The following is a 57,671-nucleotide window of genomic DNA, read 5'->3' on the forward strand; positions in this document are numbered from 1 at the left end:
GGTGTTAACAAACAAGGCGCAGTTGATACTCGTAAAACCGCCTTGGCAGAAATGTTGAAAAATGTTTAAATTTAACCATAATTGGTAGAAAATAGCGCAATTTATCTACATTGTCATATTTTAATGTTTAAAAGTAAATTGGGGTCACTTGGTAAAATCCATTGTCAGTAAAGGGTGTTGCCACTGTACTGCCCCTAAATTTATGTATTTTGTCTTAGATAACCGTTCTAGCACCGGTATTTTTTAAAAGTGTCAATATAAACGCTTTAAAAGCAGAAAATAACCCTGAGCCCAGCAAAAATGCTGGGTTTTTTTTATTTTTACACTTTAGCTTCTTAAAAATTTGTGCAAAAAGTTTTGCTGTATTTTAAAAGTGTAAATTTAGCACTTCTATTCTTTCACCTTCATTAATAAATTTCCTCTTAGTCTACACAACTTTATCCACTCCTTTAATTATCAGTATATTAAGTCTCGAATCATAAGATTCCAAAAAAGTCAATTTTTTTGTTGGCGATTTGAAGTTCGCAAACTATTTTACTTAGCAATTGAGAAATATGGTGAATTTCAGATGTACAAATTAGAAACCCTAATTTTTGAAAATGGTGAGCGCTACCCTGTTTTATTGGGTGAGGATGGCATGCCTCATTTTTACTCTACCTTGTGGGTTACTACGACACTACGTAGTAATAAAAAAGCTAGCACTATAACGAATAAGCTTAGAGCGATAGATTGGTTATTCCACTGGGAACAAATAAATAAAAGGGATCTATTTTTAGAATTTAAAGAAGCAAAATTTTTAACTTCTGAGGATGTTGTCAGTATTAAAGCCCATCTTTCTTTGGATGTTGGCCTCTATAAAAATAATAAAGGGAGCAGCAAACGAAGAAAAGTAATTAACCTGCATGACTCCCCAAGCTTAATTACTCACTCGCGTTCTGTAAGCAAGCGTCATCTTTATGCACGAATGACGGCAGTTAGAGACTTCTTAAATTTTATTGCTGAGCTTGCTATTCAGCATCGAAAAACTACAGAGCTGACTATGGAAATTGCCAATATGAACGCGAGTTTTACTTCAAGACTGCCTAAAGGAAAATCCAATGCAAATAAACCTTATGATGATATTCCAGATGGTTTAGTTCAGAATTTTTTAGAGTTGGCCCATTTTAGTCACCCTAATAACCCATTTAAAAATATAAAAAACAAAAAGCGAAATTACTTGATGATTCTCTTACTTAGGGAGTTATTCATTAGAAAAGGGGAGCTACTTTCGATGAAGATTACAAGGATGAACCTAGTGGGGACTAATAAGTATGTCTGGGTAGAGCGTACCCAAGATGATAAAAACGATAAAAGACCTCATCAGCCAGTTGCTAAGACAAAAGAGCGAATGCTTCCTATTTCTGCGAGTACTGCAAGCTTACTTGATGAATATATCACTACTATTCGGGCGAAGATTCCCGAGGCTAGGCTACATCCATATTTGTTTGTGGTGCATCAAAATGGAAAAACGCTGGGGAACCCTATTTCTATTAAAGCATTTGACGACATATTTAGTGAATTGAAATCGATGGATGACCGTTTTTCCATTTTACATCCGCACTATTTAAGACATAACGGTAACGAAGAGTTTTCTGAAAAAATTGACCTGAACAATAAGTTGGCTGAACTGGGAGAGCCTAATTTTCAAAAAATTGAATCTGGCAAAGAAGCTAAGATGCGTATGCACTTGATGGGGCATTCAAGTGAAGCGTCAGGAGATATTTATAACCAAAGACACATACGTAAAAAAGCTAACGAAGTGCAATTGTCAAATCAAGAAGAGTTACAAGAAAAAGTTAAGCAAGCGCAACTAAAAAAGGACACTAAATGATAGAAAAAATGCATATGAAAATTAAGGAAGATATGAAATTAAATACTGCTTTTGATAGTAGCCTAAAAGTATCAAAGGACGGGTACAGCTTTAATGTTGATAGTGATAAATGGAAGCTAAACAAAGATGTAACTATATCCTTCATGCCAGACATCCTATCAATTGAGCCGAAGCTACTTGAAGGATTTCGTAATTCTCTTTCCGTCTATGCACAGGAATTATCGGCAAAATATACAGCAAATATTTATTTTCGATTTCAGCGTATGATTAGAGATACTCAGTCAACATCTATTGATGAATATACCGTCTTAAATTGGAATGCCATATTAGATGATGAACATAAACATTATTTAGGTTCACTGCGAGCGTTTCTCTTTAGTTGGCATGAATATGGTTTCTTCGGGGTAACAAATGAAATGGTCAATGTCCTTGAAAAATTGACCATCCCTGGAGGACTGAAAGGTGTTGCTGTTGCTAATCGTTGCCCGTATTCAGGTGCTTTTACGGACAATGAATCCATAGCTATCAACTTAGAGCTTATCCGCTTATTTAGGGAAAATAGCATTTGCTTGCCTACATATGCTTATGTAAATACGGTACAAGCGACTGCCTATCGACCTGAGAATATTAGGCAACTAAAAGTCATTGATTTAATTGTTAAAAAATCTTCCGATAAAGGCATAGGTAAATACTCTCTAAATATCCCTAAGGCAAAAGTTAGAGGGGGGCACTTTAGAATTCAGTTCGATTCAGTTGTGATTATCGAAGAGCTGTACTTGATTTTATTGAACCTTATTCATGTGCAAATTAATAGGTTTGAGAACCTTTATAAAACAAAATTGACTGAAGAGCTTAAAGGGTTAGTGCCTTTATTTGTTGATTGGAAGGTTGCAACTAATTTTGCAAATGAAGGTGTTTCCATATCAAGAGAACTTCTAAGTCTAGATATATTTCATATGGGGACTAATGACCTTCGACACGATTACATGATGTCGTTTCGCAAAAAGCAGCAAGCCTACTCAGAGCGGACTGGAGATATTATTCATATTTCCGCTCGTCGCTTTCGATATACCAGAGGGACCAACATTGCTCGTAGAGGTTTTGGAGCACAGGTTATTGCTAAAGCACTAGGCCATTCTGACATCCAAAATGTAAAAGTATATACAGAGAATACGGCAGACACAGTTACTTACATAGATAAAGCCGTTGGTAAGCAACTCGCGCCATTTGCATATGCATTTCTGGGTAAGGTTATTGAGAAACCAGAAGAAGGCGAGCGTGGTGATGACCCCGCTGCTCGTATACCCAATAAAGATAATTCAGAAGTCGGAGCCTGTGGTACGAATGATTTTTGTATCAAAGGATACGAAGCTTGTTATTTATGTGAAAAATTTCGTCCCTTACTCGATGCGCCTCATGAGAAGTTTCTTGAGAGCCTTTATGCAGAAAAAGAAGCGCGTTTAAAAGAAACGAAAAGTGAGACATATGCGGCAACAAAAGATCGTCTTATTCTAGCTGTTGAGATGGTTGTGGATAAGTGCAAGGAAATTAAGCTGCAACGTGAGGAGGAAATGAATAATGGCAAATAACATTTACCACTTTGTGGCGAAAGCTGAGTTAACGGCTAAAGAAAACCTAATGAGATTTATTGAAGTAAGTAGAGCCAAGTTAAGTGCTTTTGGTAAAAACTGTTGGGAGGAGAATAAATGGACTACCCACAAAGGCACAAAGAAGGTGACTGCTCGCTTTGCTACAAATACAAAGCCATATGATTCATATAACTTTTACCCAATGGCTACGCCATTTATTGATTTTGCGAAGGCATATATTCGCTATATTTTCTCATATAACCCTGTAACTAATCTTCAGCGCCAATTTGAAGCGTTAAGAATATTGGAAGAGGCGCTTATTATTGCTAAGGGAAGTGCTGATGTTTTACTTCTAGACGGGTTGGTTTTAGAGCAAGTAAATATTTTATTTCCTAAGCGGATACCTAACAAAGCAGGTAGGAATAAAGCTGGGTATCAAATGGAGTTGTTACTCGATTTTTGTCGTGATAATCAGATTACACCTAGCCTTCCACAATGGAAGAATAATTACACCAGAGATAAAGATCTGACCATTTCATTAGATGAAAAAGGTATTGAGCATAGGAATGATCAACTACCAAGCAATGAAGAAATGATGCTGGTTGCTGATATGTTTAGCCAAGCCCCTACTTATGGAGTAGAAGCTGAATATTATACGTCAGCAATGGCGATCTTAATGACCGCACCATCTCGCTTTTCAGAGTTAACGCTACCAATCGATTGCTTCGTTAAGGAAGAAGATAGAGCAGGCATTGAAAGGCTTGGAATTAGATGGAATCCCTCAAAAAAAGGAAAGAAGGGAATCAAGTGGGTTCCAACAGAGATGAAAGAGGTTGTTATTGAGGCTCATAGACGCTTAATCAGAATTGGTGAGTCAGCAAGGTTGGCAGCAAAATTTGCTGAGAATAACCCAGGAATATTTTATCGGCACAGTGGTTGCGTAACGCCTCCTGATTACCCTGAAGATAAGATACTAACTCCAAAACAGCTTGGTGCAGCTCTTGGGCTGGTAATTAAAAATGAATCATCACTTCAACATGGAACTAAATGGCTGAAAAACCTTTACGAACAAAACAACGGTAAAATTTCCTATCGAGCATTAGGTCAATATGAGTGGACTTTTTACACATCAAAATTCCCGAACTGGCCTTTTATTGATAACGAGAGGAAAGTAAAGGTATCAGAAGCTCTAATGCTATATCGGGAAAATGAGTTTAACCCAAGGGCAAGAGCTGCCAAACCATTTTCCTTTTTGTTTCCGACATGCAACCAAGTTAATGATCGGTTTATACAAAAAGATAGCCGCTCTGCGGCTAGTTTGTGGGTTAAGCATGGGTTTAAAAAAGCAGATGGAACTTATTTACGGGTCGATACTCATGGAGCCAGACACTGGTTGAGTACTATGGCTGAGCGAGGGGGAATGGATGCGATTACCCTAGCGAACTGGGCGGGACGCGCTCTAATACGAGATAATGCTAGTTATGATCATCGTACAGAACAAGAAAAAGCAGATGAACTTGGTGCGTTAATGATTCCCGAAGAGGCTTCTTCGCTAGATAAGATTAACTTAAATATTCCTGTTTCATATGAAGATATAGGTAGTGACTTACCGGGATGTGCTATTACTACTGAGCTAGGGGTGTGTATTCATGATTATGCGATGCTACCTTGTCAGCGTAATGGAGACTGTGAAACTTGCAAAGAATTGGTTTGCATTAAAGGTTTTAGCAAGTCTCTAGAACTGCTAAAGCAACGGGAAAAAGCAGTAGCGAGTCACCTTGCAAAAGCCCAAAAAGATCATGAATTAGGAGCTTTTGGTGCTGATCGTTGGGTTGATAATCATATGTGGCGCTTGGCGCACATCCGAACCAAAATTCGTCTTCTTGAAGATGAAAGCATTCCGGATGGAACTGCTTTGTTTATTCCTGAGCAATATGATCCATCCCCCTCAAAAGAGGTTTTACGAGGCAAAGGTCTAACAGCTGAAATACCTTCGCCCGACGAACTCGAAATGCACAACGAAATCTTTGGGCTACTTAGAGGTGACTATGCCTAAAATAGTAGTTACTGAAGAGTCACTTATCGATGTTTTGTCTATTATTCGCAATTGGCAAGGAAAGTTAACTTGGGGGTTATTATGTGAAGAGGTGGCGTGCCATCTCTCCATTGAGAAGGTTGGTGTAACTCGACAAACTTTATCAAGTTATCTTGAAATCCAAGAGGCATTTACTAAACGAAAAAAAGAGTTGAGGGATGCTGTTTGTGAGCAACATAAACCATCTGAGTCAGAAGGTTACAATCTTGAGTATTGGAAGAATAAAGCGTTAGCCTTAGAAGCACAAGTTGAGGTGTTGTTAGACAAGAATGAGGCCTATAAGCAACGATTTATTAAGTGGCAATACAATGCATATGTACATGGAGTTCGTATCAGCGCATTAGATAATGCTGTAGTTGTTGATGAAAATACTGATGTAAGCAATGTTGTGCAGATGCTTGAAAAGCCATTTTCAGAAGCTAATCGTAGGGAGGGCTAGGTATGGCAAATGGAATTGAGCTGGCCCTGGCAAATGTTCAGGCATTTGAAGCTTGGAAAGCAACTCAGACAGATGATACTTATCGCCAAATTATTTATCGAGGAAAGTTAAATCGAGGTGAGATTGCAAAGGCCATTGATTGTGGGCGTTCAGCACTAACTCAAAACCCAACGCTGCGTGCAGGTATCAACCAGTTGGAAGACCAATTACGGAAGGAGGGGATTCTTCCACCGCTGACTGAAGAGGCAAAAAAAGTTGAAAGTAACAGTAAGGTATACGATCCCAAAGCCAGCAAGCGAAAGCGGGAATCAGGTAGGTTATCAGCTTTAGAAAAAGAGAATGTTGAGTTAAAAAGTTTAGTTAAAGAGCTAAAAAAGCAACTTCGCCGTTATACAGAACTATCTGAAACGCTATCTGAAATGGGGTTCATGCCACGATGAACTCTACTATTCATTCAGATCAATTACGTGTTACTAGTATTCCATACAAAGCTCTTGGATTTATCATCTTTTCTGGGGTGCCAATAGAACGTGATTCATACAAAATTAATGATGGTAAGTACTACATAACCATTAAGTCAAAACTAGAGTTGCTGCCAGTCGAACCCTCAATCGGGCAATATTGGAGGGTTGAAGGCACTAGAATTATTGAAGACATAGAGCTCGATAACTATGTGATGCAACAGCATACATACACTTCACCGAGCAACACTATCTGTACTTTACCTGAGACCGGCGAGCAACTAATTCGCTTCATTGCGAAAGAAAAAGACTTTAAAGGGATCGGGGAAAGTAAAGCCCGAGCTCTGTGGCAGCTATTTGGTAAGAAACTTCATGAGAAATTGCAAAAAGACAACTCTAAAAACAGAGCTGATCTGCGACAAGTATTATCTGAGGAGTCAATTAGCTCGCTGTATTTGGGATATGCTAAATATAAAAACTTAGCTCATTGTAATTGGATGTCAGAATGTAAAATACCATCTTCAATCCAGCAGCGATTGCTGAAGTTTCATGATGAAGACACTGTTAACTCGATTAGAAGCAATCCATACCTTCTAATTGGATTTGGTATGAGCTTTAACGAGGTGGATGAGCTTGCTCAAACAAAGTTTGAGGTCGATTTAGACAGTCCTCTCAGATTGAGTGCCGCACTTGAATTTTTAATCAGTGTGGAAGTAAGTCGTGGACATACGTTTACTACTCATCAACGGCTAAAGCCCTTACTGATGAAGTGCCTTAAAAGCGGTGAGCTAGTCAGTTTAGCTTTTCAAGTTGGTTACAGCTCTGTTCAGTATCTATTAAATAGCGATACAGGGACATATCATCCAACAGCCCAATTATTAATGGAATCTGTAGTGGCGAAGCGCTTTTTATTACTCGCCACGAATAATAACTTATATAACGAAACGGTTAGACAGGCCAATCAACTGGCTCTTCAGGAGCTACATTACGAGTTAACAAGTAAACAGAGCGAGGCTATTACTACTTCATTGAATCATGCTATTAGCTGTATCACGGGTGGTGCTGGCACTGGTAAAACAACCGTATTACGAACTGTGTTGAAGTCTTATCAAGAAATGGGGTTTGAATTACATGCTGTGGCGCTATCAGGAAGAGCCGCGATACGTCTTTATGAGTCAATTGGTTTTAAAACATTAACAATCGCCGCGTTTTTGAGAAAAGAGCCTGTTACACCATCGTTCAATAAACCTAATCATGTATTGGTTATTGATGAAGCGTCAATGATTGATTTACCAACGATGTATCGTTTAGTGACACATGTTCACCCGTCTGTTCGTTTGATATTTACTGGCGACCCAGATCAGTTACCACCAATCGGGTGCGGTAAGGTTTTAGCGGATTTGGTTGATTCAAAGTGTATCGCAAATACCAGGTTGGATATTGTTAAAAGGCAGAAGTGTTCAAGTGGAATTCCGGAGTACTCTAGTCTTATCAATCAAGGAGTTGTTCCGAAAAAATTGAGTTCGGGCAAGATCTACTTTCACAATACTTCAGATAAGCTAATTAAGAATGTTTGTGCTGAGCTGTATCAACAGTCGCCTATAAATAGCCGAGTGATCGCGCCAACCACTGCTTTGGTTGATGACATAAATAAGTCGATTCAGAACTCATTGAACCCAAATGGGCAAGCCATGCAGTTTTTCATGCACGGTGAAGCGTACTTTCGAGGTGATTTACGTGAGGGAGACGAAGTCTTATTTACACAGAATATCTATGAGAGAGGAATTCAAAATGGCACGTTGGCGACTTTGATCAATGTTGACTCTACTGGAAACGAATATGGGGAGGTGCAACTTGATACAGGTGAGCTTGTCAGCATTACCCAGGACTTGCTGGATAGCATGATGCTGGGTTATTGCATAACGCTTCACAAAGCACAAGGGTCTCAGTTTCCAAGGGTGATTGTAGCACTACAGAAAGGCCGAATTACTGACCGAGCTTGGCTATACACAGCTATTACAAGAGCTGAGCATGAGGTTCATATAGTTGGTGATGAGTCTGACTTTGCTGAAGTTGTTAAAACGATAAGCAACTCAAGGCAAAGGAATAGCTACCTACAAGAATTGCTTTCGAGGTAGAAAATGACACTTTTCGATATCCACAGTTACAAATTAACATTGTTTATAAAGGCTTTTTTTCTTCTTTTTTTGCATTGTAACAGGTCGGTGTTACAATGTGTGTAAGTGATGAGGTTTTCGCTTGCGTTAGTTACGATTGATTGTATTAAAAAACAACTGCTTGCGTTCAAGCGGTTTGCTGTTTTTCTTATTGTAACATTGCTTTGTTACAATTGTTTGAGGAGAGGTGTATGGATCTATTTAAAAACGCACAACAATTTTTAAAATTGGCATTCTCCGCTGAATTGTTAAAGCATAAGGGAACTGATGTATCAGTTCCAATTCAACTAAGATCATCTTTGGAAGTTCAATCTTGCACTATCAATAAAGTTCCATTTGAGTGCTTGCTTTTTGATAATGAAAGAGTACTTAATGAATCTAGTTCAAACCTGTTTAGAAAGTTAATAGAGCGTTTTGAAGGTAAAAACCTACTGGTACTAAAAAGCTCATTAAAAGCACAAAGTATGAAGTTTTTAAGAAGTCTTAAAGTGGGTTACATTGTGCCAGGAGAGAGCTGCTACATTCCTCAATTTATGTTGCAAACTAATAAAGAAGATTATCAAAAAAAGGAGCCGCTTTCTGGGTTTTCAGCGAACATATTGATTCAATACTTAGAGGGTCAAATTTCTTCCCGTATAGCTTCAAATGAAATTGAGATCGAAGGATCCAGAATGTCTAAATCGAGGTCTCTTAGTGAACTTGAAGAAAGAGGACTCGTAGATATTATAAAACAAGGGCGTATTAATATTGTTTCATTTAACAAAACTAGAAAACAATTATGGGGTGATAGGGAGAAACTGTTAACGGCTAATTCTAAAGGACCTTATTTAATCCCAAAGAATGAGCTGACAGGTTTAAAAGGCTTGGTTTTTGCAGGAGAGAGCGCACTATCAATGTACACTTTGCTATCTCAGCCAAAAATAAAATCTTATGCAATATATAGAGCGGCAGGGTCTGAAGGGGAGCTATATAAAAGGGTAAGAAATTATGTGTCGCATTTTGATGCATATGGTTCAATATACAGTTCCGAACTTGTTGAGGTTTATCTATATGATATTAAACCTAGGTTAAGAAAAGTAGGACCTTGGCTGTTATTATCTCCAATATCCCTTTTATTAAGTGATCTTTCACCTAAAGATGAGAGAGCTTACTCATGTTTAGCTGAAGTCAATAATAAGGTATTGAGCGAGTTAGATAAGTTAGATGCAGAGGACGCTATAATTGAATCAGGAAAAATAAATGAAAAATTCTAAGTTGCAACATTTTAGGGATGCTATGCATAACTTCAGCAAAGATTACGTATTGATCGGTGGAAATGCCTGCGAGTTACTTGCTGAGAGTCGAAAGACAGAATTCCGAGAGACTGAAGATTTAGATATCGTTTTAATTATCGAACGTTGGAGCCCTGAATTTGCAAGTGCTTTGAACTCTTATATAGAAGAAGGCGGCTATCAGGGGAGGCGATATACACGTGGTAAGGGAGGCGATGGTAATGTACACCGATTTACTCTAAATGAAGAACATCCAAATGCTCGTATTTATCCACGAGAAATTGAGTTGTTTTCTAGAGCACCAGACGGAATAGAGCTTGCTGAAGAACAGTATATTGTACCTGTAGAAACTGTTGATAGAATCTCAAATTTTTCAGCCATACTGCTTGATGAGGATTATTATGCGTATCTTCAAGAAAGTCTCGTTAATGTAGAAGATATCAGAATACCAAATATCAAATGTTTAACAGCTTTGAAGGCCAGTGCGTGGCTTGGAAATGAAGAGCTTTATGATGAGCAAAAAATAGCTGATATTGGTACGGTTTATAAGCATGCATTTGATATCTGTAGGTTATTCGCAATGTATGAAGATGATGAACTAGAGGATGCGCAACCAGTTCCATCGAGGGTCTTTGAAGATATAGAAAAAGTCAGAGGTAAATATGAAAATCCAGAGGAGACATCTAAGTTGTCCAGATTTATTGAAGAAAATAATTTAACTGAGTTGCCAGTTACTTTTGATGACGCAGGAAGATTTCTTCCAATGGCATTTAAGAATATTAGTTGATGTAAATATTAAAAAAATTTATAGGTTACTTTATTTACAGATTCCACTATGAGCTAGTTTGGTCAATTTTACTAAATTGAAACTTGTAGCTGGGATTCCAAGACCTAACAATACACCCTCTAGATATTTTTTTTCTGCTTCACTGTAGAACGAAACTGTCCAATGGCAGTCTATTTGCACATGCTCTTTGATGGCTTCAAAGTATCTGATATCAACATCTGACATAGAATGCCCGAGAACAAAGACTGAGTTTATAACATTTAAACCAGCAAAGAACTCTGAGTTGTACTCTATGATTTTCTCAGGGTTTTTATAAGACCTGCCATAGTATGAAGCTAGCTCTTCTCGGGCTTCGTCAAGAAATGGAATGTGCTGATCAGACATATAATCATTCCACTGTTCATTCTCTTCAGGAGTAAGACCGGCAGGAGGGCTTTCATGTTCTTTTTCTTGAATGAAATTATCTGGGTCAACGGCATGCCCTAATACAATGTCTTCTCTATCATCAAATGTGCCATGTATATATAAAATTTTATCGCTGTTAATGCGATAGTAATACTCAAGTGTCTTGGTGTAATTGAAGCTTATATAAAAAGCATCACGGTCAATATCTAGAAGTCGACTTGAGTCAACGTTGTATTTTGAAGCGAGCTGAATGTAATTCGAAAACTCATTTCTAAGACCTTCAGTAAGGCTAAAAATTATAATTTCAGATTCTCGATGGCAAGCGGCCATATCACGGAAGTAATCATCGCTGGATAAGTTTGGGATATATTCACAGATGATATCATCAAGAAACTGCAAATCTATGAATGATAAGTTTTCTTCGAATCGACACCATATGTCATCATCCGAGCTTGGGTAAGAGAAAGATTTGTTTAAATTGTCTAATACTGTAGGGTTATGCAGTTTTAAATAGTTGCAAAACCCTTTGTAGCTTGTAGGTAACCCATGGTGAAGATCAAATCCATTACCAATAATATAAAGTTTATCCAAGCAAACCCCCTCTTCAGCTTACCAGTACCTTCTGAGTAGACAGTGTAATCGGCTTACGATTGATGGTGATTAAAGCCTTTAGTAGCTTTATTTATTAGCCACTTTCAGTTTTCCCTGGTTTATAAGTCGCCCGAAGTTCCTTTTCGGTGGCTCTAAAAATTGATAAAGGATCTTTGGGTGACTCAATCCTTATAAACAACTCATCAAATTCATTGCTTAACTCAGTATATGAATCCTCTGTTGAGGCTTTCGTATGTACATCGTTTTGCAGTCGCTGTGTATTATTAACACATTTTTGAGGGTTAAAGTCTTTCACATCATTAAGCTTAGTTTCTGTGATTGTGTGGATATCAAATGAGTCATTGTTAATTAAGTTCAATCTAGTCAGTTTTATTCGACCTTCAGTTAAAGTAGGAATTATTTTTTGTTCCAATATGCTGAGTGTGTATGACGTAGTTTGATTTTGCCCTTCGAATGGCAGCTTATACACGGTTCCAGATATCTGTGGCCATACTAGGTTTTTTCCTTGTACAGTAATATGCGATAGGGTATCTGATCCAGAAGATAGTCTCCAAGTATCGTTTTTCAGCCAAGTTGAAAAAATCTTGAAGGATTCGATTCCATCTTCTCGGTAAAACTTCAATATGTACCAGCCATCCGGTTTAACGTTCATAGTATCTAATTGGTTGATTATTGAACTTAAACAATAGCACATAAAATCAAAATGATTTCATCATTTTGATTGCTGCATTCTCGACTTTCATCTAATCTAAGGGCAATAAATATTGATATAATATGCCTGAATGCTGTTAGATAGCCTGAACCATGCACAGCGTGAACGCCTTGTTTTTATTGACTTCAATCTTGAGTTTTTAGGTCAAATAGCAAGGGCAGAACTTATCCAAAAGTTTGGAGTAGGTCCTGCATCCTGTACTCGTGACTTTGCTGTGTATAAAGAACTGGCTCCTGGTAACGCTGTGCTAATGCACGAGAATAAGCGTTATGTTCGCTCAGAAGCTTTCAGAGCGGTTTTTGAGCATAACCCAGTTGATGTCTTAAAGCGTTTGCAAAAGGCTCTAGTGGCGAAATATCGCAGGTACGAGATGCTTCTCAATTTTGTTTTGATACCGTGCAGTTAGGTCAACCAACCACTGAAGTCATATCGGCGATAACGAGAGCTATTTTTTCAAAATCAGCAGTTGCTTGTCACTACGAGTCGCTTAGTTGTGGTTTAGTTAAAGGGCAGATTGTGCCTCATGCGGTTTTCAGTGATGGACTTCGATGGTATGTGCGAGCTTTTGATAGAAAAAATAAGAGTTTTAAAAGCTACACTTTAACAAGATTTATAAAAATTGAGTTAGTAAATAGTCCATTGAAAAGCACGGAATCTGTGGAGCTAGATATAAATTGGAATTTATTTTGTGAATTAGAACTTATTCCGCACCCCAAATTAGTTTATCCAAAAGCTATTGAGTTAGATTATCGGATGAATTCAGGGAGCATGAAATTGAAGGTTCGAGCTGTTTTTGTCAGCTTCTTACTTAAGGCGTGGAACATAGATTATCAGAGTAACTCTAATTGTATCAATTTAAATAAAACTTTGTACCTAAGTAATTATGACAGCGTGAAAGAGTATATTGAGTTGCGTAATAATTAGGACTGAAAATAATAAGCTAGGAAAGCTAGCAGTTGGTGGAACGGAATGGCAGAGGATGTAAAAAGTGCATTACATGATGCAACGCCTTCATGGAATGGTTTTAACTACCAAGGAAAAGTTGGGCTCTACGTTTGTCTTAAACTCATTCTTGAAAACTTACAACGAGATGGATTAGATTCTGAAAGTTTTAATAATTTTCTAGGAAGTTATTCAGTTGAATATGAATGGGTTGAAGATTTTTCTATAAAAAACAATGGGGAATACGTTTCACTTCACCAAGTAAAACACAAAGCAGGAAGCGGATTTGGAGATCATGTAAGTGCAGTTGTGACGATTTTAAATCGCAAGCTATGCCGTTTATCTGAAACTGACTTTTTGAAATATATAGATTTAGATGTAGATTATACTGGTTGCACAACTAGAGAACAAAAAAATCAGAGAAAGCTTGAGTGCATTCACGAAAAGCTTGAAGCGATGCGAACATCGGGCTATATAAATGATTGCAATCAATTAACTGAAAATTGGAACAACATAACATCGGAAGTTGAGGGGGTTGACCAAGAACAGTTAAATAGGCTACTTACAGAGTTTCACTTATTCTGCGACCAGACATTTAGCAATTCGAAAGTTTTTTTCCATACAGCTGAGTCAATCTCCGAACCAACTCAAGATATCAATGAATATGCAGGTGTCCCAGAGCATCTTAAAGATCAAACGCGTGGACTTCTCAGTTTATCTGGGATGGGTATATATCTAGGTTTTGATTCACCTCCGGACTATTCTTTAGTTCTTTCTGATTCTAACCTTCTTGTAGAAATTAATAATTTAATTACCAATATCTTAAGCTTTACGTTATCAGGTGAAGCATTTTCAATTGATGAAATTGACAATTATAGAGCAGCTTTGTGTGGAATAATTGATGAGCATATTGCTCAAAGACACAGCGCAATTAGAAGTAGTACTTACGAAGGTGAAGGGTATTTAGAGGAAAGAAACTCTCTGTCCTTTTTAAATTTATTAGCACCTTTGAAAGTTCTAACAAAGCAACAAAATGATGACTATTGGGAAAGGTTATGTGCTAATTGTTTTGAAGATGCATATCTGCAAGAAGTAGAAAGATTAGAATATTTCATAGAGAGAAATATTGAAGAAAACATTAATACCTCTAGAAAGTTAAACCTAGAGAAAAACAGAAAAAGAGTACTTGAGCAGCATAAATACTCAGAGCTGTTAGAAAAACTCAACCCACACCATATACCTATAAGCCCAGTCGCTGAATACTACAGCAACATAACTTGTAAACGTTCAATTAAGGAGGCGTTTCTTCACTTTATTCGTGAACTAGAAAATGAAATTATAGATTTAATGATTAAAGTCGATGAAATGCAGGTCTTTCATACATCCGCAATCGTGATTGAAGGTGATGAACCATATGAGAGAGATTATGAACTTCATAAAATAAAAAGTCTGATTGAACAAAACAATCAACTACTATCTCTTTCTAAATCAACGCATTTAATAATAAAAACATCAGATGAACACGACTTATCAGAGCAATTTGTACAGATGCAAACTATTGCGGAAAGTATAGATGCGGAAAGTACTCAGGAGCATGAGCTCTCGACAAGTAATCCTATCTCAATAAGGTTTGAGTCTGTTCGAGGTGCTTTAGGGAGAATTAAGCAATGAATTGTAAAGAATTAATTTCAACAATAGCAGAAGAGAAAGATTTTGCTGTTTATGAAATTAGCGATTTCAATGTAGAAGATGACATATTTATTGATTTTTTTCTATGTACAAAGGATGACTTTGAGTATTTCATAATATTAAACATTGAATATAGATTGATCGAGAAAGTAAATAACCTGATTCAAGTGGCTATATCGACAAAGATTAGGGCTTATCTTGAACAAAATGAAATATGTAGTTTAACTCATTACTTTGATAAAAACTCCACATTGATTATCACAACTGAAAAGCCTAATTCCTTGACCAGTGAGGAAGTGTATAGAGTTGTATCTACCGTTGAAGAAAATAACTATTATTTCAAGAAACAGGTATTATATTTTACTGCAAGAGAACTTGGCATATTTTTACAAAATCAATCTCAACAAAACAGTTTTACTGAAAAATGTAGCTCTGTAGTCTCAAACCTATCTCGCTATGAGGTTTTTTTATTGGGCTTGGACGAAGAATATGACTTCATTTCTAGGCTTTACGAAAAAGTTCCATTTTTAAACTTAGAAGTCGAAAAGGAAAATAAGCTTAATCTTGATAATATGATTGCAGAAAGTTTAGTTGAATCGGAAATCGAACTTTTACCCGAACTTCTCGCACTTCAAGGTGAATATCAGATTGATGAATGGATCAAGTCAATAGGGGAAGAAAATGATTAAACTAGGAAGATTAAGGTTGAAAAACTTCAAGTCTTTCGGTGAGCCGTTTTTTTTAGATTTTTCATCTTCAGACGTTGTTATTTTTGATGGGCCAAATGGATTCGGAAAGACGACTCTATTTGATGCGGTGGAGATATGTCTCACCCGTAAAATTGGAAGAGTTGTCAATACAGATGGAAAACAGAAAGATACTCATCTTTTAAAGAAAGATAGTACAGAAGTTACGGAGATATTTTTAGAGCTAAAATCAGAAAATATTACTGCTGCTGTTATATATTTGAGAATTCCTCCTCAGACAACACAACAACAAAACAAACCCGCACTTTTCACTTTAGAAAGAATGCTTTTGAGTGAGTGGCCAAGTCAATTTAATGATGATTCTGAATACTCCTACGATGAATCGTTAAATTTGGAGGATTTACTTGGTAATAGTGAATTAGAATCTACTTTTGATTTATTTAACTATGTCCAACAAGAAGAAACATGTCACTTTTTGAAAAACAAGGAAAGTGAAAGGCATAGTATAATTAGTTACCTTTTTGGTTCAATTAGACAAAATGAAGATAGAGGTAAACTTAATTTAATAAAGAAAAAAATAAATGCTCAGTTGAGCTCTTTAAAAGAAGATATAACTGGCCTTGAGTCTGAAAAGGTAAGAGTTAGTGAGTCTTTAGGTCTATTAGTTGACAATAATGAAGATGCTCAAGTTATGGAACCTAGCGGGAAGTTGGAATTCATAACAAATTTTATTCCTATTTCTAATGAACAAATCGGTGGTGCTCGTGACGCGCTTGAAAGGTTGTTATGGCTTACTAAGAACATTGGTGAATATAGTAATTTAGAGTTTAACTATTTTCTAAACTTACTAATTGAACAGCGCGAGCAAGCATTAAAAGATATTATGCTCTCAGGTCATTTGAACAGCTATGAACAAGTGCAAAAAGCAGATAGACATGTTTTAAGTCTTAACAAACTCGGGCTAAAAATTAACAATTTTAGGAGCTTTTTATCTCTAGCTGAATATGAACATTCTGACTTACCAAATTTACTTGAGAAGATATCAAGTTATTTCCCAAATGAGTATTTGAAACACAAGGATAAATTAGATAACTACTTCAAGGCTTCCAAAGAGGTAGGTGGTTATCAAAAAGTTTTGTCTAAGTTGTTAGAAAGTAGAAAAAACTTGAAAACATGCTTTGATTCTCATATTTCTGAGGTGAGAAGTAGCAAAACTAATTGTCCTTTCTGTGGTGATTTAAAAAACTCAAATGAACAACTGCGGTTAGAGTATGAAAAACAATCAAAAGTGTTTGAGGAGCTTCAATCTGACACGTTATCAGCTCTTAATTTGTTAGAGACTGATTTAAGGAAAAACTTAGTATCTAAATGCACAAAAAAAGCAAATAGGTTTATTGAAAAATACAGCCGGTTATTGGATTTCAAACTAGGATTGGAGGAAGTTGTCTTACCCCGAGAGCGATGGGAGAGGATGCGTAAAGTTATAGAGTGGCTCAACATCAATGAAATTGAGTTTAGTCAATTTTGTAAGGCTGACTCATCAGTTTTCTTAGGCGAGAAAGGTCTATATAGAATACAGGAATTTAAATCATCTTTAAGGAACGTATCAAAATCAATAGAAAGTGAGATTTCATTTGATGAGATAAAATCCACTTTAAAAGGCTTTGACTTAAGTGTTGTATCCAACCAGGTTCTCAATAGTAAGGCAGACCAGTTGACTGGTTCAGACGTTGAATTAGATTTGAAATTTTTGAACCTTGTTAAATTAAAGTTTAACTCAGATAAGTTAACAGCGCTAGATGAACGCATTAAGAAATTACAGATTTTACATGGGACACTTTCTAGAAAAGAATCTACGATTAAAGGCATACATAGTAAATATACGAAGAAAATCAAAGAATACGAAAAGTCAGTAGCTAAGCAATTAGCTATTCCATTTTATATTTACAGTAGCAAAATATTGCAAACAAGACCTGATGGGAATGGTGCCTTTTTACAATGTGCTGAGTCTACAAAAGATAATGGCTTTATCAGGTTTACTTCTGGTTTAAATGATGCTCATGACGCTTGGAATACTATGAGTTCAGGACAACTTTCTGGGCTAGTGATATCGTTTATGCTAGCAATGAACAAAGTTTATCCTACCCAACTAAAAACACTTTTGATTGATGACCCAGTACAAACGATGGATGAAATGAACTTAGCATCCTTTGTTCAGCTATTAAAATATGAGTTTAAAGATAGCCAATTAATTCTTTCAACTCATGAGAGGAAAGTAGCAAACTTCTTAGCTTATAAATACCAGTTACAAACAGAGCCAAAGCTTGTGAACATGAAAAAATTGAAGTTAGAACCTACCACTTAGTAAAGTTGAATTTGGCCAAAATGGTGGCCTGTGACCACAATAACGAAGCGAAAGCCCATTTATAAATTTGAACTACTTATTTTCAAAGTATCAGAAATGCTGTGGATTGCCTGATACTTCGAGGACTTGTAGTGCCTGAACAAAAGTCACAATTACTACGTACAGCTCAGCGACAGGCCAGGACGATTGTTGAACTGTCAGGCTGTAAATTAAATCAAGCGCAAATGACATTAGCGATAGACGTATACGGGTATAAATCTTGGGCTAAGTTAAAACATAGTATTGAAAGTGGTCTATTAACTGAAGAGATGGTCTGCTTACTTTCACATGAACATGCAAATCCTGCTTTGCTGATTGAAACTATTAAATCTTTATGGCCAAGCTGGCAAAGCGGATTTGCCAAAGTAAGCTATCTGAAAAATGTTAGTTCTTTGACTTTAATAGCTTCTATATTGAAAATTGATCAGGTTGATTTAGAGAAGATAATTGATATAGACTAATTTCAATCGTAAGCAATTTGCTTATGGCTGGGCTGTGCGGACAGCCTGTGCCACCAAAATGACGAAGCCGAGCATCCGCAACAATTTATCTAATGATTCAACGTAAGCCGTAGTTAGGTGGACTGCTGTTTACAGGAGATCGTTATGATAAAGTGTAATTGTATAAAACGTAACTATTCTGAAACCGCTAAGTTCACTCCTTTTCAAAAACATTTAATTAGGTATATACCTTGCTCAGTTTATGACGTTGAGGAAACAGAGCACTATCTTGACAAAGTTCTCACTTTTACCTACCGGAATGAATCAATATTAGATGTTACCGAGCATCTAGGTAAATGTATTAATTATGTTTTATTTCACCTTATACCTGAATATGATGCTGCTGATGATTCCAATATTTTCAGTTACTTAAGATCTTACAAAGCAGAGCTTCGTATTCCAATTCATGAACTGCCACACTTCTCCAAGAGCCAGGATGCGTTTCGTCAGCACCGATTATTCTCTATATTTGAAGAGATAGATAAAGGTCCTATATATTCGAGCCTAAATGAGCTATTGGAAGAATGCGGTATAGATAAGCCTGCATTTGAGAGGCTGCTTAAATCAACAGTTTCCAATTCGCTCGAAGATTTTGATTTGGATGGTCCTTTGTCATTTTCATTCATTGAGAAGTTAAGAAGTAGTCCTGAGTGGCATCAATATGAAGAATTATTGAAATATTATAGCTAAGCTATTGGGGAGCTAAACTGAGAATGTTGCATAATTGTTAAATCTAAAAAGTGTAAAGAATGGGCTGATTGACTCCGGTTTTAAGCATTAATTTTACGGAATGATTTGTTTTGTAAGAATAAAATAATAAAAGAACACCATCTAAAATTTGGTTTTTATTATTAAACAGTGACTTATAGATATTCATTCACTCACTCACGCAGTCAACTGAGGATTTTTTACAGTTACTTCCCTTCTAGACAAAGACAAAATTGAAAATGTATAAGAGAGCCGCTAAATAGCGGCTCTTTTTTTAACTAAAAATAATGTTGAAAAATAACTTAGGATGCATGCTGGCCGCACAAATTTACCCACTCATTTTGTCCTTTACTTTGCATTGAATCGTTTATCTTTTAATTGAGTCTGTGAAGCTAGGATTAGTGCTTACGTTCTTTTTTATGGCTGCAAGTATGCCTGGAGCAGAGTTACAAATACTGGCGATATCAATCGTATGGTCTAAGTTTAATAAAAAACTTTATTCCTACACCCATGAAAATACTTAGTAAGATAAGCTTTCAACAAGCGCTAGCAGCAGTGATTGCATTTGCTTTGGTTGTGATGCTTACAACATCTTATATTGTTATTGATGCGTCCCTGCAAAAAAAGCAGCTTGTGAGTCAAGATGCTGAATTTATCAGCGAAGTATTGATGATAGATAAAATAGCGCATGAAACGGCAGTCGAAAGGGGATTAACTGCTGGCTTTATTGGTTCAGGGTATCGCAAAAACGGTGACAAAGTTGCTAAGCAACGCTTGATTGTTGATAAAGTTTTTAACGAATTTTCTAATTATACTCAAACGAAAAAACACTCAATAGCCCTATTTACTGCAGTGTTAGAAAAGCACAAAAATATAAAAGCGTTAAGAGAAAATATCGATAGGCAGCAAGGAAAATCAGCGTTTGCCGTTTATTCTAATGCCAACCAGTTTATGTTGGATGTTGCTAACAGCCGGGTTTCACACATTAGACAATCCGAAGCAATCTCTTCAGGTTTAGCTATTATCAGAATGTCTTTGTTAAAGGAGAGGTTAGGCCAGATTAGAGGAAAGGTGAATGGTATTTTATCATTACAATCAATATCTAAAGATAGTCAGGTTCAAGTTGCTGGCTATTTTAATAATATTGAAGAAAGTTTGGCTATGCTCGCTTTAACACTCACCGCAAAAGAAGATAAAGCATGGCTATCAGAATTGACTAATTCACAAGCCTTTAAAGGTATTAAGGCAATTATCGAAAACCTAAATCAAGAAAGTGGCAAGCTGGCTTTGTCTTACCCAGAACCTTCGGACTGGTTTAGTTTGTCAACGGACTTAATTGGCAAAATTCACAAGCGTATTACTGAAAAACAAAGCGCGTTAGAGTCGCTTATCGAGGAAAAGCACGTTGATGCTAAAATGGAGGCTGTGGTAACGGTAGGTCTTGCGATATTTTTTATTACTTTTTTTATCGCCTTCGGTTTATTTGTAATCAAGGCACTTGCTAAAAAAGTTAGAAAAGTACGAGATTTAATTGGAAAAATTGCTTCAAGCCATGATTTAACAGTGAGGATTGATGACCAATCGAGTGATGAAATAGGTGCAATTTCTAGAAGTGTTGATGAGTTGGTAGATACCCTCACTAAGTTGATACGGCAAGTGCAACAAGCAAACAGCAGTAGCGAATCCAGTGTTAAATCATTAATCACTTTTGCAACAGAACTTTCAGAGTTAGTTGAGAGTGTTAATTCAACCACATCGGTGCTTCAAGATAGCTTCGCGAGGCTATCTAACCAGATCGAGCAAATTGCACTGTCAGCAGATGAAAGCTCTAAAAATACAGCAAAGGCAAATGACTTATCGAATAATACAAAGCAAATAATTGGCACAAATAAAGTGAGCATTAACTCACTATCTACGCTGATTCAGCAGGCTCATCAGCAATCAGATTCGTTAAGTGCAAAAACGAACAGTATTCAATCAGTGCTTGATACAATTTCGAGTATTGCTGAACAAACTAATTTACTAGCCCTTAATGCTGCTATTGAAGCTGCTCGAGCGGGTGAACAAGGGCGTGGTTTTGCTGTTGTTGCAGACGAAGTGCGGGGTTTAGCAACGCGTAGCCAAGATTCAACATCAGAAATATCTTCAGTGCTTGATGACATAAAGCAGCAAGTGCAACAACTTCAGGCGTATATGGAAAATACCTCTGAATCAACGCAGAAGGTGAGTGAAAATAGTGAAAATGCGCTCAAGAATATCGATATTTTGACAACTAATATCACTGAGGTGAGCGGCCAAACAAACATGGTGTCATCAGCGATTGAATCACAAAATCAGTTAGCTGAAGAAGCGAGTAAGGCAAGCCAAAATATCACTGAAAATATGCAGGAAGTACAAACCGAATTGGCGCTATTATCTAAATTGATAAAAGATTTAGAACAAGCTCAATATAAGACATCAAATGCTATAAATGTATTTAGAGTAAATACATCTTCATGAGCCTGGTGTGCATCAGCTACGCTGTCATGATGGCGCTTATTTTTGCGGGTAATGCGCATCTACGAAGGCTAAATAATAATGCCTTTCATCATTACAAACAGTTATCTTGGGGTTGATTACAGGTTACTGTAAAAGTTTGCGTATCTTTATTTAACTCTGTTGCAGAGATTCAGTTGCGACTTTTTGAATTGTTGATTACAAAATAATTCTCATTACCAGTAAATGCTAGGTTGTTAAATTTACGGAATTTTTGACAGCGTTGGTATTAGGATTCTTCTGAAATTACTTTTAATCAGCCTGTAGCCTTGTATTTATGGGGTTCTTGAACAACACTTTGTATATCTTTGGGCAACAAAATTGTGAAATGAAAAAAGACTTTGCTTCACAGATCAAGCGACCAGTGGTCATTTATGTGACGATTGTGCTTTTGCTTGTGGTTGTTTTTAACATTTTTCTTAATGATGTACTTCATGACAAGGTTCATCATACTGGCACTGAGCTGGCTAAAGAAGTATATGAATTAAACTTAGATCCTATCACCTCGCAAGACATTATCGCGTCTATTGTAAAAAGTCAGGGTTTTGTCTTGGATGTAGCTGACTTGCCGCAAAACTTTGCAAATTTTATTGATGTAGAGCAAGAAGTATTTAGTTATAAAACAGTCAGTTTACGATTGTTTCATTGGCCAGCTTGGTTACTAGAAAGCCACTTATTTATTCTATTAAACCTTATTTTACTAGCAACAGGCTATTGGGCTGGGCGTTGGTGGCGAAGTATGGCTAAGTCTACGGCTATTAAAGAGCAACCTGTTATCAAACCGCAAGCATCAGCAGATGCACAAATTGAACCCCAATTTAAATCACAAAAGCTAGCATCGCCAAGGCCTTTACCGCGACAAGACCTCAATATTCTTTATGGGGTGCCAACAAGTTATAACCATTTATTTGCTTTGTTCTTTTGGAAAACACCTTTTCCATCTAACCTGGATGTTGATAACTACTTTAAATTAGTAATTGCGAAAGGTTTTGGTGAGTTGGTTAATCGTTCCGTTAAGTTGCTTCCTTCAGGTGGCATCGCGGTTACTTTAAATAACATCCCTGCAACTGAGCTTGATAAATACACCAAACGGCTTCATCAAGTTATTTACCAAGCGTGCTTAAACTATCGCAGTGATTTATCACGTGCTGATGTCAAGATCGGTGTTTGTAATTACCGAACAGGAGCAGACCAAGCTGTTGTATATCAGCTAACTAAATCAGCATTGGCTATGGCTAAACAAAGTGCATGGCAACATATTCATCGCTTGCCGTTCGGGCATACCCAATCAAGCATGTTAGCAGACAGTAAAGAGCACTTGTTTGAGTACATTAAAAACAAACATTTTATGTTGTTTTTTCAACCTTTGTTCGATTTACAAACAGGTGAAATTTTACAGCATGAAGCGTTAATTCGCATTCGCCATAAAAATTTGGGGTTATTGGCAGCTCGGCATTTTATTCCTCACATGAGCAGTAAAAATGACGTGTTGTTTTTAGATAAAATCGTTATTACTCAAGTGAAGAGAATACTCTCTAACGAAGCTGGTGCAATCACAGTCAGTATAAACCTACATGCTATGAACTGGTTCAATGACAAGTTTTGGGTTTGGTTTAAAGAACATATGAGTGACTATGAGGGAATTAGTAAACTTCAATTTGAACTCAGTGAAGATGATTATCTACGCCAACATAAAAAATTAATCTCACAGTTTAAGTGTTTAGAGAAACTGTCGGCTGGTGTGGTAATTGATAACGTGAGAAGTGCAGAGCACTTAGCTACTTATGCGCAGCTTAATAATATACGCAGTATTAAACTGGCCTATGAGCTAATACATAATATAGATACAAATGCTCAACAACAGAAGATCGTAAAACAGATTATCAATAAGGGCAGCGAATTAAGCTTTCCTGTTTATGCGGTGGGGGTCGAGACGCAAAATGAACTTGCGACCCTCAAAAACTTAGGGGTGGTTGCAGCTCAAGGCTTTTACTTTGCTGAGCCCTTACAAAAGTTAGCAGATATAACACCGCATAGCTAATACAGCTAATTAGTCGATTAAATTGCGGTATCGCAAGCCATCTAAACCTTGTAGCCCACCTGTATGAATCGCAATAATGTGTGTGTGTGGAGCAAAAAAGCCCTGCTCAATGAGTTGCCATAGTGCATACATCATTTTGCCACTGTAAATAGGTTCAAGAGGAATGTCGTGCTGGTGGTTAAATGCTTGACAAAACTGCCACAAATTAGCACTAAACTTGCCATAACCGCCATCATGAAAGTCACATAACAGCTGCCAGTTTTGTTGTTGTTTGGCGCGGTTGCTCAATTGTTTAATGTCAGTTATTAAATACTCAGCTTGCTTAAGTACAGCCACCCCTAATACTGTTGTACTTTGTGATGCGCCCTCAATTAAACCTGCTAGTGTTCCGCCACTTCCCGTAGGGCATATAATATAGTCTGCTGGGGGAAGGCTTTCGGCCAACTCTTTGCAGCCTAGAAGGGCTGCTGAATTAGTGCCGCCTTCAGGTAAAATATAAGCATTAGGAAATTGATGTTGTAATTCAGCTAAGTAATTTTGATCATGCCTCAACCGGTAAGTAACACGGTCAACTGGATGTAAATTCATGCCACATTGCTTTGCATAGCGCAGTGTTGGATTTTCGCTATCAAGTTCGGGACCCCGAATTATACCATGAGTAGTAAAACCAAATAGTTTCCCCGCAGCAGCGCTGGCATGGATATGATTTGAAAAAGCACCACCAAAAGTGAGTAATTCAGATTTTCCAAGTTGTTGCATTGCGGCTAAATTAAACTTTAGTTTACGCCACTTATTGCCACTAATTTGCGGGTGAATAAGATCATCTCGCTTTATGGTGAGCTGAATTTTACGAGCAGCCAATAAGGGATGGTTTATGGTTTGTAAAGGTGACTCAAAAGAACTATACACAGCAGCAATTTTAATAAAAAACACGCTCTATTGTAGCAAACTGATCATCAACTAAGAAATTAAACTAAAATGATTTTGTTATTTACTGGCATCAACTAAGGTAATAGTTGTAAACTCAGATAATAATTGAACAAAGCTTGTGTTTTGCTTTCCAAGTACATAGCATAAGAGTTTAATTATAAAAAAATAATAATGACCAAATAATTGCCGCTTTTTGGGAATGGAATATATGCGAATCGCTCCTTTATCTCTATTTATTTCAGTTAGTTTGCTAGCAACTAGTGCATTTGCACAAGATACTGCTACGGTAACTGGTATAGAGTCAGAGATCAGTAAAAAACAAGCCGAGTACGATAACTCGACTGTTATCCTTGAAAAACACCTAAAAGAAGAAAGTCAGTTACAGAAGCAACTCGAATTATTGCGCGCACGCTCGACAGAGTTAGACAAAGAAAAAAACCAAGCGCTAGATGCAATGAACGAGATGTATCGCCGACTTATTGATGATCCAACAATAGACATTAGCAATGCACAAGCACGCTATCAAAAGGCAGTTGTTGATCACAAACAGAATAAAGATGATATTTCGATGCAATTGGCGGCAATTGCATCGCATAGAAAAGACATTGAGCAAATTCGCGTAGCTAAACATACCCAACTCAATACATTAGAAAGTTTAAAAGAACAACTCGCAACGGCGCGTGTTGAGCGTTTACGTAATGAGTTTACACGTGAAGGTACATTAGAAGTTAATCACACCATCAATTGTAAACGCACCGAAACGCTTGCTGCCTGTGAGCAGCGCGGTCAGCAAATGGGCTTGCAAAAAGCAACTAAACGTTTTGTTGATCAAATTTTTGCTAACTTAACTGAAGAGCGATTGGTTGAACCAAAACGCAATCTTGCGGGTGCGCAAGTTAAGGTGTTAAGTAGCCATGTTGTCAACAGTGCATTTAGCGGTCAAGGTAACTATAACGTCAACTTAAGCGTGACCATGCGCGGTGATGTAAATAGCAGCCGCTTATGTAGTTTACTTAATTTAGATAACCGATTCTGCGCTGATTATGGCTCGCCACTTGCAGGCAACTATCAGTCTAATTACTCGGCATCTTACCCTGATAGTCAGTTAACATTCAGTGACCCTTTGGATAATAGTCAGGTGGTATCGGTATCACGTATGACTAATGAGCCTGTTAGCGATTATTCATCAAAAAAGCCAGTAAAGGTTGAACCGTTACCTGATTTGAAAAAATCTAAAATGGTTGAGCTAACACTTCGTTCTAATGTGTATGATGATGAAGTGTTTATCGATGGCGTGAGTTTTGGTGCGACAAAATTAACCACTTCGTTGCCTGTAGGTTTTCATGAAGTTGAAATTCGCAAGCGTGGTTATAAAAGCTATAAAGCGCGTATTGATCTTCGCAAAGCGCAAACAATTCATGCAAATTTGGTAAAAGAACCAGAGCCAGTTGTTGCAGCGGTTACAGCAGCTGAAAAACCAGCAACGTCTTCACCAGTTGCAAGTATCGTCAATAAAAACAATTCAGCAGGTATCGTTGTTATTCCTGCAGGCAAATTTAAGATGGGCGATATTAACGGCAATGGTTTAGCCAACGAGCGTCCAGTGGTAGAAAAGACCATTGCTAATTCGTTTGCAATGCAAAGCAAGGAAGTGACTGTTGCAGAGTATGAGCGTTTTGTTGCAAATACAGGTTACAAAACAGAAGCTGAAAAAAATCGTGGTTGTGCTTATTACTTAAATGGTGAACCAGTATGGGAAGCTACGTTAAATTGGCGTAACCCAGGTTTCGAGCAAGAAAGTGATTTTCCGGCGGTATGTTTAACCTATAACGATGCAAAAGCATACGCAGATTGGTTATCGGGGCAAACGGGTCAGTTATTTCGCTTACCAAACGAGGTTGAGTGGGAGTATGCTGCGCGAGCTGGTACTGAAACCGAGTACCCTTGGGGTAACGAAATCGGTAAAAACTTAGCGAACTGTGGTTGGTGTGGGAGCGAATGGTCAAATAAAAGCGCTGCACCGACAGGGTCGTTTTCTCCTAATGCATTTGGCCTATTTGATACAGTAGGTAATGTATGGGAATGGACATATAAAAAGCCAGGACAGTCTGATGTAACGGTTCGTGGTGGTGCTTGGAACTTTGCGCCTAGCTTAGCCCGCGTATCAACACGCCTAATTTTAGCGCCAGACTTTCGTGCAAACTATATCGGCTTTCGTTTAGTACGCGAGCGATAAATATTTAAAAAGGAAGCGCTATAAGCTTCCTTTTTTAGCAATTAATTTAAGGCAGTTGCGCTTTTTCATGATTAGCATGATAGAGTGAGAGCAGCTAGTATAAGAACGTATTTTCAAAGGTCATCCAGCCTCATGTTTAAAAAACTCCGTGGTATTTTTTCAAACGATCTATCGATCGACTTGGGTACAGCCAATACCCTAATTTATGTAAAAGAAGAAGGTATTGTATTAAATGAACCTTCTGTAGTTGCTATTCGCCAAGAGCGAGCTGGTGGCCCGAAAAGTGTGGCATCAGTGGGTACAGAAGCAAAGCAAATGTTAGGCCGTACACCGGGTAACATTAAAGCGATTCGTCCTATGAAAGACGGCGTTATTGCTGATTTCTATGTGACCGAAAAAATGCTGCAACACTTTATCAAGCAAGTACATAACAACAACTTTATGCGTCCAAGCCCGCGTGTTCTTATTTGTGTGCCTTGTGGTGCTACACAAGTAGAAAAACGTGCTATTCGTGAATCAGCGATGGGTGCTGGTGCACGTGAAGTGTACCTAATCGAAGAGCCAATGGCGGCTGCAATCGGTGCAGGTTTACCTGTATCAGAAGCAACGGGTTCTATGGTTGTTGATATCGGTGGTGGTACAACTGAAGTTGCTATTATTTCGTTAAATGGCGTGGTTTACTCTTCATCTGTACGCATCGGTGGTGACAAATTTGATGAAGCTATCATCAACTATGTACGCCGTAACTTTGGTAGCTTAATTGGTGAAGCAACGGCTGAAAACATCAAGCATCAAATTGGTTCGGCGTTTAAAACAGATGAGCCTATTGAAATTGAAGTACGTGGTCGTAACCTTGCTGAAGGTGTTCCGCGTTCATTCACACTGAACTCACACGAAATTCTTGAAGCGTTGCAAGAGCCATTAATGGGTATTGTGAGCGCGGTTATGGTTGCGCTTGAACAGTCTCCACCAGAGCTTGCTTCGGATATTTCTGCACACGGTATGGTATTAACCGGTGGTGGTGCATTATTAAAAGACCTAGACCGTTTATTAATGGAAGAAACAGGTATTCCGGTCGTGGTTGCTGACGATCCATTAACTTGTGTTGCTCGTGGCGGCGGTAAGGCGCTAGAAATGATTGATATGCACGGTGGTGACGTATTTAGCTACGACTAATGAAGTTACTTTTTGGTCGTACCATCTCTTTGCAACTGCGACTTTTTGTCGCAGTGCTTTTGAGTGTCGTGCTGATCGTGGGCGATCGCTACACACAAGGTGGTACAACAATTCGCACCAGTTTAAATACCCTAGTTAGCCCACTTATTTATCTCGCCAATTTGCCGTATGAGCTATTTAGTATTGGCGCGAAGAATCTGCACACCCGCGAACAGCTTTTAACTGAAAACGAAGCACTTAAGAAGAAGCAGTTATTGCAAAGCGAGCAACTCCAACAACTGCAATTTTTATCTCGTGAAAACGATAAATTACGTGCTTTGTTAGGTTCATCTGCTAAACAATCAAATCGTAAAATTATTGCCCAGGTATTGTCTGTTCACTCAAACCCATATAGTCATCAAGTGGTTATTAACCGCGGTACTACCGATGGCCTAAGTGAAGGCCAAGCAGTTATTGACGAAATGGGTGTGGTAGGGCAAATCACCCAAGTTGGTTCGACTACTTCGCGCGTGTTGTTAATGACCGACACTACCCATGCCACACCTGTGCGTATTTTACGTAACGATGTACGTACCGTGGTTGAAGGCATAGGTAAAATTAATGTAGTTAAGCTTTCGCACGTTCCGCACAGCCTTGACGTACGTATTGGTGATATTTTGGTTACCTCTGGCCTAGGTGGCACTTTCCCTGAAGGTTATCCGGTTGCTGTAGTAACTGAAATTAACCGTGACGAAGGGCGTCCTTTTGCGCAGGTATATGCTGAGCCAATTGCACAACTTGACCGGATTCGCTTGTTGGTTGTGCTGTGGCGTAATCAGCAGGAGAGCATAAGCAATGAATAGTCGTCACTCTTTGCTGATTGCTATCAGTATTTTCTTTGCATTGGTTATGGCGTTAATGCCGTTACCGATTTCGTTTGAGCCTTATCGCCCAGATTGGGTGTTAATGGTATTAATGTATTGGTCGTTAGCGGTACCACACCGTTTGAACATTGGTACAGCTTGGGTGGTCGGTTTATTAATGGACTTAGCTTCAGGCTCACCACTGGGTGTAAACTCACTGACTTACTCAGTGTGTATATTTATCACTGCTAGTAACTTCCAAAAGATTAGAAACTTTTCTTTATGGCAGCAAAGCATTTTAGTTGCTTTGTTTTTAACGCTTTACCACCTTATGCAGTTTTGGCTAAATCACTTTTTAATGGGCATTTATTTTAGTCCGCATTATTTGTGGCCTGTGCTAACAGGTATGCTTTGCTGGTGGTGGATTTTCTTAATTTTGCGTAAATATCGCCGTCATTTCAGGATTAGATAATGCAGACCGCAATTTATTTGGCGTCTGCATCACCGCGCCGAAAAGAGTTGCTCAGCCAGCTTGGCGTTGAGTTTTCTCAATTTAGCGTTGATGCAGATGAAAGCCAATTTCCGAATGAATCTCCTCGTGATTATGTTGAACGCTTAGCTAGACTCAAAGCACAATCAGGTGTAGCTATGGGCTACACTGATCGCCCTGTGTTAGGAAGTGATACTGTAGTCGTCATTGATGATACAGCCCTAGTTAAACCTGTTGACCAAGCAGACTTTACAGCCACTATGCAGCGCTTATCTGGGCGCACCCATCAAGTGATGACAGCCGTTGCAATTGCAAATAGTGAGCAAGTAAAAAGTTGTGTTGTTGTCACTGATGTGACATTTAAAAAGTTAAGTGATGAAGAAATTGATGCTTACTGGCATTCGGGTGAGCCCCAAGATAAAGCTGGCGGTTATGGCATACAAGGCTTAGGCGGACGCTTTGTTAGCCATATTTCGGGTAGCTATTTTGCGGTGGTCGGCTTACCTTTATATGAGACTGAACAGTTATTAAATGAATTTTTAAGAGGGTAACATGAGCACTGAATTACTGATCAACGTTACACCGAGCGAAAGTCGCGTTGCGCTAATTGAAAACGGCGTACTGCAAGAGATCCAGCTAGAGCGTATTGGCAACCTTGGCATCGTCGGCAATATTTACCTAGGTAAAATTAGTCGCGTACTTCCGGGCATGCAAGCTGCATTTGTCGATATCGGCTTAGATAAGGCGGCTTTTTTACACGCATCAGACATCGTTAATAGTGCCTCAATTGTTGAAGGTGTTGACGAGCAACCAATTAAAAAAGTGCAAGATATTCGTGAACTAGTGCGCCAAGGTCAATACATCATGGTGCAGGTTGTTAAAGATCCCCTTGGCACTAAAGGCGCGCGTTTAACCACCGACATCACTATCCCTTCTCGTTATTTAGTTTTTATGCCAGATGCGACGCATGTTGGTGTGAGTCAGCGTATTGAATCAGAAGATGAGCGTTTACGTCTGAAAAAAATTGTCGCTGAATACGGCGACGAAGACGGCAGCTTTATAGTGCGAACTGCAGCAGAGGGGGCCTCAGAAGCAGAACTGCGTCACGATGCTGAATTCTTAAAAAAATTGTGGCAAAAAATCGTCAACAAACGAAAAAAAATCAGTAAAGAAAGCATCTTGCACGAAGACTTAACACTGGCATTTCGTACCTTGCGTGATTACGTTGGTGAAGACATGGAGCGTATTCGTGTTGACTCTAAACTGACCTATCAAGAGCTTAAAGAGTTTACTGAAGAGTTTGTGCCTATTCTGTCTGAAGCACTTGAGTATTATCCCGGTGAACGCCCGATCTTTGATTTATTTGATGTTGAAACAGAAATTCAAAAAGCGTTGCACCGTAAGGTTGAGTTAAAGTCAGGTGGTTATTTAATTATTGATCAAACTGAAGCGATGACCACGGTTGATGTAAATACCGGTGCGTTTGTAGGGCATCGTAATTTAGAAGAAACCATTTTTAATACTAATATCGAAGCAACCTCTGCGATTGCTCGTCAGCTACGTTTACGTAACCTAGGCGGTATTATTATTATCGATTTTATTGATATGGTCAGTGATGAGCATAAGCGTCGTGTCTTGCATTCGCTTGAATCAGCGCTGGCAAAAGATCGTGCTAAAGCCAACATAAATGGTCTATCTGCACTAGGCTTAGTAGAGATGACCCGCAAACGTACCCGCGAAAGCTTAGAGCATATTCTTTGTGATGTGTGTCCCGCTTGTTCAGGGCGAGGGTCGCAAAAAACGGTTGAAACTGTCTGCTATGAGATTTTACGAGAAATCGTCAGAGTAAATCGCGCTTATGCTGCCGATAAATTTATGGTTTATGCCTCACCATCAGTGAGCGAGGCGTTGCTAAATGATGAATATCATAATTTAGCTGAACTGGAACTATTTATCGGTAAGCAAGTCAGTATTCAAACAGAGAGTTTATATAATCAAGAACAATTTGATGTGGTAATGATGTAATGAAGGCAAAAACGGTCTGCTTTTATTGTTTACGTAAGTTATGGCAAGTATTTGCTATCACTCTCGTACTGCTGGCCGTTATTGTCTCAGTCGTTAAGTATTCATTACCCTATGCTAATGATTATAAAGATGACATTGAAGTGTTCTTGTATGAGCGCTTTGATGTCAATTTATCAATTGGGTCTATCTCGGCCAGTTGGCAGGGGAAAGGACCTGCTTTAGTTATCGAAGACATTTCGTTTGAAGATAACCAAACTTCACCTATTGCACTAACTATTGATAAAGCCAGTCTTGAAGTAAACTTATGGGAATCACTAAAAACCCGTCAGCTTAAATCGAGCTACTTTGTGATCAATGGTTTTCATGCTGATGTTGATTTACCTACCATGCTTGATTTGGGGAACACTCAACAAGCAGGCAGCTTTGAGCAAAAAGAGCTGATCGAAGGCTTGTTCCTTGGTGAAACAGGCCACTTTGCGGTGCAAGACAGTAGTTTAAACTTTACCTTGAGTGATGGTAAAAAACGTAAACTCATACTTGAAAACATTGTTTGGCAAAATACCCCAGAACAACATCAGGGATCAGGTAGCTTGGCCTTACCGGGGATCTCGGTGGGTAGTTTTGATGCTCGCATGGCCCTTAATGGCTCAACTCTTGAGACTATGGCCGGTGATATATATGTACAAGCTGCCAATGTCGATGTTTCTAAATGGCTTGCTCAATTTATTAATACCGATAAACAGCAGCTCAGCTCCGATATTAATTTACAAACTTGGTTTAGCCTAGAAAAAGGCTTGATCAGCGATGTAAAAGTGCAATGGCTACCGAGCTTTATTAATTGGCAACAAAACCAAGAAGCACATCAAATAAGTTTAAATGAAGGGGGCTTTCATTTATTTCCTTGGCAAGATAATTGGCGTTTAAAAAGCACGGGCCTTACGTTTGAGCGAGACTTAAAACAGTGGCCAACTCTTCAGTTTGAAGCACAGTTAGGTGATAAAAATCAAATATGGCTTAAGCAGTTTGATTTTGGGCTGTTGGCTAAATTAGCCCAGCTTAGTAACTTTGAAGTACTGGCACCTTTTTTAGCGCGCCAACCCAAAGGCCAACTCAGCGACGCATATGTTGAATTTGATAACCAAGATCATTGGCAATTGTGGTTTCAAGGTGAGCAAATCAATTGGTTATCATTACAGGGGATTCCCGGTGGCCAAGCAATTCGCGTTGAAGGGTTACTCAACCAATCAGCAGGGCGCATTCAATTATACGGTGAAAACAATCAGTTGTTGACCAATGGCAGTTTCAGCCAAGATATTCCCTATAACCAGTTAAATGTAGAGCTTGATTTACATCACTTTGATGATGGCTGGCGCATTAGCAGCGATAATATTTGGCTTGATAACGATGAAGTCACGCTTGCTGCAGAGATGAAACTAAGCCTGACTGACGAACCGCGTCTTGACTTATATGCCGAAGCCTATGCAGCTGATGCTAAGGTCGCAGGGCACTACTTTCCGCTACCTGTAATGAGTGAAAAGCTCGTTAATTATTTGAATGGAGCGATTAAGGGCGGCGAAGTAAATAAAGCGCAGGTATTGTTTTCTGGGCCATTTAAAGGGTTTCCATTTAAAGAGCAACAAGGTCAATTTGAAGTCTTAGCAAATGTCGAGAATGCCAAGTACAAGTTTTCACCAAGCTGGCCTGAGGTTGAAGAAGCCAACGTTATTTTGCACTTTGAAAATGAACGCATGGATATTTATAGTAAATCCGGCAAATTAGTTAACTTAGCGCTTGATGATAGTGTTCATGTGAGCATTGCTGATCTGATGCATGCTGATATGTTAAAAGTTGCTATAAATAAGCGTGCTCACGGTAGTAAGCTTAAGCCTTTCTTTGCTGCTACACCGCTGGCAAAGCCGCTTGCAAATGTATTTGATGTTGTACAAGCGCAGGGAGAAGCAACAGCAGCTATCGATTTATTGGTTAACTTACGTTCAGGCCATGTTGATGCTGTAGGCGAGGTTGAATTAGCTAACTTACCCGTTTACCTAGCCCAGCCGGGAATAACGCTGAGCCATATGACAGGCATAGTTAAATTTAATAACGACAAAATTGTGCTAAACAATGCCCAGGCAAACTGGTTAGGAATGCCACTTACCGCAAGCTTTAATAGTGAAAATGTTGGTGATAACTACCGAGCTGAAATTGCCATAGAGCTTGCCCTTGAGGCAGACCCATTGATTGAGCAAGCACATGGCTTATTGTCTGGCTATTTAGCAGGGCAAAGCAACGTTGATGTTGGTATATCGCTTAACTTTTTACCTAATGACTTTAATTATCGTGCAGACATAACGGGTAATTTAGTGGGGGTTGCTAGCCAACTACCTGCACCTTATAACAAAAATGCAGAACAAACTTGGCCACTAAATGCGGTTGTGCAAGGTGATCATATTTCTAATTTAATCACAGCTAATATCGATAATAAGCTGTTTTTTAATGCGATTTTAGATAATGGCAAAAAGAAGTTTAATAATGCTCACCTTATTTTAGGGTCACAAGATTTAGGGTTAAATCGTGAAGGTTTTGCGGTATCAATCGATTTACCAGAAACCGAAATAGTGCCTTGGTTTGGCTTAATTGATCAAATTATTGCGCTTACCAAAGTTAAGTCTGATGCGCCTAGTGTGATGCCAGCTTTTAACAATGTAACTGGCAAATTTAACAAACTTGCACTGAATAATATTGATTTTAATGACTTTGAATTTAGATTAGCGCCAAAACAATCAGACTTAGAGTTAAAGTTAAATGCCAAAGAATTACGTGCTGACGCACTTATTCCAACCGGTGAAACGCGCAGGCCGATTCAAATTTTTACCGACTACTTACGGATGAATTTTTCGCCAAATGAAAGCGAGCCTCCATCTGATAAGAATGAGCCAGAGGATTTAAGTTGGCTTATGAATATACCTGCAATCGAGTTTTATTGTGAAGACTGTAAAGTAGGCCAATATCAATTAGACAAAGTAAAAAGCAGTTTAGTCGGTGAGCAAAATAAGTTGATATTCTCTGAGCTTGTAATTGATAAAGGTGATCATGTATTACGCGCAAAAGGGCAATTTGCCGATGGCTTAACTCAGTTTAGTGGTAATTTAGAAAGTGATGATATTGGTGAATTATTTGATGAGTTTGAATTAACCACCACAGTAAAAGATTCAGACGCCAATATTAAGTTTGATTTAGCATGGCAAGGCGCACCCTATAGCTTTGATGTACCAAGTTTAGCGGGAGAGCTAGATTGGCGTTTAGGAGAGGGTCACCTTGCAGAAATAAGTGATGGTGGCGCGCGAGTATTTTCATTACTGAGTTTAGATTCGTTAGTGCGTAAGCTGAAACTCGACTTTAGAGATGTATTCTCTAAAGGTTTTTTCTATAACAGTATGCAAGGCACCATGCAGCTAGAAAAGGGCATTGCTTATACTCAAGATACCAAGCTTGATGGTGTACCTGCCGATTTAACGATTAAAGGGCATACAGACCTAAATACCTTTGAAATTGATTACGACCTTGCAGTTGCCCCGCAGGTGACATCGAGTATTCCCGTTATTGTGGCATGGATGGTCAACCCGGTAAGTGGGCTTGCAGCGCTTGCCATCGATAAAGTGATTCATTCAGCGCGAGTGATCTCAGAGATCAATTTTAAAGTAACAGGAAGTATGAACGACCCTGTAGTGAAAGAAATAGATCGTAAGAGCCGTGAAGTGACATTACCGCAAGCAGCGCAAAGCCAACCGCAGTCGTCTAGCCAATTAAAGTTAAAAGATGCCGCATCTTCAGCGAGTTTAGATACCAATGAAGGCTAATAATCAGCCACAGGTTGTGGCAGTACAAATGTGCTCAAGCATGAATGCTGAGCAAAACCTCGCTTTTCTGGCGGATACATTATTAAAGCTACCTGCAACTCGCCCATTGCTTGTGTGTTTACCTGAGAGCTTTTTGATCTTTAGTAAGCAAAGCCAAGCAAGCTATCAATTAGGTCACCAAAGCGAGACTTATAAAGCGAAACTTGCCGATTTATGTAAGCAGCATGATATTTGGCTAGCGGCTGGCACGCTGCCTGTGTCGCAGCAAAATGGTAAGTATCTAGCAGCCTCGTTTTTATTTAACAACCAAGGTGATGTGGTTGCGCAATACAACAAAATTCACTTATTTGATGTGGATGTTGCCGATACTACGCGCAGTTACCGAGAGTCTGATGCGACCGAAGCCGGCAAGGATATTGTGGTGGTTGATTCGCCATTTGGTAAAATTGGCTTAGCAGTATGTTATGATCTACGTTTTAGTGGCTTATTCACTGCCATGCAGCGCCAAGGAGCTGAGCTTATTTTAGTGCCTAGTGCCTTTACCACAGTCACCGGTGCTGCTCATTGGCATATTTTATTAGCTGCGCGCGCAATCGAAACACAATGCTATGTGGTTGCTGCAGCGCAGTGGGGCGAGCACGAAAATGGCCGCCACACTTATGGCCACAGCATAATTATTTCACCATGGGGAGAAACGCTCAGTGAGCTTGCCTCTGGTACCGGGTTTATCAGCCATGGGCTTGATTTAAACCGCTTGAATACAATTCGCCAAGACATGCCTGTGCAGTCTCAGCAACGATTTAGAGAGCATTTATTATGAACACGGTTGAACAGCATTTATTACATGACAGCCAACTAACGAGAGAAGAATTAGAAAAAACGCTCGCTTTTATTCATCAACATCAAGTTGATTATGCCGACCTGTATTTTCAATCGAGTCACCACGAATCTTGGGTACTTGAAGATGGCTTAGTGAAAGAAGGCTCATACAACGTTGAGCGTGGTGTGGGTGTGCGTGCTGTTAGTGGTGAAAAAACTGGTTTTTCATACTCAGATGCGATTAACCTTGAAGCGCTAAATAAAGCCGCAACTGCAGCACGCAGCATTGCCAATGCTGGCGAAAACAAAACGATTCAGGTGTTCAGTGATGTAGCTGCTAAACAGCAGTATGCGCCGCATCAACCAATTCAAAGCATGAGCAACGATGACAAAGTAAGCCTGCTTCGTGAACTAGAAAACTATATTCGTGAATTAGCGCCGGATGCTGAGCAAGTGATCAGCTCAATGTCGGCGGTTTATGAAGAAGTGTTAATTGCTGCAAGTGATGGCACCTTTGCAACCGACATTCGCCCGCTTATTCGCTTAAACTGTTCAGTGTTACTTGAAAAGAACGGTCGCCGTGAGCGCGGTGGTGCAGGGGGCGGTGCGCGTTTAGATTATGGCTATTTTAAAGAATTAGTCGATGGCAAACCGCGTTGGATGGAATACGCCGAAGAAGCTGTTCGCCAAGCAAAAGTAAACCTTGAAGCAATTGATGCACCTGCTGGCAGCATGGAAGTTGTGCTAGGCGCAGGTTGGCCGGGTGTGTTACTACATGAAGCAGTAGGCCATGGCCTAGAAGGTGACTTTAACCGTAAAGGCGCATCGGCGTTTAGCGGTAAAGTAGGTCAAAAGGTGGCATCTGAGCTATGTACAGTCGTGGATGATGGCACTATTGCTGATCGCCGTGGTTCATTAAACGTAGATGATGAAGGGACACCAGCTGCGTATAACGTGCTTATTGAAAACGGTATTCTAAAAGGATACATGCAAGATAAGCTAAATGCCCGTTTGATGGGTGTTAACCCTACTGGTAATGCACGCCGCGAATCGTATGCTCACTTACCTATGCCGCGTATGACCAATACGTATATGTTAGGTGGCGAGCACAGCCAAGCCGATATCATCAGCTCGGTGAAAAAAGGTATCTTCGCGCCTAACTTCGGTGGTGGCCAAGTGGATATCACGTCAGGTAAGTTTGTATTTAGCGCCTCTGAAGCTTACTTAATTGAAAACGGTAAAATCACCCAACCTATTAAAGGCGCTACACTGATTGGCAATGGCCCAGAAGTGATGCAGCAAATTTCGATGGTAGGTAACGACTTAGCCCTTGATAAAGGCGTTGGCGTATGTGGTAAAGATGGCCAAAGCGTACCTGTTGGTGTGGGTCAGCCAAGCCTTAAAATTGATAACCTTACTGTGGGTGGTACGGCTTAAAAGACTCCATCACATGGCAGGTTAAACTCTTAACCTGCCTCATTTATCTTCGCTTTCTGTTTACACAAAAACTTACACAAATTTTGTATCAATAAAGGTACTTTTGTCGTTAACTTAATTGTGTGAGCTAACCTATTGCTTACAGCAAAAATAAAAATAGCATTATAGGATCAAGATATGAAAGCAATTCCAATTGTACTTGCACTTGCTATGCTGGCAGGCTGTGCATCACAGGCCGTAGTTGATGGGGCTGAAAATGAAATCTACGCTGAGCATGAGTGTCTAGGTGGTGAACTCGAAACCGATTACAGCTATACGATTTTTAGCACCGATGACGACGACAGTAAAAAGGCTGAGGTTAAATCGACCTGTCATCCAGTAAAAACCGAAAGTGAATTCGAGCGCGATTTACGTAATGGTGGTTAACCATTCGTTTAAAGTGGCTTAATTACTTAATTAAGCCACTTTAAATACTAATAAAACGCTAAAAAGTAATAAGCATCCATATACCTGCGGCTATCATAAATAAGTTCTCACTCAGTGAGATAAAGCCGAGCGGCACATTACTGTCGCCACCAACACAGGCGCATTTCAGCTCTCGTTTATCGATATACACAGCTTTAATAACCGATACCGCACCTATGCCACCAATAAATAGTGAAAAGGGTGCTACAGCTAAGGCGGGTAATTCAGCCACCATACCAATCGCTACATACGCCTCGATAAAGGGGTAGACATAGGCATAGGGCACAATGCGCATCGCCAATAAGTCATAGGTAATAAATGAGTTAGAAAAGCTGAATAAATCTTGCAACTTTTGTATCGCTAGTACCGCCATTGATAATGCAACGAACAGCATCAGGTTCTGCACAGAGAATAAAGCCTCACCGCTGGCATAAGTAAAACCGCAGCTCAGTAGCATAGCCACAGCGAAAATGGCTAAAACTGGGGTATAACTGGTACCTTGTTGGCCAGCCTCGGGCAGATTAAAAAAGTCGCGCAACTCATCGTAACCACCAATGCGTTTATCATTGATAAAGGTTTGTGGTGTGGTTTTTACATCATGCTGCTGTTTGAATTCGTCAGTTTGCTCACGGCTGGTTAAATGACGATCATCAACATCGTAACCATTACGCTCTAATAAATCTTTTGATTTTAAACCGAATGGGCAAATATGCTCATCGGTTACCATGCGATATAAAATTGCAGACTTAGACACAGTGCCTCCTTGTAAAAATGCCTTGTTTACTGCGTAATAATTGCTTAATTACACAGTAAATAAGGGCAAATTGTTGCTATAACTGGTTACTTTATTAACAGTTACAAGGTTTGTGCCAGCTTTAGGCATAAAAAAACCTTGTGGCAGCACCACAAGGTTTTAAAATTGACTTGCAACTCAAGTTTATCTCATCGTAACAAACTCTTCAGAACCCGTTGGGTGAATAGCCACAACAGCATCGAAGTCTGCTTTGGTTGCGCCCATCTTCATTGCAACTGCAAAGCCTTGGATCATTTCATCAACGGTAAAGCCAATGCCGTGTAAGCCAACAACTTTTTCGTTATCACCTGCACACACGAGCATCATATTACATGCTTGGCGGTGCTGAGTAACTGCTGTGTACATCGCTGCAAAGTTTGACTTATAAACCTTTACGTTTTCAGCACCATATTGCGAAATCGCTTCTTGCTCTGTTAAACCAATGGTGCCGATTGGTGGGTGACTGAATACCACCGTTGGTACTAGCTCGTAGTCCATTTTTAAATCATCAGGCAATTCTTTATTGAATAAGCGCTCTGATAAAATACGACCTGCTTTAACGGCTACTGGCGTAAGTTCGATACCGTTTTCGATGATATCGCCAACTGCATATACATTTTTAGCTGTGGTGTTTTGAAACTCGTCTACTTTTACATAGCCGCTTTCGTTCACTTCAACACCAGCTGCTGCAAGGTTGATCTTGTCTGTTGTTGGTGTACGGCCAATTGCCCAAATAACTTCATCAACGTTTTGGCTGTGACCATTTTCAAAGTGAATTGTTAGGCTACCGTCGTTTTCTTTAACCACTTCTTTAGGTGTGCACTCAGTGTGAAGAGTTGGGCCTTCTTTTGCCATAATATCGACAAGGGTATCAACAATGTATGGGTCAAAAGTACGTAGTGGTTTGTTTTTACGAACAAATAAATGTGTTTCTGTACCTAGGCTATGAAGAACACCCGCAATTTCAACAGCAATATAACCTGCGCCAACAACTGCAACACGTTTAGGTTGTTCATTTAGCTCAAAGAAACCGTTCGAATCAATACCAAGCTCAGCACCTGGGATATTAGGAATAGTAGGGCGACCACCAACAGCTACAAGGATATGATCAGCAGTGTATAGCTCACCGTTCACTTCAACTGTTTTACTATCAACAAATTTAGCAAAGCCATTAATAACCGTTACGCCGTTACTTGCTAAGTATTTATTGTAACCTTGGTGAATTCGGCCAATATATGCTTCGCGGCTTTCTACTAATTTAGCCCAGCTAAAGCTTTTAAGCTCAACATCAAAGCCATAGTCTGGTGCGTATGCATTAATTGCTTCAGCAACTTGTGCGCCGTGCCACATTACTTTCTTTGGAACACAACCCACGTTTACACAAGTACCACCCATGTGTTTTGCTTCAATAAGAGCGACTTTTGCGCCACGCATTGCAGCACGGTTTGCAGAGGCAATACCGCCACTACCACCACCAATAGCAATGTAATCAAAATGCTGAGCCATAGTTTGTCCTCAAAAATAGATAAATTTTTATTAATTAATCGATTTATTAATAAGTTGATAATAGCATAATAAAGACCAAGGTTAAGCCCCTTGTATTTCATCAATTCGCCCCAACTTCAAAATCATCTTCGCATAAAATTTGAGAACGAAAATGACAATTGCAGAAAATAACCCACTCATTGGTTTAGAAGGGCTTCCGCCGTTTTCTAAAATTAAACCAGAGCATGTCGTGCCAGCGTTAAAAGCAGCCATTGCTGAGTGCCGCACTAAAATAGACGAGGTACTGGCGACTAAATCGTACACATGGAATGACTTGGTACTGCCGCTAGAAGAAGCTGATGACAAGTTATCACGTTTATTTTCACCGGTATCACATATGAACTCTGTCGTTAACAACGATGAGTTACGTGAAGCTTATGAGCAATGTTTGCCATTGTTATCTGAGTACTCAACCTTTGTAGGTCAGCATCAAGGTTTATATGATGCTTACAATGCACTTCATAATAGTGATGAATTTAAAACACTTACTACTGCCCAGCAAAAAACCATTACCAATGCACTGCGTGATTTTGAATTGTCGGGTATTGCTTTAAAACCTGAGCAGCAAAAGCGTTATGGCGAAATCAGTGCACGTTTATCTGAACTGGCTTCTAAGTTTGGTAACAATGTAATGGATGCCACACTCGCTTGGCAAAAGCATATTACTGATGAAAGTGAGCTTGAGGGGTTACCTGAGTCTGCGTTAGCACTTGGCGCTGATACAGCTAAAAGTAAAGAGCTAGATGGCTGGGTATTCACGTTAGATTTTCCATCTTACTTACCAATCATGACTTATGCAGATAACCGCGAGTTACGTGAAGAGTTTTACACTGCGTTTGTAACACGTGCTTCTGATCAAGGCCCCAATGCCGGTGAGTTTGATAACTCAGCTATTATGACTGAAGAGCTTGCACTGCGTCATGAACTTGCTGAGTTACTTGGCTTTAACAGCTACGCTGACATGTCACTGGCGACTAAAATGGCCGAAACGCCAGAGCAAGTTTTCTCATTCTTAGAAGATTTAGCCGATAAGTCTAAACCCCAAGCTGAGCAAGAACTTGCTGAGCTAACGGCTTATGCCAAAGATAAGCACGGTGTGACTGAACTTGCTGCCTGGGACTACGCCTATTACGGCGAAAAACTTAAGCAAGAGAAATACGCGATTTCAGACGAAGTACTGCGCCCTTATTTTCCTGCCGATAAGGTATTAAGTGGCTTATTCACTACAGTAAATCGTTTATTTGGTATTAGTGTTAAAGAAGTCACTGACTTTGATACCTACCACCCAGATGTACGTTTTTTCGAAATTTACGATAGTAGCAATACTTTACGTGGTCGTTTTTATTTAGATTTATACGCTCGCGATCGCAAGCGTGGCGGCGCGTGGATGGACGACTGTATGGGTCGTAAAGTACGTGCAAACGGCGAATTACAAACCCCAGTTGCGTATTTAGTGTGTAACTTTAATAAAGCAGTTGGCGATAAGCCTGCGCTGTTCACTCATAATGAAGTGACAACCTTATTCCACGAGTTTGGTCATGGTATTCACCATATGTTGACCCAAGTTGATGCTGCGCCGGTTGCGGGTATTAATGGTGTGGCATGGGATGCAGTTGAGTTACCAAGTCAGTTCCTTGAAAACTGGTGCTACGAAGAAGAAGCGCTGAACTTTATTTCGGGTCATTACGAAACAGATGAGCCTTTACCAAAAGAGTTATTAGATAAACTCCTTGCGGCGAAGAACTTCCAATCAGGTATGCAAATGTTACGTCAGCTAGAGTTTTCGTTGTTTGATTTTACAATCCACCACGATTATAAAGCGGGTGAACCATGTAATATTCAAGCAACTTTAGATGCTGTTCGTAGCAAAACCGCGGTTGTTAAAGCGCCAGCGTTTAATCGTTTCCAACATGGCTTTAGCCATATTTTTGCTGGTGGTTATAGCGCTGGTTATTATTCGTATAAGTGGGCAGAAGTTCTGTCTGCTGATGCGTTTTCTAAATTTGAAGAAGAAGGCATTTTCAACCCTGAAACGGGAGAAGCCTTTTTGAAAAACATTTTAGAAAAAGGCGGTAGTGAAGAGCCAATGGAGCTGTTTAAAAAGTTCCGAGGGCGCGAGCCGCAAGTTGATGCATTGCTTAGACACAGCGGCATTGCAGCATAAAGAATATAAAAATATAAAAGCGCCGTAAGGCGCTTTTTTTATTAATATTTCTTCGCAAAATCACACGCTCGTACTATCCTTCTAAAAAAGAGTATATAGGAATTAAGCATGTCTAAACTGGTATTAGCCATTGATGATGATAAATACGTGCATCATGTGATCGAAGAATCGCTCGCGGGCTTTTGCACACTGCTCCATGCTAAAAATGGTGATGAAGGATTAAGACAAGCAATAAAACACAATCCAGATATAATATTGCTCGATATAGAGATGCCCGGAAAAACTGGGTTTGAGGTTTGTAATGAGTTAAAAGCAAACCCTGAAACCAAAGATATTCCAGTAATGTTTTTGTCAGGTAAATCAGACTTACCAGACCGTGTTAAAGGGTATAACGCAGGTGCTGCTGACTACATTGTAAAACCATTTAATGCTGAAGAGCTTATGGCACGTATTCGCGTGTTATATCAGTATCGCCAACACTCAAAAAAGCTTAAAAGTGATGTTGAGCGAGCGCAGATCACCGCCGAAATTGCAATGACAGATTCAGGTGATATGGGGCGCATCATGCGTTACGTCGGGCAAAGCTATCATGCACATGATATTAAAGCCTTATCTGAGTATATGTTCGAATTTTTTAACCCCATGGAGCTCGATGTTGTTTTGGCGTTTTGGTATCAAGATGTTGGCGTGTTTTGTAGTGCTAAAGGTGGCGTATGCCCACTTGAGCAAGAGTTATTAGAACAACACCGTGAGTCAAATCGCTTTGTTGACTTTAGTCATCGCACCATCATTAACTACCCAAAAGTATCGATGCTAGTTAAAAACATGCCCTTGGATGATGCACAGCTTTATGGCCGCTACAAAGATTTGTTTCCGCATATTTTGGAAGTGACTAATGCGAAAGTGCAAGATATGGAAATAAACGAACGAGCATTGACGCAGGCAAACCAAATAGGCAATGCTTTTAACGAGCTCTCTGAACTAATGCATCAAAACAGTGACTCTCGAGAGCATGCCGTTAAACAGCTAACAGTTCAGCTTGCTGAATTGAACCAATTAGTCGAACATAATGAGCAGTTAAATAGCAGCGATGTGGCTTTGTATTTACAGCAATTGCAGCAAACTCAGCAGTTATTTTCCTCTTTAAACGACGATTTAACTCACATTAAACATCAGCTTAATCATATTATCGAATCGCGTAGTGAGTTATTGGTAAACTTACAAAAAATGGCTGAGCCTAGTCATACTGAAGATATCACTTCACAAACGGATATCGAGCTATTTTAAGCCATGCTATACTGGCGCCGAATAAAATAGCTCGGAGTTATACGTGGTAATTCATTGTCCTTTTAAAGAAATGCGTCCTTATTTAGATGCCATAGAGCAACGTTTTGGTTTAGCCAAGTGGGCTGAGCTTAATGCGGGCTTTTCGCTTCATTATGACGATCAGGGCTTGAGTTTGAAAAAAAAGGATGAGCCAAAACTTGGCGCTATCCATGTAGATTTTGTCACGGGGGCTGCCGCACATCGACGTAAGTTCGGTGGTGGTAAAGGCCAAGCTATCGCCAAAGCGGTGGGTTTAAATAAAGGAGCTACGCCCGTGGTGCTTGATGCCACCGCAGGCCTTGGCCGCGACGGCTTTGTTTTGGCATCACTTGGCTGTAAAGTCATACTACATGAGCGTCACCCTGTGGTTGCCGCGCTATTATTTGATGGCTTAGAGCGCGCCTATAACGATGCAGAAATTGGCTCATGGATGAAAGAAAACATGAGCCTAGTATTTGGTTCTAGCCATACTTTATTGGCTCAGTGTAACGAAGTACCTGATGTTGTGTACTTAGATCCTATGTTTCCCCACCGAGAAAAGTCAGCCCTAGTTAAAAAAGAAATGCGGGTATTCCAAGAGCTTGTTGGGGCTGATAGTGATGCCGACGATTTACTAGAGTTTGCTTATCCACTTGCAAGCAAACGAGTCGTGGTTAAGCGACCCGATTATGCGCCATTTTTGAATGACAAAACCCCTAGTATGCAAATCAAAACCAAGAAGAATCGCTTTGATGTATATGTAAAAGCAGCAATGGTTTGAGTCTAGTATTTTTGGATGTGTTTGATTTTTATGTGTGGTTATTTATGGTGGTTTTTCATTAAACTGTCATAAAAGGTTAATATTCTATGCGCGTAACGTTACTTGGGAATATCGTTTATGCGCGTGTCATCATTTACTCGGCTACTAGCCGTTTTACTTACTCTTGCCAGTATTTTATTAGCTGCCACCTTGTTTTGGTCAAGCCAAACATTAATAGGAATAGAGCAGCAAGATAACGCTTATAACAAGCTTAAAAACACCATCATAATTGATTTAAAAAGTTACCTAGATGACTATTTAGAACAAGGTGACAGCCAGTACTTAACTAAAGCCTCAGCACTGATTAGTAAGATTAAAGCACAGCAATTAGCTGGACTTCCCAATGAGTTAGCAGCAACACTGAATACGCAACTCACTGAATTAGACAAAGACATTAATGGTAAGTACCGCGCTTTGGGCAAGTTGTCTGGTAACGAAATGGCTTTACTTGATAACTCGATAAGACAAATGGCCGGTTCTGCCTCATCGTTAATTGGTTATGCTAAGAAAGCAGAGCCGCAAACAGCGCTTGCACTTGAGTATTACCAACTTGCCGCTGACTATTACAGCGAAGTCACATCACTTGCTTTGTATACTTATAAGTTGGTTCTTAACTATGATCAAGATACTAAAAGCAGCCTTACGCAAACAGTTACAACACTAAACACACTCGCAGATAAAATCGACAGCCTTGATAACCTAGGTGTTATGAGTGAAGTTGAAGAAGATGCGTTGTTTTTTGGTGAAGAAGCTGAAGACTTAGCGGGTGATATTAAAGCTGAACTAAGTAGCTGGCCTAAACGTTTTCCCCGTGATTTGGCATCTACTCTTGAACAAGCTGAGCAACGTCAAACGGGTATGCAAGCATTACGCGAACAAATCGGTGCGTTATCTGTAACCGTGCTCGGTGCTGAGCAAAAGCTAAAAGACGAACAGAGCAATCTTAAACAGCAAGTATTTATCGTGTTTTGTGTCGCTATTGGCATGCTTGTAGTGTTGGCGGGTGGTGTGTATTTTGTGCAGCGTAACCAAGTGCTTAATCCATTGCGTCAATTGCGTGATGGTTTTGCCTTCTTGATTGAAAGTAATGAACTTAAAAATATTGAGAGTAAAAACCCGAAAACCGAGGTAGGCGAAATTGCCAGTTACTTTAATCAATTAATAGAGCGTCAACGTGGTGAGGCTGAAGAGCGAGCACAAATGCTTAAGGTTATTAATGACTTTATGCTAGAAATGAGCGAGCACTTACATACCATAGCCCAGCAAACCGATGCCAGCCATTCTCAGGTAGAGCAAAACCAAGATTTACTGAGCGATATTCAACATATAGGTGAGCAAGTAAATAACATTAATAGCCAAGTCGCTGATAATGCTAAACAGACTTTTAATGCGATGGAGCAGAGTCTTGGTTTTGCCGACAGTATGTTAACGGCGAGCTCCCACACAGAGCAGCGAGTTGAACAAGGCCTTGAGAGTTTAAAAGAATTATTAAAAGGGGTCGATGATGTTGGCCAAGTCATTGAAGTAATTAAAAACATTGCTGAACAAACAAACTTATTGGCGTTAAATGCGGCGATTGAATCGGCGCGTGCTGGTGAGCATGGTCGGGGTTTTGCGGTAGTCGCCGACGAAGTACGAAAGCTGGCTAGACAAACACAAGGCTCGCTTGATGATATTAACAACCAACTTAACCGCTTGAGTGAAAACTCAACTATGGTATCAGAGCAAATTAGCGCACTGGCTAATGATGCTGAGCTGCAAACACAAAATGCTCAAGAACTTAAACGTAACTCAGAAGGCGTAGCCGGCAACGCGCAAGATGCCAATAAAGTAGCGTTTGATGCCATGGAGCTTGCTAAACAGCAAAATGCCTTACTCGAAAACTTTAGCCAATCAATGCAAAGTATGAAAGGGCAGGTAGGTGAGTCAAACTCATTAGTTAGTGATATTCAGCATCGCCTACAAGAGCAAATGCATACCATTAAAGCCAGCTTAGGTTTATAACTCTTCAAAGGGCGAGCAATGTAGTGCATTGTTTGCCTTTAAATCATGCGGTATTCAATTTTTTGGGTATATACTCTGTATTCTTATTTTATTTCAAGGAATCACGATGATCGAACAAGGCCAAACTTTACCTGCGGCAACCCTTAGCGAGTTAACCAGTGAAGGCATGCAAACTTTATCAACAGAGGCACTATTTGCTGATAAAAAAGTGGTGCTATTTGCTGTGCCAGGTGCATTTACACCAACCTGCTCAAACGCTCACTTACCAGAGTTTATTACTTTAGCTGATAAAATCACCGCAAAAGGCGTTGATGCAATTTACTGTGTATCAGTAAACGATGCATTTGTAATGAAAGCATGGGGTGAAGCTCATAATGCTGAGCACATTCGTATGCTTGCTGATGGTGATGCAAGTTTTACCAAAGCACTTGGTTTAGATAAAGACACGGCTGGCTTTGGTGGTGTACGTTCAAAGCGTTATGCGATGATTGTTGAAAACCAAACAGTAACAGGTCTGTTTGTTGAACAAGACAAAGAGTTTGTAGTAAGCCGCGCTGAAGCTGTGCTCGAAAAGCTTTAATATAAATACAAAAAAGCCGGACGTGAGTCCGGCTAAAAGTCCCTGGGGGTAAGGGGAGATCAACTATTAAGGTTGATACTGTGCATCCAATGTCAGACCTGAGAAGGTTTTGTATGCATTTAAGCTTAAATGCCAAGTACCTGCTTGTGGGTTACTGAATGTACATGTTTCTGCGTTACCGTTTTTGTACGGACGACAGTCATAGCTTGAAGTAGTTGGTTGGCTACCAAACTTAACAAATAAATCAGCATCGCCAGAACCACCAGACGTTGTTACTGTGAAGCTTGCCATACCTGCTGGCACGTCAATCGTGTAGTGTTTCCATTGACCTGCACTTGCAGAGATATCAGTCACTGTACCACCACCAGCTTGCGGTGCACCTGTGCCAGTACCTGAAGTTGTTAAATCGCCCACTAAGCTAACACCTGAATAAGCAGAGTAGCCGTTAAGCATGACATGATAAGTACCCGCAGTTGGGTTATCGATAGAACATACTTCGTTATTACCGCCTTCATAAGGACGACAATCATAGGTTGATGTTGTTGGTGCGCTACCTGCACGAACGTAAAGGTCAGCATCACCTGTTCCACCACTCATAGTGAAAGTTACATTCGTTGCGCCTGCTGGTACTTCCATTGTGTAGAATGTTTGGCTGCTAGCTGAACCACTTAAACCAGTGAGTGCTTGGCCATCTTCTAACACGTTACCTGTTGGTGGTGGCGGTGTTGTGCCTGATGCTGCTGCAACAGCAGCTGCCGCATCAACAATACCTGTACCACAGCTAGTACATGTTGCTGGGAATGAACGCGTTGTTGATTTTAAGATGTTTTCGATTTCATCTGGTGTTGCTGATGGTTTCGCTTGTTTAATTAGCGCCGCTACACCCGCAACATGAGGTGCCGCCATCGACGTACCTTGCGAGTAGTGGTATGAATCACTGCTTGGGCCAGTAGAACCTGAGTTGTGTGTTGATAGAACACCTTCAGAGTCATTAGCAAAGCTTTGTGCGCCACCTGGTGCTGCAACATCGATGTTGCTACCATAGTTTGAGTAGTAAGCACGTCCACCGTCACGACCTACAGATGCAACGTTTACAACGCCATTACAGTTACCTGGATTGTAATTCGCAGAGTTATCGTTATCGTTACCTGCAGCAATTACGATCACAGAACCGTTGTTACGAGCTTGGTTAATGGCACTTTGCGTGGTTGAGCTACATGAACCGCTACCACCTAAGCTCATGTTGATAACATCAGCAGGATTAGCATTCGCTGGTACGCCTGATACAGAACCACCTGAAGCCCAGATAATACCGTCAGCGATATCAGACGTTAAACCACCACATTTACCAAGTACACGAACAGGAACTACTTTCGCATCGTATGCAACACCAGCAACACCTTCTCCATTGTTAGTCACTGCTGCAACCGTACCTGCAACGTGAGTACCGTGCCAGCTAGAGCTTTGTGCACTGTGTGTGTAACCACATTCGTTAGCGCTGATTGCATCACCCGGATCGCGTGCATCGCTATCACGACCACCGCCGTCATTTGCTACAGACAGATTAGAGATCATGTCGTAACCCGGTAAAATATTGGCATTAAGGTCAACATGCGGACGGTAACCTGTATCAAGTACCGCTACAACCACACCACTACCTGTTGCCGTGTCCCAAGCGGTAGGTAGGTTTAAACCACCCGCTTGCTCGTAGTAGTGCCATTGGTCGTTATAACGAGGGTCGTTAGGTGTTGCGAATGGCTTTAACATTTGGTCGATTTCGATGTATTCAACATTACCTGTTGCAACCATCTCTTGCATGAACTCTTGCGCTTCTTCAGCAGAAAGTTTTTTATCAGCACGCATTACGTGGTGATTACTCATCGCCATTGCACGAACATATTGGGCTTTTACTTTGCCTTTTTTACTGGTGAAGTTTTTAACAAAGCCTTGAGCCTTTTTGTTCATCATAGTTGGCGATTGTTCTGCTGCCGACATCGTCATCATTTCATCACTGTTGTTTTTATACTTAATGATGAACTGCGTACCAAAGCCGTCTTGACCTTGTAGTTTTGCTGCCGTTTCCTGCATCGATGGTGTCATAAGTTGGTTTGGAGTCGCCATTGCTGCCGTCGTCCCAAACAACGCAGTCAAGCTCAGTGCAATTGCGCACTTTTTCAAGTTGTTGTTAGTTGTCATAATGATCCCTAGATTGTTATGTTAATCTCCACGATATTTTTCGCGAAGGGGGACAAAGGTAAAATAAATGTAAATTAAGTTAAAATATCGTTTTATTATGTTTGTCTCTATTTTGGTTATAACTAAATGTATAGATGGCTAAATGGTGCTTTTTTCGTGTGTTTTTCGTTCTTTTCTAATTAAAAAGTTTTAATTTTTAGATTTTGAGTTTTTACTTTATTTCGTTTTTTGGTTTTATCTTTTTTGTAAAAACACCTCACAGTTAACACCTCATGTAAAATAACTTGTTATAATCAGCTAAATTTTTTTAGTGAGTATGAGTAATGACCCAAGTAGATGTAATTGTGATAGGCGCTGGCGCTGCAGGTTTGATGTGTGCTGCACAAGCAGGCTACCGTGGTCGCAATGTTACTGTGCTTGATATGGGCAAAAAGCCGGGCCGTAAAATATTAATTAGCGGCGGTGGACGTTGTAACTTCACCAATGAAAATGCAAGCCCAGACAACTACTTGTGTGGTAATCCTCACTTTGTAAAATCGTGTTTAAGCCGTTATACCCAGCATGACTTTATTGAGCTGGTGGACCGTCACGGCTTGGCTTATCACCATAAAACACTGGGTCAGTTATTTTGTGATAACAGCGCACAAGATATCGTCGATATTCTTCTAACTGAGTGCGAGTGGGCGGGGGTTAACATTGCTCTGCGTAACGAAGTACTCAGCGTGACTAAAACCGATGCGGGTTATGAAGTTATTACCGAACAAGACAGCTATCAATGTGAGTCGTTAGTTGTCGCATCGGGCGGATTAACCATGCCTAAGCTTGGTGCATCGCCAATTGGTTATAAAATTGCTGAGCAATTTGGTTTAACTGTGCTGCCAACCATGGCGGCATTAGTGCCATTTACTTTGCATCAGCATGATAAAGATCGCTTTGACGGGTTATCGGGGATCAGCATTCCTTGTCTGGTTACCAGTGAAGATGGCACCCAGTTTAAAGAAAACATCTTGTTTACTCACCGCGGCCTTTCGGGCCCAGCGATTTTGCAAATCAGCTCATTCTGGCGTGCAGGGCAAACGGTGTATATTAACTTGTTACCAGAGCTTGATTTAAAACAGCAGCTTGAGCAGTGGCGTCAAAGCCAAGGTCAAAAGTCATTAAAAAATACCCTTGCGACAATTTTACCAAAACGCTTTGTTGAAATGCTGCACGACAGCAAAGCAATTCCTGATTGCAATGTAAACCAACTAACCCATGCACAAATCGACGCGCTACATGATTACATTCACAATTGGCAAATTAAACCCAACGGCACAGAGGGTTATAGAACAGCCGAAGTAACGCTTGGCGGTGTAGACACCGACGAGTTAAGCTCAAAAACCTTTGAAGCGAAAAAATCACCGGGTCTTTATTTCATCGGCGAAGTCACCGACGTAACCGGCTGGCTAGGCGGCTACAACTTCCAATACGCTTGGAGCTGCGGCTTTGCAGCAGGGCAGTATTGTTGATTGAAGTTGCTAGTTTTTAGGAGCTAGGAATTAGCTTAGTAAGTGTTTGTAGGTCGTGCTCTAGCGCGTTTTTTTATGACGCCATGAATGACTACCTACATTACTGAAATCTAAGTTTTGGCTAATAAACAATCAAAGCATAATCACAATATAGTCTCTATTTATGTTTTCATCTCAGCTCTTTCTTGCGACTCTAATAACATGCTGAACCTTTTTAATAAGCTGGCAGCTATCGTAGATAAATCTTGATGAAGGCAAAACTCTTCAAGTATGTATCTAGAATCTTTATAGCCCTGCTGAGTTCCTTTTAATGGTATGGTATTAAAGAGGAACGTTAAATATTTCTTTGATTCAGCATCTCTACCGAATAGTTGTAATTGCCAGCCGCTAGGAGCTATAAACAAATCAAAGGCTATTTTGTAGGAGAAAAACTCAAAGTCATGAACAAGACAGGATTTAGAGTATATCCATTGCCTTTTGCATTGAGGCGGTTTTTCAATTTTTTGTTGTAGCTCAACGACTTTATTATTGAGTTTGGCTAAGAATTTATTTCTTTCTCCAAGTAGTGCTTCTATTTTTTCAAAGTTATCTAGAAAAAACTGATCATTTTCGTCAATTTTCATTTTGCTTCCAGCTAGTCCTTCAATGCTATTCATAAAATCTAGTAAGTAAAAGTACCACTTGTTTTTTGTGATTTGATAATTAGACATGCGTCTTCTTATCTCAGTAAATAGTTCTTCATAAGTGACGTTTACAAAACCATCACTTGGTTGCTCTTTTTTTATACTTAATACTATTTTCACTATCTCTAGATTATTCGGTTGAGCCCATTTTTTGAGCGCATAACTGTAGTCATTTAAATCATTATTAAGATGATGGAAAATTTTATTTTCTATACCTATTAGTAAGTTGTCAGTTTCAATTAATAAGTCTAACCGCTTTTGATTGAATGTAGATTCTTCGCGACTAACTAGAACATTTTTTAGATTCCTATCCTCAATGGCAACTTTGTTAAGAATGGAACTTAGAAGTAAATCTTGTAAACCATGTTCATTGTGAGGATTAAGATAAAATGCGAGTACATTACTTGCCACATTTTCATAGTGAGGGTAGCCAGATATATCGAAAATACTCATTTCTAGCTGATTTTTTGGCAGTTCCTCAAACTCGCTGAGTAATCTTTTGAAGTCAGCAGGTGTGTAAGTAGTCATAAAACTAATTCCCTTTAAATATTCTTAAAGCATTTATAGTGAGGGTCGGTTAAAAGTATTGTTTTAACCTCAAACAAAGAAAATGCATGCTTAATTTTTTTTACTATGTGCTTTTTAAATAGCTTTCTATCTAAGTATATATACGTAACTAATTCGTTGAAATTATATATGACCCTGCCTCTTGGGAAGTTGTAGTAATCGCTCTCGCTCAGATAGATATCAAATTGTTCAAAGATTAAGTTTTCTTCCCATTCTTCATGGTGTAAAAAGGGACTGTCAATTAGGCCCAAGGTGTCTACTTCCAAATTAGCTGTATTAATAGCTTTATAAATTAGCGTATTTTCAACATACCAAAATATTCCCACTTTGTTTTTAATCATAAGACTCTCCTGTTAAAGGTCCCATCAAAACTCGATTTGATGGCACTTAGAACCCTTTATGGAGCTAAAATGTAGGATGTCTTATGTCATATTTATTTAAAGTTAGAGTAATATCTAATGGCAGAATAAAGGGGGCTGCATAATGAAAATAGTTATAAGGACTGTCTCGCTAAAAATTGTCGCCATAAATGGCGACCTACATAATACCGCTTACCGATTTTTTCTCTAAGCCGCTACTTCAACACAATTACGGCCATTACTCTTCGCTTTGTACAGTGCTTTGTCGGCAATGGTGAGTGTTTCTTTTATAGTAGTTGCGGCGTGGGCTACGCTGTGAACACCAATGCTTACTGTAAATTTAACTGTTTGTTTATCATCAACATTAATAATGGTTTCTTGTGCTTGTTTGCGAATTCGTTCGGCAACCTGCTTGGCATCTTCAAGGTTACAATTAAGCAGTAATACAAACTCTTCACCGCCGTAGCGACAGGCTATATCCCCTTTGCGCTGCTTTGCTGTAAGTATATTGGCAAACTCAATAATAACTTTGTCACCAATATCGTGCCCATAGGTATCGTTTATATTTTTGAAATGATCGAGATCGGCAATCAGTAAAGATAATGGCTGATTATTTGTGGCTGTTGCTGCAATTAACTCTTCACTTTTTCTATCGAAGTAGCGACGATTAAACAGGCCTGTCATTGGATCTGTGTCGACTAAGCGAGTGAGCTCTTTTTGCTGCGCTTTTACTTTTTCAAGTGTTTTAATTCGGTATGAAAGAATAAATGCCATCATTAAAGCTTCAAGTAAAATGCCTATTCCCACGCCATGACTATTGATCACGTTAGCTTCACTGATCCCTTTGTAATAAAGCACTGCCAACATATTGAAAATGACAAACATAGAGTGACCAAGTAAAAAGTATTTTGCTAGCGGGTTTCCTTTGCGCCATAGAGAAATAGATACTCCAAATGTCACCGTCATCATAAGTGCGGCTAAGCTACTGGCTGGCTTTAATGCGCCAACGATATCGAATAAGCTGTAGATAAAGTCGCCAACAAGCAACAATAATATAATTGAAAGGGCAATATGCTCTTTAGGGTAATGTTTCTTGGTCTCGAAAATGAGCATTACAAAGATCACCAAAAAGCTTGGCATACTGAGTAAGTTTGAGTTTAGTTGGAAAAGCTCTGCACTAAATACACCAAAAAAATTTGCCGCTACACCGTAAGATAACGCCACCCATACGGTGCCTGAAATCAAGTATAGGGCGTATACGATGTTTTCGATTTTTCGGGCCGATAAATACAAGAAAAAGTTATATATCATTAGCGCAAGCATCATTCCAACGAGTAGCGCAATGTAATTACCGTTACCGACTAATGCACGTTTAGAGTGCTCTTCGTCATATATATTAAGAGTAAACCACTGGTGTGAGTAAGTTACAGATTTCACATAAAGGATTTTTTGCTGAGCTGGTGCTAAAGCAAACGAAAAAACGGCACTCCCGCCAAACATATTGGCTTTTACCCCAGATTTATCTAAATAAACATCTGTTTGATTAATGAGTTGCCCATTGTGGGTTTCGTAAAATCCCACCTCTTCTAGATGGTAAGCATCGGGGTTGTGAACAAATAAACGTAAGCTATCGCTATAGTTATTTTTGATGATTATTTTTGACCAGGTCGTTTTTGCGTTAGTACCTAAAGTGAGCTCATTTTTACTGTTAATAAAATTTTCACTTTGTATCTTAGTGAATGGAGTATTGCCTTGCTTATCGATGAAATAGCTCATGTTGAATTGCGTAAGATTAACGCTGCGCTCGTTAATAGAGATTACAGAGTTAGCCTGATCCGCATAGCTGTTTTCTGTCACAATTAAGCATAGTAAATAGAAAACAATGAGCTGTGATAAGCGTGCAATCATCCTTAATGCCTACATCTTGATATTAATAATAAAGTGTTATTTTTAACTTAAAACACAGGATTGTCGAGCGAATTTTATCCAAAATAAAAAAGCCGCTATACTTAGCGGCTTTGTTGGTTGCGAAAATATTAACGCAGGTCGAAACGATCTAGCGTCATTACTTTAGTCCACGCTGCTACGAAGTCATCAACAAACTTCTGTTTAGCATCGTCAGATGCGTACACTTCAGCAATTGAACGTAGCTCTGAATTTGAACCGAAGATTAAATCTACTGGTGTTGCTGTCCACTTAAGTTTGCCTGACTTACGGTCACGGCCTTCGTAAACACCTTCTTCAGAAGACTTAGACCACTTCGTTGACATATCTAGTAGGTTAACGAAGAAATCATTGCTTAATGTGCCTGGTTTTTTCGTGAATACACCGTGTTTAGTTTGGTCAGTATTCGCGTTAAGGGCGCGCATACCACCTAGTAGTGCAGTCATTTCTGGTACTGATAAGCTTAGTAAGTCAGCGCGCTCAACTAACATTTCAGCAGGTGATTTCCATGCTGAGCTGTAGTAGTTACGGAATGCATCTGCTGTTGGCTCAAGTACTTCGAATGATTCAACGTCAGTCATTTCTAATGACGCGTCCATACGACCTGGCTTGAATGGTACTGTGATAGAGAAACCTGCGTCGCTTGCTGCTTTTTCGATTGCAGCCGCACCACCAAGAACAATCATATCTGCAAGTGAAATTTCTTTACCGCCAGATGCTTTTTTGTTGAACTTAGTTTGGATTTTCTCAAGTTTGTTCAGTACTTTAGCTACTTCTTTCGGGTTGTTTACCGGCCAATCTTTTTGCGGAGCAAAACGAATACGTGCACCGTTTGCACCACCACGCATATCTGTGTCGCGGTAGCTTGCTGCTGATGCCCAAGCAACACGCACGAGTTCAGATACAGATAAACCAGAATCTAAGATGCTTGCTTTAAGTGACGCGATATCTTTGCTATCAACAAGTTTGTGATCAACCGCCGGGATGTAATCTTGCCAAATTAATACTTCTTCTGGCACTAAGTCACCTAGGTAACGAGCACGTGGGCCCATATCACGGTGGTTTAGTTTGAACCATGCTTTAGCAAATGCCAGTTCGAACTCTTTCGGATCGTTTAAGAAACGCTCTGAAATCTTACGGAACTCAGGGTCTGCTTTTAACGCGATATCAGTTGTGAACATGATAGGCGCATGACGCTTACCTTTAATGTGTGCATCTGGCACTAGGTTAGATGCTTGACCATTTTCAGGGATCCACTGAGTTGCGCCTGCTGGGCTCTTCGTTTTAACCCACTCAAAGCTGAATAAGTTTTGTAGGTAGTTGATTGACCAACGTGTTGGTGTCACTGTCCATGCGCCTTCAAGACCTGAAGTCACAGTATCTTCTGAGTGACCTTTACCACATTTGTTTTTCCAACCTAAACCTTGCTCTTCGATAGCCGCAGCTGCTGGCTCTTTGTCTAAGCAGGTCGCTTTTTTCGCACCGTGTGCTTTACCAAAGCTGTGACCACCGGCGATTAGCGCAACGATTTCTTCATCGTTCATTGCCATGCTGCCGAATGATAAACGAATGTCTTCTGCTGCTAGCAGTGGATCAGGGTTACCGTGAGGGCCTTCTGGGTTTACATAAATTAAGCCCATCTCAACTGCCGCTAATGGGCCTTTAAGTTTGCCTTTTTTGTCACGACGTTCGTCAGTTAGCATTTTGCCTTCAGGGCCCCAGTATACGTAATCTGGCTCCCAATCGTCTTCACGACCACCGGCATAACCGAAGGTTTTGAAGCCCATTGATTCAAGCGCAACGTTACCTGTTAACGCCATTAAGTCAGCCCAAGAAATGCTGCGACCGTATTTTTGTTTTACAGGCCAAAGTAAGCGACGCGCTTTATCAAGGTTCGCGTTATCAGGCCAGCTGTTTAGTGGGTCGAAACGTTGTTGACCACCGCCTGCGCCACCACGACCATCAAAAGTACGGTACGTACCTGATGCGTGCCACGCCATACGGATGAAGAATGGACCATAGTGACCGTAGTCAGCAGGCCACCAATCTTGAGAATCAGTCAATACTTTCTCAATATCGGCTTTCACTGCGTTTAGGTCTAACTTTAAAAATTCTTTTTTGTAATCAAAGTAAGGACCCATTGGGTTTGATTCTGCGCCATGGGCACGAAGTTGGCTAAGATCTAATTGTTCTGGCCACCAGAATTGGTTTGATTTGATGTCGTTAGTCGCTTGTACGCCTGTTGCTACGAGTAAAGATACTGCAACAGCGACTTTAGACAACGCTGACGTTGATTTTTTAAACATTGTGTAGTCTCCAGTTAGAAGTTGGATGAAATATAGAGTTGTTCTGATTAACTTTCCACTTACAAACTGGGGTTTAAATCGATTGATAAAATCGAAAAAACAGATTGTTTGATTGATTTTATAGAACAAAGCCAGCAAAAATGCTGGCTCTGGGGGAGGTGTGCTTTAAGCTGAAAATCAGCTTGTTGCTTATTCTTCAATAAAAGGGATGCCGTTCTTGATCCAATCAGCAGCTGGCTTGCCTTTTAAGTAATGATCAAAGTATTCCATCATGCGCACCGAGAAATCCACTTGATTAGGGAATTTCTTCAAGTGATGTGGTTCACCTTCGTATTGTAAGAAGGTGGCATCTTTACCTGCGCGACGAAGCGCGAGGTAATATTGAACACCCTCGTGCCATGGCACAGCGTCATCTTTGTCACCAAACATAATCAGGATTGGGGTATTCACTTTGTCGGCAAAGAATACGGGTGAGTTTTCGATGTACAGCTCTGGCGCTTCGAATAAGGTTTTACCAATGCGGCTTTGCCCTGTTTCGTATTGGAATTGACGCGCAAGGCCTGATTTTAAGCGAATACCGCTGTATGCACTGGTCATATTAGATACTGGCGCACCCGATACAACCGCCTTAAACATATCTGTTTGCGTGATCATAAAGGCACTTTGGTAGCCT

General features: G+C 39.7%; 45 protein-coding genes (2 of these 45 cut by a window edge). 34 read left to right on the forward strand and 11 right to left on the reverse strand.

What is annotated here, in order from left to right; translation table 11 throughout:
- From NH454_RS02990 to NH454_RS03030, 9 genes are all read left to right on the forward strand, one after another.
- Positions 1–69 carry the final stretch of an ATP-dependent RecD-like DNA helicase gene (locus tag NH454_RS02990; RefSeq protein WP_253038190.1) on the forward strand. Its footprint begins 2,106 nt before the window's first position, so the window shows 69 of its 2,175 coding nt (coding positions 2,107–2,175); its start codon lies off the left edge, out of view; it ends in the stop codon at positions 67–69.
- Between the two features lie 499 nt (positions 70–568).
- Complete coding sequence (locus tag NH454_RS02995) at positions 569–1,870, forward strand: site-specific integrase (RefSeq protein ID WP_253038191.1); 1,302 nt, start codon at positions 569–571, stop codon at positions 1,868–1,870.
- Positions 1,867–3,459 carry a site-specific integrase gene (locus NH454_RS03000; protein ID WP_253038192.1) on the forward strand — a complete coding sequence of 531 codons (1,593 nt, stop codon included), beginning with the start codon at positions 1,867–1,869 and terminating at the stop codon, positions 3,457–3,459. The genes NH454_RS02995 and NH454_RS03000 overlap by 4 nt, the downstream gene beginning before the upstream one ends.
- A complete protein-coding gene (locus NH454_RS03005; protein WP_253038193.1) occupies positions 3,449–5,515 on the forward strand; it encodes an integrase in 2,067 nt (688 codons plus the stop codon). The genes NH454_RS03000 and NH454_RS03005 overlap by 11 nt, the downstream gene beginning before the upstream one ends.
- On the forward strand, positions 5,508–5,993 hold the full coding sequence (locus NH454_RS03010) for a hypothetical protein (RefSeq protein WP_253038194.1): 486 nt from the start codon (positions 5,508–5,510) through the stop codon (positions 5,991–5,993). Before NH454_RS03005 ends, NH454_RS03010 begins: the two co-directional genes overlap by 8 nt.
- Before the next feature lie 2 nt (positions 5,994–5,995).
- Positions 5,996–6,433: a VPA1267 family protein gene (locus NH454_RS03015; RefSeq protein WP_253038195.1), complete on the forward strand. Its 438-nt coding sequence runs from the start codon at positions 5,996–5,998 to the stop codon at positions 6,431–6,433.
- A complete protein-coding gene (locus NH454_RS03020; protein WP_253038196.1) occupies positions 6,430–8,592 on the forward strand; it encodes an AAA family ATPase in 2,163 nt (720 codons plus the stop codon). The genes NH454_RS03015 and NH454_RS03020 overlap by 4 nt, the downstream gene beginning before the upstream one ends.
- A gap of 230 nt (positions 8,593–8,822) precedes the next feature.
- Positions 8,823–9,884, forward strand: a complete 1,062-nt coding sequence (locus NH454_RS03025) for a hypothetical protein (protein ID WP_253038197.1) — start codon at positions 8,823–8,825, stop codon at positions 9,882–9,884.
- On the forward strand, positions 9,871–10,689 hold the full coding sequence (locus tag NH454_RS03030; RefSeq protein WP_253038198.1) for a hypothetical protein: 819 nt from the start codon (positions 9,871–9,873) through the stop codon (positions 10,687–10,689). Before NH454_RS03025 ends, NH454_RS03030 begins: the two co-directional genes overlap by 14 nt.
- Before the next feature lie 30 nt (positions 10,690–10,719).
- Here NH454_RS03030 and NH454_RS03035 read toward each other — a convergent pair whose 3' ends face one another.
- Both NH454_RS03035 and NH454_RS03040 read right to left on the reverse strand, forming a co-directional pair.
- On the reverse strand, positions 10,720–11,685 hold the full coding sequence (locus NH454_RS03035; protein ID WP_253038199.1) for a bacteriophage abortive infection AbiH family protein: 966 nt from the start codon (positions 11,683–11,685) through the stop codon (positions 10,720–10,722).
- A gap of 94 nt (positions 11,686–11,779) precedes the next feature.
- The gene (locus NH454_RS03040; RefSeq protein WP_253038200.1) at positions 11,780–12,358 is read right to left on the reverse strand and encodes a hypothetical protein; all 579 of its coding nucleotides are present in this window, start codon (positions 12,356–12,358) and stop codon (positions 11,780–11,782) included.
- A 130-nt stretch (positions 12,359–12,488) separates the two neighbouring features.
- Between NH454_RS03040 and NH454_RS03045 the strand changes: the two genes are divergently transcribed.
- The 9 genes from NH454_RS03045 to NH454_RS03085 all read left to right on the forward strand — a co-directional run bounded on the left by NH454_RS03045 (position 12,489) and on the right by NH454_RS03085 (position 23,944).
- On the forward strand, positions 12,489–12,824 hold the full coding sequence (locus NH454_RS03045) for a hypothetical protein (RefSeq protein WP_253038202.1): 336 nt from the start codon (positions 12,489–12,491) through the stop codon (positions 12,822–12,824).
- A complete protein-coding gene (locus NH454_RS03050) occupies positions 12,815–13,342 on the forward strand; it encodes a WYL domain-containing protein (protein ID WP_253038204.1) in 528 nt (175 codons plus the stop codon). Before NH454_RS03045 ends, NH454_RS03050 begins: the two co-directional genes overlap by 10 nt.
- Before the next feature lie 45 nt (positions 13,343–13,387).
- The gene (locus NH454_RS03055; RefSeq protein WP_253038206.1) at positions 13,388–15,031 is read left to right on the forward strand and encodes an ABC-three component system protein; all 1,644 of its coding nucleotides are present in this window, start codon (positions 13,388–13,390) and stop codon (positions 15,029–15,031) included.
- Positions 15,028–15,738, forward strand: a complete 711-nt coding sequence (locus tag NH454_RS03060; RefSeq protein WP_253038208.1) for an ABC-three component system middle component 1 — start codon at positions 15,028–15,030, stop codon at positions 15,736–15,738. Before NH454_RS03055 ends, NH454_RS03060 begins: the two co-directional genes overlap by 4 nt.
- Entirely contained in the window at positions 15,731–18,121 is a 2,391-nt protein-coding gene (locus NH454_RS03065; protein ID WP_253038210.1) for an AAA family ATPase, read from the forward strand. The genes NH454_RS03060 and NH454_RS03065 overlap by 8 nt, the downstream gene beginning before the upstream one ends.
- A gap of 131 nt (positions 18,122–18,252) precedes the next feature.
- Positions 18,253–18,621, forward strand: coding sequence for a hypothetical protein (locus NH454_RS03070; protein ID WP_253038211.1), 369 nt, complete (start codon positions 18,253–18,255; stop codon positions 18,619–18,621).
- A 144-nt stretch (positions 18,622–18,765) separates the two neighbouring features.
- Complete coding sequence (locus NH454_RS03075; RefSeq protein ID WP_253038212.1) at positions 18,766–19,350, forward strand: hypothetical protein; 585 nt, start codon at positions 18,766–18,768, stop codon at positions 19,348–19,350.
- 528 nt (positions 19,351–19,878) lie between these two features.
- On the forward strand, positions 19,879–21,867 hold the full coding sequence (locus NH454_RS03080) for a methyl-accepting chemotaxis protein (protein WP_235382202.1): 1,989 nt from the start codon (positions 19,879–19,881) through the stop codon (positions 21,865–21,867).
- 364 nt (positions 21,868–22,231) lie between these two features.
- Positions 22,232–23,944, forward strand: a complete 1,713-nt coding sequence (locus NH454_RS03085) for an EAL domain-containing protein (RefSeq protein WP_199527305.1) — start codon at positions 22,232–22,234, stop codon at positions 23,942–23,944.
- Positions 23,945–23,953: 9 nt separating this feature from the next.
- Here NH454_RS03085 and NH454_RS03090 read toward each other — a convergent pair whose 3' ends face one another.
- On the reverse strand, positions 23,954–24,862 hold the full coding sequence (locus tag NH454_RS03090) for a pyridoxal-phosphate dependent enzyme (protein ID WP_135926193.1): 909 nt from the start codon (positions 24,860–24,862) through the stop codon (positions 23,954–23,956).
- 220 nt (positions 24,863–25,082) lie between these two features.
- On the opposite strand from NH454_RS03090, the gene NH454_RS03095 reads away from it, so the two are divergent.
- From NH454_RS03095 to NH454_RS03140, 10 genes are all read left to right on the forward strand, one after another.
- Positions 25,083–27,110 (forward strand): SUMF1/EgtB/PvdO family nonheme iron enzyme, encoded by a 2,028-nt coding sequence (locus NH454_RS03095; protein WP_235382203.1) that lies wholly within the window; start codon positions 25,083–25,085, stop codon positions 27,108–27,110.
- Positions 27,111–27,242: 132 nt separating this feature from the next.
- A complete protein-coding gene (locus NH454_RS03100; RefSeq protein ID WP_054552787.1) occupies positions 27,243–28,286 on the forward strand; it encodes a rod shape-determining protein in 1,044 nt (347 codons plus the stop codon).
- Positions 28,286–29,128: a rod shape-determining protein MreC gene (mreC, locus tag NH454_RS03105; protein WP_054552786.1), complete on the forward strand. Its 843-nt coding sequence runs from the start codon at positions 28,286–28,288 to the stop codon at positions 29,126–29,128. The genes NH454_RS03100 and mreC overlap by 1 nt, the downstream gene beginning before the upstream one ends.
- Positions 29,121–29,600, forward strand: coding sequence for a rod shape-determining protein MreD (gene mreD, locus NH454_RS03110; protein WP_135922714.1), 480 nt, complete (start codon positions 29,121–29,123; stop codon positions 29,598–29,600). The genes mreC and mreD overlap by 8 nt, the downstream gene beginning before the upstream one ends.
- Entirely contained in the window at positions 29,600–30,169 is a 570-nt protein-coding gene (locus tag NH454_RS03115) for a Maf family protein (RefSeq protein ID WP_135922713.1), read from the forward strand. The genes mreD and NH454_RS03115 overlap by 1 nt, the downstream gene beginning before the upstream one ends.
- A gap of 1 nt (position 30,170) precedes the next feature.
- Positions 30,171–31,643: a ribonuclease G gene (gene rng / locus NH454_RS03120; protein WP_135922712.1), complete on the forward strand. Its 1,473-nt coding sequence runs from the start codon at positions 30,171–30,173 to the stop codon at positions 31,641–31,643.
- Positions 31,643–35,503, forward strand: coding sequence for a YhdP family protein (locus tag NH454_RS03125; protein ID WP_235382204.1), 3,861 nt, complete (start codon positions 31,643–31,645; stop codon positions 35,501–35,503). The genes rng and NH454_RS03125 overlap by 1 nt, the downstream gene beginning before the upstream one ends.
- A complete protein-coding gene (locus NH454_RS03130; RefSeq protein WP_235382205.1) occupies positions 35,493–36,323 on the forward strand; it encodes a carbon-nitrogen hydrolase family protein in 831 nt (276 codons plus the stop codon). Before NH454_RS03125 ends, NH454_RS03130 begins: the two co-directional genes overlap by 11 nt.
- Positions 36,320–37,759, forward strand: a complete 1,440-nt coding sequence (gene tldD, locus NH454_RS03135; RefSeq protein ID WP_135922709.1) for a metalloprotease TldD — start codon at positions 36,320–36,322, stop codon at positions 37,757–37,759. Before NH454_RS03130 ends, tldD begins: the two co-directional genes overlap by 4 nt.
- A 177-nt stretch (positions 37,760–37,936) precedes the next feature.
- Entirely contained in the window at positions 37,937–38,185 is a 249-nt protein-coding gene (locus NH454_RS03140; protein ID WP_171040391.1) for a hypothetical protein, read from the forward strand.
- 58 nt (positions 38,186–38,243) lie between these two features.
- On the opposite strand, the gene NH454_RS03145 is transcribed toward NH454_RS03140, so the two are convergent.
- On the reverse strand, positions 38,244–38,978 hold the full coding sequence (locus tag NH454_RS03145) for a MauE/DoxX family redox-associated membrane protein (protein WP_235382206.1): 735 nt from the start codon (positions 38,976–38,978) through the stop codon (positions 38,244–38,246).
- A gap of 183 nt (positions 38,979–39,161) precedes the next feature.
- A complete protein-coding gene (gorA, locus tag NH454_RS03150) occupies positions 39,162–40,523 on the reverse strand; it encodes a glutathione-disulfide reductase (protein ID WP_235382207.1) in 1,362 nt (453 codons plus the stop codon).
- Between the two features lie 151 nt (positions 40,524–40,674).
- Between gorA and prlC the strand changes: the two genes are divergently transcribed.
- The 5 genes from prlC (at position 40,675) to NH454_RS03175 (ending at position 47,435) form a co-directional block, all read left to right on the forward strand.
- Positions 40,675–42,726 carry an oligopeptidase A gene (gene prlC, locus NH454_RS03155; protein WP_235382208.1) on the forward strand — a complete coding sequence of 684 codons (2,052 nt, stop codon included), beginning with the start codon at positions 40,675–40,677 and terminating at the stop codon, positions 42,724–42,726.
- 108 nt (positions 42,727–42,834) lie between these two features.
- On the forward strand, positions 42,835–44,013 hold the full coding sequence (locus NH454_RS03160) for a response regulator (protein WP_235382209.1): 1,179 nt from the start codon (positions 42,835–42,837) through the stop codon (positions 44,011–44,013).
- A 43-nt stretch (positions 44,014–44,056) separates the two neighbouring features.
- Positions 44,057–44,812 carry a class I SAM-dependent methyltransferase gene (locus NH454_RS03165; RefSeq protein ID WP_138557059.1) on the forward strand — a complete coding sequence of 252 codons (756 nt, stop codon included), beginning with the start codon at positions 44,057–44,059 and terminating at the stop codon, positions 44,810–44,812.
- Between the two features lie 117 nt (positions 44,813–44,929).
- Complete coding sequence (locus NH454_RS03170) at positions 44,930–46,855, forward strand: methyl-accepting chemotaxis protein (protein ID WP_235382210.1); 1,926 nt, start codon at positions 44,930–44,932, stop codon at positions 46,853–46,855.
- A 106-nt stretch (positions 46,856–46,961) separates the two neighbouring features.
- Entirely contained in the window at positions 46,962–47,435 is a 474-nt protein-coding gene (locus tag NH454_RS03175) for a peroxiredoxin (protein ID WP_063529354.1), read from the forward strand.
- A gap of 66 nt (positions 47,436–47,501) precedes the next feature.
- On the opposite strand, the gene NH454_RS03180 is transcribed toward NH454_RS03175, so the two are convergent.
- Positions 47,502–49,631 (reverse strand): S8 family peptidase, encoded by a 2,130-nt coding sequence (locus NH454_RS03180; RefSeq protein ID WP_135922699.1) that lies wholly within the window; start codon positions 49,629–49,631, stop codon positions 47,502–47,504.
- A gap of 323 nt (positions 49,632–49,954) precedes the next feature.
- Here NH454_RS03180 and NH454_RS03185 point away from each other — a divergent pair, with 323 nt between their 5' ends.
- A complete protein-coding gene (locus NH454_RS03185) occupies positions 49,955–51,139 on the forward strand; it encodes an NAD(P)/FAD-dependent oxidoreductase (protein WP_235382211.1) in 1,185 nt (394 codons plus the stop codon).
- Positions 51,140–51,300: 161 nt separating this feature from the next.
- Here the strand turns inward: NH454_RS03185 and NH454_RS03190 are convergent, their stop codons facing one another.
- From NH454_RS03190 to NH454_RS03210, 5 genes are all read right to left on the reverse strand, one after another.
- Entirely contained in the window at positions 51,301–52,350 is a 1,050-nt protein-coding gene (locus tag NH454_RS03190; protein ID WP_235382212.1) for a PD-(D/E)XK nuclease family protein, read from the reverse strand.
- A 14-nt stretch (positions 52,351–52,364) separates the two neighbouring features.
- Positions 52,365–52,730 carry a hypothetical protein gene (locus NH454_RS03195; protein WP_235382213.1) on the reverse strand — a complete coding sequence of 122 codons (366 nt, stop codon included), beginning with the start codon at positions 52,728–52,730 and terminating at the stop codon, positions 52,365–52,367.
- 225 nt (positions 52,731–52,955) lie between these two features.
- Entirely contained in the window at positions 52,956–54,656 is a 1,701-nt protein-coding gene (locus tag NH454_RS03200; protein ID WP_235382214.1) for a diguanylate cyclase, read from the reverse strand.
- Positions 54,657–54,784: 128 nt separating this feature from the next.
- Entirely contained in the window at positions 54,785–56,998 is a 2,214-nt protein-coding gene (katG, locus tag NH454_RS03205) for a catalase/peroxidase HPI (protein WP_235382215.1), read from the reverse strand.
- A gap of 189 nt (positions 56,999–57,187) precedes the next feature.
- Positions 57,188–57,671, reverse strand: the 3' portion of a protein-coding gene (locus tag NH454_RS03210; protein WP_253038213.1) for a prolyl oligopeptidase family serine peptidase. Its footprint extends 2,279 nt past the window's final position; 484 of the gene's 2,763 nt are visible here — the last part of the coding sequence; the start codon falls outside the window, past its right edge — the gene reads right to left on this strand; its stop codon occupies positions 57,188–57,190.

It is taken from the genome of Pseudoalteromonas sp. Ps84H-4 (genome assembly GCF_024124645.1).
In the GTDB taxonomy this organism is placed as follows: domain Bacteria; phylum Pseudomonadota; class Gammaproteobacteria; order Enterobacterales; family Alteromonadaceae; genus Pseudoalteromonas; species Pseudoalteromonas lipolytica_C.

Coding starts and splice junctions, on each gene's coding strand:
- NH454_RS02995 (WP_253038191.1), top strand. CDS start 569: ATGTACAAATTAGAAACCCTAATTTTTGAAAATGGTGAGCGCTACCCT.
- NH454_RS03000 (WP_253038192.1), top strand. CDS start 1,867: ATGATAGAAAAAATGCATATGAAAATTAAGGAAGATATGAAATTAAAT.
- NH454_RS03005 (WP_253038193.1), top strand. CDS start 3,449: ATGGCAAATAACATTTACCACTTTGTGGCGAAAGCTGAGTTAACGGCT.
- NH454_RS03010 (WP_253038194.1), top strand. CDS start 5,508: ATGCCTAAAATAGTAGTTACTGAAGAGTCACTTATCGATGTTTTGTCT.
- NH454_RS03015 (WP_253038195.1), top strand. CDS start 5,996: ATGGCAAATGGAATTGAGCTGGCCCTGGCAAATGTTCAGGCATTTGAA.
- NH454_RS03020 (WP_253038196.1), top strand. CDS start 6,430: ATGAACTCTACTATTCATTCAGATCAATTACGTGTTACTAGTATTCCA.
- NH454_RS03025 (WP_253038197.1), top strand. CDS start 8,823: ATGGATCTATTTAAAAACGCACAACAATTTTTAAAATTGGCATTCTCC.
- NH454_RS03030 (WP_253038198.1), top strand. CDS start 9,871: ATGAAAAATTCTAAGTTGCAACATTTTAGGGATGCTATGCATAACTTC.
- NH454_RS03040 (WP_253038200.1), bottom strand. CDS start 12,358: ATGAACGTTAAACCGGATGGCTGGTACATATTGAAGTTTTACCGAGAA.
- NH454_RS03045 (WP_253038202.1), top strand. CDS start 12,489: ATGCTGTTAGATAGCCTGAACCATGCACAGCGTGAACGCCTTGTTTTT.
- NH454_RS03055 (WP_253038206.1), top strand. CDS start 13,388: ATGGCAGAGGATGTAAAAAGTGCATTACATGATGCAACGCCTTCATGG.
- NH454_RS03060 (WP_253038208.1), top strand. CDS start 15,028: ATGAATTGTAAAGAATTAATTTCAACAATAGCAGAAGAGAAAGATTTT.
- NH454_RS03065 (WP_253038210.1), top strand. CDS start 15,731: ATGATTAAACTAGGAAGATTAAGGTTGAAAAACTTCAAGTCTTTCGGT.
- NH454_RS03075 (WP_253038212.1), top strand. CDS start 18,766: ATGATAAAGTGTAATTGTATAAAACGTAACTATTCTGAAACCGCTAAG.
- NH454_RS03080 (WP_235382202.1), top strand. CDS start 19,879: ATGAAAATACTTAGTAAGATAAGCTTTCAACAAGCGCTAGCAGCAGTG.
- NH454_RS03085 (WP_199527305.1), top strand. CDS start 22,232: ATGAAAAAAGACTTTGCTTCACAGATCAAGCGACCAGTGGTCATTTAT.
- NH454_RS03095 (WP_235382203.1), top strand. CDS start 25,083: ATGCGAATCGCTCCTTTATCTCTATTTATTTCAGTTAGTTTGCTAGCA.
- NH454_RS03100 (WP_054552787.1), top strand. CDS start 27,243: ATGTTTAAAAAACTCCGTGGTATTTTTTCAAACGATCTATCGATCGAC.
- mreC (WP_054552786.1), top strand. CDS start 28,286: ATGAAGTTACTTTTTGGTCGTACCATCTCTTTGCAACTGCGACTTTTT.
- mreD (WP_135922714.1), top strand. CDS start 29,121: ATGAATAGTCGTCACTCTTTGCTGATTGCTATCAGTATTTTCTTTGCA.
- NH454_RS03115 (WP_135922713.1), top strand. CDS start 29,600: ATGCAGACCGCAATTTATTTGGCGTCTGCATCACCGCGCCGAAAAGAG.
- rng (WP_135922712.1), top strand. CDS start 30,171: ATGAGCACTGAATTACTGATCAACGTTACACCGAGCGAAAGTCGCGTT.
- NH454_RS03125 (WP_235382204.1), top strand. CDS start 31,643: ATGAAGGCAAAAACGGTCTGCTTTTATTGTTTACGTAAGTTATGGCAA.
- NH454_RS03130 (WP_235382205.1), top strand. CDS start 35,493: ATGAAGGCTAATAATCAGCCACAGGTTGTGGCAGTACAAATGTGCTCA.
- tldD (WP_135922709.1), top strand. CDS start 36,320: ATGAACACGGTTGAACAGCATTTATTACATGACAGCCAACTAACGAGA.
- NH454_RS03140 (WP_171040391.1), top strand. CDS start 37,937: ATGAAAGCAATTCCAATTGTACTTGCACTTGCTATGCTGGCAGGCTGT.
- gorA (WP_235382207.1), bottom strand. CDS start 40,523: ATGGCTCAGCATTTTGATTACATTGCTATTGGTGGTGGTAGTGGCGGT.
- prlC (WP_235382208.1), top strand. CDS start 40,675: ATGACAATTGCAGAAAATAACCCACTCATTGGTTTAGAAGGGCTTCCG.
- NH454_RS03160 (WP_235382209.1), top strand. CDS start 42,835: ATGTCTAAACTGGTATTAGCCATTGATGATGATAAATACGTGCATCAT.
- NH454_RS03170 (WP_235382210.1), top strand. CDS start 44,930: ATGCGCGTGTCATCATTTACTCGGCTACTAGCCGTTTTACTTACTCTT.
- NH454_RS03175 (WP_063529354.1), top strand. CDS start 46,962: ATGATCGAACAAGGCCAAACTTTACCTGCGGCAACCCTTAGCGAGTTA.
- NH454_RS03180 (WP_135922699.1), bottom strand. CDS start 49,631: ATGACAACTAACAACAACTTGAAAAAGTGCGCAATTGCACTGAGCTTG.
- NH454_RS03185 (WP_235382211.1), top strand. CDS start 49,955: ATGACCCAAGTAGATGTAATTGTGATAGGCGCTGGCGCTGCAGGTTTG.
- NH454_RS03190 (WP_235382212.1), bottom strand. CDS start 52,350: ATGACTACTTACACACCTGCTGACTTCAAAAGATTACTCAGCGAGTTT.
- NH454_RS03195 (WP_235382213.1), bottom strand. CDS start 52,730: ATGATTAAAAACAAAGTGGGAATATTTTGGTATGTTGAAAATACGCTA.
- NH454_RS03200 (WP_235382214.1), bottom strand. CDS start 54,656: ATGATTGCACGCTTATCACAGCTCATTGTTTTCTATTTACTATGCTTA.
- katG (WP_235382215.1), bottom strand. CDS start 56,998: ATGTTTAAAAAATCAACGTCAGCGTTGTCTAAAGTCGCTGTTGCAGTA.